Annotated in this window: 57 protein-coding genes and 1 tRNA gene (2 of these 58 only partly in view); 29 read left to right on the forward strand and 29 right to left on the reverse strand. The window is 63.8% G+C overall.

What is annotated here, in order from left to right; all coding sequences use genetic code 11:
- Nucleotides 1–903 carry the 3' portion of a zinc-binding dehydrogenase gene (locus AC3A43_RS04470; RefSeq protein WP_487791326.1) on the forward strand. 237 nt of this gene lie to the left of the window's left edge, so only the last 903 of its 1140 coding nucleotides appear in the window; the start codon falls outside the window, past its left edge; its stop codon occupies nt 901–903.
- Between the two features lie 231 nt (nt 904–1134).
- On the opposite strand, the gene AC3A43_RS04475 is transcribed toward AC3A43_RS04470, so the two are convergent.
- From AC3A43_RS04475 to AC3A43_RS04490, 4 genes are all read right to left on the reverse strand, one after another.
- Nucleotides 1135–2289 carry a cell wall hydrolase gene (locus AC3A43_RS04475; RefSeq protein WP_487791327.1) on the reverse strand — a complete coding sequence of 385 codons (1155 nt, stop codon included), beginning with the start codon at nt 2287–2289 and terminating at the stop codon, nt 1135–1137.
- 9 nt (nt 2290–2298) lie between these two features.
- Entirely contained in the window at nt 2299–3219 is a 921-nt protein-coding gene (gene cysK / locus AC3A43_RS04480) for a cysteine synthase A (RefSeq protein ID WP_487791328.1), read from the reverse strand.
- The gene (locus tag AC3A43_RS04485) at nt 3216–3884 is read right to left on the reverse strand and encodes an RBBP9/YdeN family alpha/beta hydrolase (RefSeq protein WP_487791329.1); all 669 of its coding nucleotides are present in this window, start codon (nt 3882–3884) and stop codon (nt 3216–3218) included. The genes cysK and AC3A43_RS04485 overlap by 4 nt, the downstream gene beginning before the upstream one ends.
- A gap of 128 nt (nt 3885–4012) precedes the next feature.
- Complete coding sequence (locus tag AC3A43_RS04490) at nt 4013–5326, reverse strand: MFS transporter (protein WP_487791330.1); 1314 nt, start codon at nt 5324–5326, stop codon at nt 4013–4015.
- Nucleotides 5327–5453: 127 nt separating this feature from the next.
- Here AC3A43_RS04490 and AC3A43_RS04495 point away from each other — a divergent pair, with 127 nt between their 5' ends.
- From AC3A43_RS04495 to AC3A43_RS04505, 3 genes are read left to right on the forward strand one after another with little or no spacing between them, the layout of a single operon-like run.
- Nucleotides 5454–7190 carry a DUF885 domain-containing protein gene (locus AC3A43_RS04495; protein WP_487791331.1) on the forward strand — a complete coding sequence of 579 codons (1737 nt, stop codon included), beginning with the start codon at nt 5454–5456 and terminating at the stop codon, nt 7188–7190.
- A 54-nt stretch (nt 7191–7244) separates the two neighbouring features.
- Nucleotides 7245–8423 (forward strand): TIR domain-containing protein, encoded by a 1179-nt coding sequence (locus tag AC3A43_RS04500; RefSeq protein ID WP_487791332.1) that lies wholly within the window; start codon nt 7245–7247, stop codon nt 8421–8423.
- Nucleotides 8420–10201: a TRAFs-binding domain-containing protein gene (locus AC3A43_RS04505; RefSeq protein ID WP_487791333.1), complete on the forward strand. Its 1782-nt coding sequence runs from the start codon at nt 8420–8422 to the stop codon at nt 10199–10201. The genes AC3A43_RS04500 and AC3A43_RS04505 overlap by 4 nt, the downstream gene beginning before the upstream one ends.
- On the opposite strand, the gene AC3A43_RS04510 is transcribed toward AC3A43_RS04505, so the two are convergent.
- Nucleotides 10193–11488 carry an RsmB/NOP family class I SAM-dependent RNA methyltransferase gene (locus AC3A43_RS04510; RefSeq protein WP_487791334.1) on the reverse strand — a complete coding sequence of 432 codons (1296 nt, stop codon included), beginning with the start codon at nt 11486–11488 and terminating at the stop codon, nt 10193–10195. The two genes, AC3A43_RS04505 and AC3A43_RS04510, sit on opposite strands and share 9 nt — an antisense overlap.
- Between AC3A43_RS04510 and AC3A43_RS04515 the strand changes: the two genes are divergently transcribed.
- The gene (locus tag AC3A43_RS04515; protein ID WP_487791335.1) at nt 11487–11750 is read left to right on the forward strand and encodes a DUF1674 domain-containing protein; all 264 of its coding nucleotides are present in this window, start codon (nt 11487–11489) and stop codon (nt 11748–11750) included. The two genes, AC3A43_RS04510 and AC3A43_RS04515, sit on opposite strands and share 2 nt — an antisense overlap.
- 111 nt (nt 11751–11861) lie before the next feature.
- On the opposite strand, the gene AC3A43_RS04520 is transcribed toward AC3A43_RS04515, so the two are convergent.
- Both AC3A43_RS04520 and AC3A43_RS04525 read right to left on the reverse strand, forming a co-directional pair.
- Nucleotides 11862–12641, reverse strand: coding sequence for a SapC family protein (locus tag AC3A43_RS04520; protein WP_487791336.1), 780 nt, complete (start codon nt 12639–12641; stop codon nt 11862–11864).
- A gap of 116 nt (nt 12642–12757) precedes the next feature.
- Nucleotides 12758–14182 carry an FAD-binding oxidoreductase gene (locus AC3A43_RS04525; RefSeq protein ID WP_487791337.1) on the reverse strand — a complete coding sequence of 475 codons (1425 nt, stop codon included), beginning with the start codon at nt 14180–14182 and terminating at the stop codon, nt 12758–12760.
- A 246-nt stretch (nt 14183–14428) separates the two neighbouring features.
- On the opposite strand from AC3A43_RS04525, the gene AC3A43_RS04530 reads away from it, so the two are divergent.
- Together AC3A43_RS04530 and AC3A43_RS04535 are read left to right on the forward strand one after the other, a co-directional pair.
- On the forward strand, nt 14429–14896 hold the full coding sequence (locus AC3A43_RS04530; protein ID WP_487791338.1) for a hypothetical protein: 468 nt from the start codon (nt 14429–14431) through the stop codon (nt 14894–14896).
- Between the two features lie 114 nt (nt 14897–15010).
- Nucleotides 15011–16468: a DEAD/DEAH box helicase gene (locus AC3A43_RS04535; RefSeq protein ID WP_487791339.1), complete on the forward strand. Its 1458-nt coding sequence runs from the start codon at nt 15011–15013 to the stop codon at nt 16466–16468.
- 13 nt (nt 16469–16481) lie between these two features.
- Here the strand turns inward: AC3A43_RS04535 and AC3A43_RS04540 are convergent, their stop codons facing one another.
- A complete protein-coding gene (locus AC3A43_RS04540; protein ID WP_487791340.1) occupies nt 16482–17498 on the reverse strand; it encodes an NADP-dependent oxidoreductase in 1017 nt (338 codons plus the stop codon).
- A gap of 91 nt (nt 17499–17589) precedes the next feature.
- On the opposite strand from AC3A43_RS04540, the gene AC3A43_RS04545 reads away from it, so the two are divergent.
- A tRNA-Ala gene (locus tag AC3A43_RS04545) sits at nt 17590–17665 on the forward strand.
- Nucleotides 17666–17726: 61 nt separating this feature from the next.
- Here the strand turns inward: AC3A43_RS04545 and AC3A43_RS04550 are convergent.
- The 4 genes from AC3A43_RS04550 to AC3A43_RS04565 form a co-directional block, all read right to left on the reverse strand.
- Nucleotides 17727–18776 (reverse strand): aspartyl/asparaginyl beta-hydroxylase domain-containing protein, encoded by a 1050-nt coding sequence (locus AC3A43_RS04550; RefSeq protein ID WP_487791341.1) that lies wholly within the window; start codon nt 18774–18776, stop codon nt 17727–17729.
- A 52-nt stretch (nt 18777–18828) separates the two neighbouring features.
- Entirely contained in the window at nt 18829–19737 is a 909-nt protein-coding gene (locus AC3A43_RS04555; RefSeq protein ID WP_487791342.1) for a DUF4349 domain-containing protein, read from the reverse strand.
- Between the two features lie 74 nt (nt 19738–19811).
- Nucleotides 19812–22124 (reverse strand): ATP-dependent helicase, encoded by a 2313-nt coding sequence (locus tag AC3A43_RS04560; protein WP_487791343.1) that lies wholly within the window; start codon nt 22122–22124, stop codon nt 19812–19814.
- A 10-nt stretch (nt 22125–22134) separates the two neighbouring features.
- Nucleotides 22135–23016, reverse strand: coding sequence for a Rossmann-like and DUF2520 domain-containing protein (locus AC3A43_RS04565; RefSeq protein WP_487791344.1), 882 nt, complete (start codon nt 23014–23016; stop codon nt 22135–22137).
- A 119-nt stretch (nt 23017–23135) separates the two neighbouring features.
- On the opposite strand from AC3A43_RS04565, the gene AC3A43_RS04570 reads away from it, so the two are divergent.
- Both AC3A43_RS04570 and AC3A43_RS04575 read left to right on the forward strand, forming a co-directional pair.
- On the forward strand, nt 23136–23690 hold the full coding sequence (locus AC3A43_RS04570; protein ID WP_487791345.1) for a septal ring lytic transglycosylase RlpA family protein: 555 nt from the start codon (nt 23136–23138) through the stop codon (nt 23688–23690).
- A gap of 83 nt (nt 23691–23773) precedes the next feature.
- Entirely contained in the window at nt 23774–25042 is a 1269-nt protein-coding gene (locus tag AC3A43_RS04575; RefSeq protein ID WP_487792021.1) for an MFS transporter, read from the forward strand.
- Here AC3A43_RS04575 and rsmD read toward each other — a convergent pair.
- Both rsmD and AC3A43_RS04585 read right to left on the reverse strand, forming a co-directional pair.
- Complete coding sequence (gene rsmD, locus AC3A43_RS04580; protein ID WP_487791346.1) at nt 25029–25571, reverse strand: 16S rRNA (guanine(966)-N(2))-methyltransferase RsmD; 543 nt, start codon at nt 25569–25571, stop codon at nt 25029–25031. The two genes, AC3A43_RS04575 and rsmD, sit on opposite strands and share 14 nt — an antisense overlap.
- The gene (locus AC3A43_RS04585; RefSeq protein ID WP_487791347.1) at nt 25571–26431 is read right to left on the reverse strand and encodes a pseudouridine synthase; all 861 of its coding nucleotides are present in this window, start codon (nt 26429–26431) and stop codon (nt 25571–25573) included. The genes rsmD and AC3A43_RS04585 overlap by 1 nt, the downstream gene beginning before the upstream one ends.
- A 155-nt stretch (nt 26432–26586) precedes the next feature.
- On the opposite strand from AC3A43_RS04585, the gene AC3A43_RS04590 reads away from it, so the two are divergent.
- Together AC3A43_RS04590 and AC3A43_RS04595 are read left to right on the forward strand one after the other, a co-directional pair.
- Complete coding sequence (locus tag AC3A43_RS04590) at nt 26587–27024, forward strand: response regulator (protein WP_487791348.1); 438 nt, start codon at nt 26587–26589, stop codon at nt 27022–27024.
- 101 nt (nt 27025–27125) lie between these two features.
- Nucleotides 27126–28682 (forward strand): AmpG family muropeptide MFS transporter, encoded by a 1557-nt coding sequence (locus AC3A43_RS04595; RefSeq protein WP_487791349.1) that lies wholly within the window; start codon nt 27126–27128, stop codon nt 28680–28682.
- Here AC3A43_RS04595 and AC3A43_RS04600 read toward each other — a convergent pair.
- The 9 genes from AC3A43_RS04600 to purB form a co-directional block, all read right to left on the reverse strand.
- Nucleotides 28679–29995, reverse strand: a complete 1317-nt coding sequence (locus AC3A43_RS04600; protein WP_487791350.1) for a bifunctional folylpolyglutamate synthase/dihydrofolate synthase — start codon at nt 29993–29995, stop codon at nt 28679–28681. The genes AC3A43_RS04595 and AC3A43_RS04600 overlap by 4 nt on opposite strands.
- A gap of 17 nt (nt 29996–30012) precedes the next feature.
- Nucleotides 30013–30864, reverse strand: a complete 852-nt coding sequence (accD, locus tag AC3A43_RS04605) for an acetyl-CoA carboxylase, carboxyltransferase subunit beta (protein ID WP_487791351.1) — start codon at nt 30862–30864, stop codon at nt 30013–30015.
- On the reverse strand, nt 30861–31652 hold the full coding sequence (gene trpA, locus AC3A43_RS04610) for a tryptophan synthase subunit alpha (RefSeq protein WP_487791352.1): 792 nt from the start codon (nt 31650–31652) through the stop codon (nt 30861–30863). Before trpA ends, accD begins: the two co-directional genes overlap by 4 nt.
- A complete protein-coding gene (locus AC3A43_RS04615; RefSeq protein ID WP_487791353.1) occupies nt 31649–31843 on the reverse strand; it encodes a hypothetical protein in 195 nt (64 codons plus the stop codon). Before AC3A43_RS04615 ends, trpA begins: the two co-directional genes overlap by 4 nt.
- A complete protein-coding gene (gene trpB / locus AC3A43_RS04620) occupies nt 31840–33060 on the reverse strand; it encodes a tryptophan synthase subunit beta (RefSeq protein WP_487791354.1) in 1221 nt (406 codons plus the stop codon). The genes AC3A43_RS04615 and trpB overlap by 4 nt, the downstream gene beginning before the upstream one ends.
- Before the next feature lie 99 nt (nt 33061–33159).
- Nucleotides 33160–33792: a phosphoribosylanthranilate isomerase gene (locus AC3A43_RS04625; protein ID WP_487791355.1), complete on the reverse strand. Its 633-nt coding sequence runs from the start codon at nt 33790–33792 to the stop codon at nt 33160–33162.
- A gap of 10 nt (nt 33793–33802) precedes the next feature.
- Nucleotides 33803–34477: an orotidine-5'-phosphate decarboxylase gene (gene pyrF / locus AC3A43_RS04630; protein WP_487791356.1), complete on the reverse strand. Its 675-nt coding sequence runs from the start codon at nt 34475–34477 to the stop codon at nt 33803–33805.
- On the reverse strand, nt 34474–34815 hold the full coding sequence (locus tag AC3A43_RS04635; protein WP_487791357.1) for a lipopolysaccharide assembly protein LapA domain-containing protein: 342 nt from the start codon (nt 34813–34815) through the stop codon (nt 34474–34476). Before AC3A43_RS04635 ends, pyrF begins: the two co-directional genes overlap by 4 nt.
- Before the next feature lie 68 nt (nt 34816–34883).
- Nucleotides 34884–36200, reverse strand: a complete 1317-nt coding sequence (gene purB, locus AC3A43_RS04640) for an adenylosuccinate lyase (protein WP_487791358.1) — start codon at nt 36198–36200, stop codon at nt 34884–34886.
- 517 nt (nt 36201–36717) lie between these two features.
- Here purB and AC3A43_RS04645 point away from each other — a divergent pair.
- Nucleotides 36718–37188 (forward strand): EF-hand domain-containing protein, encoded by a 471-nt coding sequence (locus AC3A43_RS04645; RefSeq protein ID WP_487791359.1) that lies wholly within the window; start codon nt 36718–36720, stop codon nt 37186–37188.
- A gap of 86 nt (nt 37189–37274) precedes the next feature.
- Here the strand turns inward: AC3A43_RS04645 and rnk are convergent, their stop codons facing one another.
- Both rnk and radC read right to left on the reverse strand, forming a co-directional pair.
- Entirely contained in the window at nt 37275–37679 is a 405-nt protein-coding gene (rnk, locus tag AC3A43_RS04650; protein WP_487791360.1) for a nucleoside diphosphate kinase regulator, read from the reverse strand.
- A gap of 232 nt (nt 37680–37911) precedes the next feature.
- Nucleotides 37912–38589 (reverse strand): RadC family protein, encoded by a 678-nt coding sequence (radC, locus tag AC3A43_RS04655; RefSeq protein WP_487791361.1) that lies wholly within the window; start codon nt 38587–38589, stop codon nt 37912–37914.
- A 169-nt stretch (nt 38590–38758) separates the two neighbouring features.
- On the opposite strand from radC, the gene AC3A43_RS04660 reads away from it, so the two are divergent.
- From AC3A43_RS04660 to AC3A43_RS04695, 8 genes are all read left to right on the forward strand, one after another.
- Nucleotides 38759–41926, forward strand: coding sequence for an intermembrane phospholipid transport YdbH family protein (locus AC3A43_RS04660; protein ID WP_487791362.1), 3168 nt, complete (start codon nt 38759–38761; stop codon nt 41924–41926).
- 53 nt (nt 41927–41979) lie between these two features.
- A complete protein-coding gene (locus tag AC3A43_RS04665) occupies nt 41980–42138 on the forward strand; it encodes a YnbE family lipoprotein (protein WP_487792022.1) in 159 nt (52 codons plus the stop codon).
- A 14-nt stretch (nt 42139–42152) separates the two neighbouring features.
- Nucleotides 42153–42554, forward strand: a complete 402-nt coding sequence (locus tag AC3A43_RS04670) for a YdbL family probable chaperone protein (RefSeq protein ID WP_487791363.1) — start codon at nt 42153–42155, stop codon at nt 42552–42554.
- 231 nt (nt 42555–42785) lie between these two features.
- Complete coding sequence (locus tag AC3A43_RS04675; protein ID WP_487792023.1) at nt 42786–43130, forward strand: AtpZ/AtpI family protein; 345 nt, start codon at nt 42786–42788, stop codon at nt 43128–43130.
- Between the two features lie 61 nt (nt 43131–43191).
- Entirely contained in the window at nt 43192–43944 is a 753-nt protein-coding gene (locus tag AC3A43_RS04680) for a F0F1 ATP synthase subunit A (RefSeq protein WP_487792024.1), read from the forward strand.
- Between the two features lie 42 nt (nt 43945–43986).
- The gene (locus tag AC3A43_RS04685) at nt 43987–44217 is read left to right on the forward strand and encodes a F0F1 ATP synthase subunit C (RefSeq protein ID WP_037515205.1); all 231 of its coding nucleotides are present in this window, start codon (nt 43987–43989) and stop codon (nt 44215–44217) included.
- Nucleotides 44218–44288: 71 nt separating this feature from the next.
- A complete protein-coding gene (locus tag AC3A43_RS04690) occupies nt 44289–44786 on the forward strand; it encodes a F0F1 ATP synthase subunit B family protein (RefSeq protein WP_487791364.1) in 498 nt (165 codons plus the stop codon).
- Nucleotides 44779–45324, forward strand: coding sequence for a F0F1 ATP synthase subunit B family protein (locus AC3A43_RS04695; protein WP_487791365.1), 546 nt, complete (start codon nt 44779–44781; stop codon nt 45322–45324). The genes AC3A43_RS04690 and AC3A43_RS04695 overlap by 8 nt, the downstream gene beginning before the upstream one ends.
- Before the next feature lie 58 nt (nt 45325–45382).
- Here AC3A43_RS04695 and AC3A43_RS04700 read toward each other — a convergent pair whose 3' ends face one another.
- Nucleotides 45383–45808 carry a hypothetical protein gene (locus tag AC3A43_RS04700; protein WP_487791366.1) on the reverse strand — a complete coding sequence of 142 codons (426 nt, stop codon included), beginning with the start codon at nt 45806–45808 and terminating at the stop codon, nt 45383–45385.
- A gap of 25 nt (nt 45809–45833) precedes the next feature.
- Nucleotides 45834–46553 (reverse strand): SDR family oxidoreductase, encoded by a 720-nt coding sequence (locus AC3A43_RS04705; RefSeq protein WP_487791367.1) that lies wholly within the window; start codon nt 46551–46553, stop codon nt 45834–45836.
- Nucleotides 46554–46625: 72 nt separating this feature from the next.
- Between AC3A43_RS04705 and uvrC the strand changes: the two genes are divergently transcribed.
- The 8 genes from uvrC (at nt 46626) to AC3A43_RS04745 (ending at nt 53737) form a co-directional block, all read left to right on the forward strand.
- Nucleotides 46626–48560, forward strand: a complete 1935-nt coding sequence (uvrC, locus tag AC3A43_RS04710) for an excinuclease ABC subunit UvrC (protein ID WP_487791368.1) — start codon at nt 46626–46628, stop codon at nt 48558–48560.
- 7 nt (nt 48561–48567) lie between these two features.
- Nucleotides 48568–48963, forward strand: coding sequence for a PaaI family thioesterase (locus AC3A43_RS04715; protein WP_487791369.1), 396 nt, complete (start codon nt 48568–48570; stop codon nt 48961–48963).
- On the forward strand, nt 48951–49688 hold the full coding sequence (gene recO, locus AC3A43_RS04720; protein ID WP_487791370.1) for a DNA repair protein RecO: 738 nt from the start codon (nt 48951–48953) through the stop codon (nt 49686–49688). Before AC3A43_RS04715 ends, recO begins: the two co-directional genes overlap by 13 nt.
- A 48-nt stretch (nt 49689–49736) precedes the next feature.
- Complete coding sequence (gene leuB, locus AC3A43_RS04725; RefSeq protein WP_487791371.1) at nt 49737–50783, forward strand: 3-isopropylmalate dehydrogenase; 1047 nt, start codon at nt 49737–49739, stop codon at nt 50781–50783.
- Between the two features lie 5 nt (nt 50784–50788).
- Nucleotides 50789–51997 (forward strand): trans-sulfuration enzyme family protein, encoded by a 1209-nt coding sequence (locus AC3A43_RS04730; protein WP_487791372.1) that lies wholly within the window; start codon nt 50789–50791, stop codon nt 51995–51997.
- Nucleotides 51998–52014: 17 nt separating this feature from the next.
- Nucleotides 52015–52416, forward strand: coding sequence for a Co2+/Mg2+ efflux protein ApaG (gene apaG, locus AC3A43_RS04735; protein WP_487791373.1), 402 nt, complete (start codon nt 52015–52017; stop codon nt 52414–52416).
- Nucleotides 52413–53207, forward strand: a complete 795-nt coding sequence (locus AC3A43_RS04740; protein WP_487791374.1) for a LysR family transcriptional regulator — start codon at nt 52413–52415, stop codon at nt 53205–53207. Before apaG ends, AC3A43_RS04740 begins: the two co-directional genes overlap by 4 nt.
- A 101-nt stretch (nt 53208–53308) precedes the next feature.
- Complete coding sequence (locus AC3A43_RS04745; RefSeq protein WP_487791375.1) at nt 53309–53737, forward strand: DUF417 family protein; 429 nt, start codon at nt 53309–53311, stop codon at nt 53735–53737.
- On the opposite strand, the gene AC3A43_RS04750 is transcribed toward AC3A43_RS04745, so the two are convergent.
- Together AC3A43_RS04750 and parE are read right to left on the reverse strand one after the other, a co-directional pair.
- Nucleotides 53655–55022, reverse strand: coding sequence for a serine hydrolase (locus tag AC3A43_RS04750; protein WP_487791376.1), 1368 nt, complete (start codon nt 55020–55022; stop codon nt 53655–53657). The two genes, AC3A43_RS04745 and AC3A43_RS04750, sit on opposite strands and share 83 nt — an antisense overlap.
- Nucleotides 55023–55032: 10 nt before the next feature.
- On the reverse strand, nt 55033–55332 hold the 3' end of the coding sequence (gene parE / locus AC3A43_RS04755; RefSeq protein ID WP_487791377.1) for a DNA topoisomerase IV subunit B. Its footprint extends 1680 nt past the window's final position; 300 of the gene's 1980 nt are visible here — the last part of the coding sequence; its start codon lies off the right edge, out of view — the gene reads right to left on this strand; the stop codon is at nt 55033–55035.

Consider the following 55332-nt stretch of genomic DNA (forward strand, 5'->3'; position numbering starts at 1 on the left):
CCGCCCGCCGGGATGCGCGCGATGGGCGGCCGTATCGGCGACGCCCTCGCGATCGGCAACGAAGGCTGCGGCACTGTTGTTGCGGCGGGCGATTCGCCCGAAGCGCAGGCGCTGCTCGGCAAGACTGTCGCGTTGCTCGGCGGCGAAATGTACGCCGAATATCGCTGCCTGCCCGTCCAGATGGTGATGGCTCTTCCCGACGGCACCGATCCCGCCGACGGCGCATCCTGTTTCGTCAACCCGCTCACCAGCCTCGCCTTCACCGAAGTGATGAAGGCCGAGGGGCATAGCGCGATCGTCCACACCGCCGCCGCCTCAAACCTCGGCCAGATGCTCGTCAAGATTTGCGCGAAGGACGGCATTCCGCTCGTCAATATCGTGCGCAGCGATGCGCAGGTCGAAATCCTGAAGGACATCGGCGCGAAATATGTCGTCAACAGCAGCGCTGACGATTTCATGGAGCGGCTGGTCGAGGCGATTGTCGAAACCGGCGCGACATTGGGCTTTGACGCGACCGGTGGCGGCAAGCTGGCGGGGCAGGTGCTCACCGCGATGGAGGCCGCCGCGGTCAAGCGGATGACGACATACAGCCGCTATGGCTCGGATACCTTCAAACAGGTCTATATCTATGGCGCGCTCGATCTGTCGCCGACGACCTTCTCTGCCCGCAGCTTCGGGCTGACCTGGTCGCTCTCGGGCTTCCTGCTCACCCCCTTCATGGCGAAGGCGGGCATGGAAACCGTCGGGCGGATGCGCAAGCGCGTGGTCGACGAACTGACGACGACCTTCAAGAGCCACTACAGCCACGAAGTCTCGCTTGCCGACGCGCTGAATATCGACACCGCCCAAGCGTATAACGCGAAGCGCACGGGCGAGAAATATCTGATCAAGCCGCACGGCTGATCGAGAAAAGCCTGTCCTACAAAGTCGGGTTATGTTCCATACTGATGAATGGAGCGCGGCCAGTCACATCGTCCCTTTGCAGTCTCGTTCTCCGGCGAAAGCCGGGGTCCGAGACAGGGGGCGGGCTTAAAGCCACAATTCGAGCGCGCGCGTGCGGGGCCTGTGTGGCTCTATCGCCGCGCGAAATGCGATTTCAGAGTGAAGTTAGGCGGAATTCCGCCATTTTCTGAATCAGCGTTTCATGCACTGGCGCGCATCGTCGCGCTTATATTCGCTGCAATTCCACAACGCTTTTTCGAACCCTGCCTTGTCGTCGCGAAGGTAGGAGAAGGTCATAGCTGCGCGCTGGGTATCGCTCATCGCATCGCTGTCGGGCTTCAGCACCGGGTTGGTCCAGCCCATGAACTTGCAATAGGGTTTGTCGCCGCACAGTCGCAGCGCGGTGGTGACGAAGCTTTCGGGCGCGGCGCGGCGGTCGAGCTGGGTATAGATGGTGTCACGGCCCGTGGCCTCACCTGCGCCGACCACGACGCGCGCTTCGCCGATCGCGGCATTGGCGTCGACCCCTGCGGCAAAATCGACCGGCAGCCCCAGCGCGATCGCGTGCAGCGGCGACAGCGCCGCCATCTTGGCGACCGGCCCATCGCTGCCCGACACCGCGCCGCGGAAGGCGCCCGGCGTGCCCCAATAGCCCGGCCAGCGAAAGAAAAGGTGCGTATCGACGATCGCGATTTTTTCGAGGCTGTCGCTCCAATAGGGGCGGACCCAATCGGTGTGATAATGCGTGGCAAGGCCAACCGGGGGATATGTTGCGCCCGACAGCATCAAATCGGCATTGTTGCGCGCACGCGTCCACGCCGCGTCGGAATAGCGACGACTGAGGGCGCCGTCGCAAGTGAAGGTGAACTGGCACCCTGTCGTGCGCTCGGATCCCTGGAACACTACGCCGCAGATCGATTTCGGAAAGGCGGGGTGCCGGGCGCGGTTGATGATGACCTGTCCGACGGCTTGCTGTCCCTTTGCGTCGTCGCCGGCCTCATAGATCATCGCCGCGGCAAGGCAGTCGCGGGCACGGAGCCGTGCATCGCCGCTGCCGGCGTAGACGAAGGGCCGCGCGGCGATGAAGCCTTTGGTGATCAGAGCGACCTCTGCATTTTGTGCGCGAGCGTCGGACTCGGTGACGGGCGCGAGTTCCATCGGCGCGACCTCGGGAACTACGTCAGCAGGGGGGGCGACCGGACGCAGGTGGGCGCTATGCTGTCCGCTGTTCGCCATGCTGCTTGCGTAGAGGACGCCGCCCATCGCCAACGCGGCCAGCAGCACGAACAGCCAGCCCGTCCAGTCGCGCCCTATGGGCAACGCCGTCTGATCGTCGTTTGGGTGCACGAGTGGTCCTCAGATCTCCGGGAGGAAATCGGGGACCGACAGATAACGTTCGCCGGTGTCGTAGTTGAAGCCAAGTACGCGGCTGCCGGCGGGAAGCTCGGCAAGTTTCTGCGCGATGGCGGCGAGCGTGGCGCCCGAAGAAATGCCGACGAGCATGCCTTCCTCGGTCGCAGCCCGGCGCGCGAAATCCTTCGCCGCGCCGGCGTCGACCTTGATCACCCCGTCGAGCAGGTCGGTGTGCAGGTTGCGCGGAATGAAACCGGCGCCGATGCCCTGGATCGGGTGCGGCGCCGGCTGGCCGCCCGAAATGACCGGCGAGGCTTCGGGTTCGACGGCATAGACCTTCAGGTCGGGCCAATGCTGTTTCAGGAACTGCGCGGTGCCGGTGATGTGGCCGCCCGTGCCGACGCCGGTGATCAGCACGTCGATTGGCGTGTCCTTGAAGTCGGCGAGGATTTCGGGACCGGTGGTGCGGACGTGAACCTCGATGTTGGCTTCATTCTCGAATTGCTGCGGCATCCATGCGCCGGTGGTCGTTTCGACCAGTTCGATGGCGCGCTCGATCGCGCCTTTCATGCCTTTTTCGCGCGGCGTCAGGTCAAAGGTCGCGCCATAGGCCAGCATCAGCCGGCGGCGTTCGACCGACATGCTTTCGGGCATGACGAGGACGAGCCTGTAGCCCTTGACCGCGGCGGCCATCGCGAGGCCGATGCCGGTGTTACCCGACGTCGGCTCGACGATCGTGCCGCCGGGTTTCAGGTTGCCGTCCTTTTCGGCGGCTTCGATCATCGCGAGGCCGATCCGATCCTTGATCGATCCACCGGGATTGCTGCGTTCCGACTTCACCCAGACTTCGGCGTCGGGGAACAGCTTGGCGACACGAATATGCGGCGTGTTGCCGATGGTTTCGAGGATCGAATTGGCTTTCATGATCGGTGCGCTCTTTCTTTGAATTCGAATCGCGGGTCGCGGCGGACACGATTTGGCCAGTCGCCGGCGCGGAGCCAGCGTGCCTCGTCTGCCAGTGCCGGCGTCGGCGCAGGTTGTAACGACGCGAGCAGATACTGTCCATAAGGCCAGTCTCCGACGCCCGAGTCCGCGTTGATATGGCCGAACGGTCCGGCGTTGACGAAACGCGCGTCCCAGTGCCGCGACAGGCGCCAGACATGGGCGGTCTTGGCATAAGGATCGTCATCGCTGGCGACGACGATCATCGGCGTTTGCGACGACAGTGCGGGCGAGTCGGTAAAGCTGTCGATCTGGCTGTCACGGCGCAGCTGCGTCAGGTCGGGCGGCGCGACGAGCAGGGCGCCGGCGATCCGATCCCGTGCGACGCTGCTGGCGCTGGCGAACCAGTGGGCAAAGGCGTGGCAGCCAAGGCTGTGCGCCGCGACGAGCACCGGTTCGTGCTCGGCATCGATCGCCTCGGCGATCCGATGGATCCACTCGTCCTTCTGCGGTTCATCCCAGCTGCCGAGTTCGACGCGTTCGCAACGGGAAAAGCTACGCTCCCAAAGGCTCTGCCAGTGAGTCGGGCCGCTGTTGTTGAGGCCTGGTATGGTGAGGATTTTGTGATGGATATTCGAATTGTGCATGGCGGTCACTCCGTCGTGGGGAGAGATGGGAACCGCGGTAACGGGTGACACACAGATAACTCAACTAAAAAAATTGACAATATGTTTTTGGATGGAATGAGCGCGCGATGCGCCGAATGGTTCGGCAGCTATTTTTCGGTTTGTTTGAATTGCGGTTCGAACGTCCGCGCGCGCCGCAATTCGGGGAAAATCCACGCCCAGAGTGCGGTCACGCCGACGGCTGCTGCGCCGCCCACGACCACCGCGCTGACGGGCCCGAGCGCGGCGGCCATAGCGCCCGCGCGCATCTCGCCAAGCTCGTTCGAAGCCGAAATGGCGAGCCCCGATGCGGCGCTGACGCGACCTCGCATATGGTCGGGCGTATTGAGCTGGATCAGCGTTCCGCGCACAAAGACCGAGAACATGTCGGCCGCGCCCATGAGCACAAGAACACCGAGCGACAGGAACAGGTTTGTCGAGAGCCCAAACACGACCGTTCCGACGCCGAATGCGGCAACCGCCCACAGCATTTTTACCCCGACATTGCGCTCGATCGGGCGAATGGCGAGGCCCACCGCAACGGCGACCGATCCAAAGGCCACGGCGGCGCGCATCAATCCCGCGCCTTCGGGACCGGCGTGCAATATGTCGCGGGCGAATACGGGGAACATCGCGGTCGCGCCTGCCAGCAACACGGCGAACAGGTCGAGCGTGATCGTGCCGAGCAGGAAACGCTCGACCCACACGAACCGGAGCCCGTCGACCATCTCGCGCAATGGGTGGCGGCGAACCTCGGCTGGCGGCGGCAGGACCGGCCGCACACGGCTCAGCGTGAAGGCCGATACGGCGAGGAGGATGGCGGAGAAGATGTAAACCGAGCCCGGATGCGCGGCGTAAATGAGCCCGCCCGCGGCGGGACCGATGACCGAGGCCGATTGCCAGGCGATGCTGCTCATCGCAATCGCACGTGGCAGCACCGCGGGCGGAACGATGTTGGGCGCTATCGCGCTCATCGCGGGTCCGGAGAAGACGCGCGCGACGCCGTGGAGCGCGGCGAGGCCGAAGAGCAGATTGAGTGTCAGCCCGTCGGTCCAGGTGAACCAGCCGAGCGTCGCGGCGATGAGAAGATCGATGAGGTTCGAGAAGATGGCAACGCTGCGCCGTTCGAACCGGTCGGCCGCCCAACCGGCGACGGGTGTGAGGATCGCGAGCGGAACGAACTGGAACAGACCGAGCAGGCCGAGCTGGAACGATGCATCCCGGATCGACATGCCATAGTCGGTGCGCGCGGTGTCATAGAGCTGGTAGCCGATCACAACGACCATCGCGATCGTCGCCATCACTGCGGTGAAGCGCGCGACCCAGAAATACCGGAAGTCGGGATAGCTGAGCGGAGAGGGGGCTTTGAGCGTTGCCTCCGGCATCACCGGTTCTTCGCCTTCGGGGGGAGGGATCGTCGCCATCGCAGTTTGCCGTAGTCGGCTTTTCGCGGCTGTCCAGATGGCATAGCTTTGCCGTTCGTCGATTATCGGGTGTCATTGGCCGGGGCCGCTGCCACAAGCACGTCACAGGAGTCAGGGAGATTATCGAATGAAGAGCAAATTGGCCCGCTTTGGCGGCGCGACGATGGCAGCGACATTGCTGGTTCTCGCCGGCTGCAACGCGTCGGACAACAAGTCGGCGACCGCGCCGAGCGCAAAGAACTGGACGGAATTCCGCGATCAGTTTCTTGCAGGCTATTTCCCGCTCAACCCGAATTTCGCGGTCTATCAGGGCAAGCATGAATTTGACGGCCAATTGCCCGACTGGTCGCCCGAGGGGATCGAGAAGCAGGCCGCCTATCTGGAAAAGGCGATCGCCGATGCGAAAGCCTTTGACGGCGACATGACCGCTGCCGAAAAGTTCGAGCGCGACTATCTTGTTCATGTCGCGCAGGGCCAGCTCTTCTTCCTGCGCGACACCGACATGGCGCAGAAAAACCCGTCTTTCTATACGGGCGCGCTCGACCCCAACGTCTATATCGCGCGACCCTACGCCGACGCGACGACGCGGATGAAGGCGTTTATCGCCTATGCCGAAAGGGTCCCCGCGGCGGCGGCGCAGATCAAGGCGAATTTGAAGCTCCCGCTGCCGGCGACCTTCGTCAAATATGGCACTGCCGGTTTTGGCGGTTTTGCCGACTATTACAGAGGTGACGCGAAGGCGGCCTTTGCTTCGGTCAAGGACGAGGCGCTGCAGAAGCAGTTCGACGAAGCGGCGGCGAAAGCCGGCGCGGCGATGACCGACCTGGCGAAATATGTCGGGTCGCAGCCCGGCACGCCCGATGGCTATGCGCTCGGCTCCGACAAATTCGCGAAGATGATCCTGACCAACGAGGGTGTCGACACGCCGCTCGACGAGTTGGAGCGCATCGGTCAGGCCGATCTCAAGCGCAACCAGGACGCGCTGAAAGCGGCCTGTGCGACCTATGCTGCCGGCATGACAATCGCCGACTGCATGAAGAAGATGAATTCGGACAAGCCCGCCGACGGTCCGGTTGCGGAGGCGCGGCGCCAGTTGCCGACGCTGCGCGCCTTCCTGATCGAAAAGGACATCGTGACGATTCCGGGCACCGAACAGGCGCAGGTCGAGGAATCGCCGCCGTACAATCGACAAAACAGCGCCTATATCGACATCCCCGGGCCGTATGAGAAGGGCCTGCCGTCGGTCTATTACATCTCGCCGCCCGACCCGACGTGGGACAAGCAGACGCAGGCCGATTTCGTGCCGGGGCGCAAGGATCTGATGTTTACCTCGGTGCACGAAGTCTGGCCGGGCCACTTCCTCAATTTCCTTCACTCGAACCGCGCCGAGAGCATCTTTGGCAAACTGTTCGTCGGCTATGCGTTCGCCGAGGGCTGGGCGCATTATACCGAGGAAATGATGTGGGATGCGGGGCTGGGCGAGGGCGATCCCGAGACGCACATCGGCCAGTTGTCGAACGCGCTGCTGCGCGATTGCCGCTATTTGTCTGCCATCGGCCTGCACACCAAGGGCATGACGGTCGCTGACAGCGAGAAGCTGTTCAAGGAGCAATGCTATCAGGACGAAGGCAATGCCCGGCAACAGGCGGCGCGCGGCACATATGATCCCGCCTATCTCAACTATACGATGGGCAAGCTGATGATCCGCAAGCTGCGCGAGGACTGGACAGCCAAAAACGGGGGGGCGGGCGACAAGACCAAGTGGAAAGCATTCCACGACGAATTCCTGTCCTATGGCGGCCCGCCGATCCCGATGGTGCGCGCGGCGATGATGAAGGAAGATACGCCAAAGGCGGTTTTCTGAGGCTGGCAAATCGAACGGCGGACGGCTAGCCTCTTAAAAACAGGGGGCTAGCCGATGGTCGACGTTTTCATTTCCTACTCGCGCGACAACAAGGCACGCGTTGCCGATATCGCGGCAGCCGTCACCGCCGCAGGCTACGAGGTCTGGTGGGACGCCGAACTGCCGCCGCACCGGTCTTACGGCGATGTGATCACCGAAAAGATCGGCAACGCCAAGGCGGCGATCGTCGTCTGGTCGCAAGCCTCGGCGCAGTCCGAATGGGTGCGCGCCGAGGCCGATGTCGCGCGCAATCAGAAAAAGCTGGTGCAGACGGCGATCGACGATGTGATGCCGCCGCTGCCGTTCAACCAGATCCAAGTCGCCGACCTTCGCGACTGGAACGGCGATCCGGGTCACAGCGCCTGGCGCAAGGTATTGATGAGCCTGGAGGAGCTTTGTGGGCGGGAAGCTGTCGCAGCTTCGCCGCCGATGCAGGCGCCTGCGCTCGAAACGGCGGCGCCACCGCCTGTAAGCGATGCACAGGGCAACCCGCCGCCGCAAAAGTCATCGTCCACCGCTTTGACGCTCGCTTGGGCGCTCGTCGGTCTCGCTGTCATCGCGATCGCCTTGCTCGCATGGAAACTGCTTCAACCGGCAGCGGATCCCTCGCCGGCAACGCCAGCCGCAGCCGTCGCTCCCGCCGAGCGGGGGACCGGGGAGGCGTCCGGAGCAACAGAGGCCGCTCCCGCTGAAGCTTTCACGCTCGCCGCCATGATTGACGATCCCGACGGCTTTACCAACATTCGCTCGGGCGCGAGCACGCAGGCGGCGATTGTCGGCAAAGTGCTCGAGGGCGAGACATTCCTGACGTATAAACAGCCCGGTCCATGGTGGCGCGTCCGCAAGGCCGACGGCACGACGGGATTCATGTTCCGCAAATATATCCGGCTGGTCGAGGGCGGCGCGCCGGCGCCCGAGGGCAGGGTCTGGGTGATCACAAATGCCGCGGTCATCGCCGATTCATCGACACGGGCCCTGACGCATGCCGATGTTGCCGGACTGACCCCGCAACAGGTACGACTGGCCCGGAACGAGATCTTCGCGCGAAAGGGCCTCCGCTTCAAGGACCCGGGCCTGCAAGAATATTTCAGCAGATACTCGTGGTATCGACCTACCAGCGACACTGTCGAATTGTCCGCCATCGAGAAAGCTAACGTCGCGCTGCTGAAAACGGCTGAAACCGACGCGCAATGACCGCGTCGGCGGATCGCGCCAAGGCCTCCGAAGCCGACGTCGCGCACCGGCTGGGGCAGGGCGATGCGCTGAGCGCATTCGATTGCGCCGCCGCCGCGCGGCGCGATGGCATCGACAGTCCGCACCTGCGCTATCTGATGGTGCGTGCGCTCGCCGCATCGGGTGACAGTCTTGGCGCGATGCGTCTTTACGAGCAGCTCGACCTCGGTGCGTCTGAAGACGTCGACAGCCTCGCGCTCGCCGGACGTATCTGGAAGGACGCGGCTTTCGACCATGAGGGCGAGCGCCGCACAGCGTTGCTGCGACAAGCCGCTGCGGCATATGACCACGCCTGGCAAATGTCGGGCGCGTCTTTTCCCGCAATCAATGCCGCCAGCCTTTATGCCTTGCTGGACGAGCGCGAGCGCGCCGCGGCATTGGCGGGGCCGATCGCGGCCAATGGGGCCGCCGACAATTATTGGGATCAGGCAACGCTGATCGAGGCGCTGTTGCTGTTGGGCCGCGGGGAGGAGGCGCTGCGCCATGCCGAAGCGCGCCAAGCCGACTCAGCGACGCGGGCCGGGGATCATGCCTCGACCTGCCGCCAATTGTCGCGCCTTGGGGCGAGCGGCGCGGTCGACGCGGAGCACGCGGCGGCCATTGTCGATCTGCTCCGTCCACCGCCAGTCGGTGTCTATTGCGGCCGCATGTTCCGGGCTGGCGGAGCAGGCGAGGACAATGCCCGTGCTGCCATCGCGGCCGCGCTCGACGCGCAGCCGCTGTCGGCGCTGATCGGCCCGCTCGCTTGCGGCGCCGACATCCTGTTCGCCGAAGAGGCGCTGGCGCGCGAGATCGATCTGACCGTCGTGCTGCCCTTTGCCGAGGATGATTTCATCGCCCAGTCGGTTGCGTCGGGCGGCGACGCCTGGCTGGCGCGCTACATCGATTGCCGCAACCGGGCGGCGATGGTCCATTTCGCCAGCAGTTCGCGCTATGTCAGCGACGATTGCCAGTTCGTCCTGGGCTCGCACACGATGATGGGCCTCGCCAAGCTGCGGGCGCACGAGTTGGAAACAACGGCCATCCAGCTCGCGGTGGTGGACCCCGATGCGGTGGCGCGTCCGTCCGCTGCGATCGCTGGCACCAACGCCGATATCGCGCTGTGGCAGCAGCATGGCGGCGATACGGTGACGATCCCCGTCGACGGCCTCGACCGCAATCTCGAATTCCCACCGGCACCCAAGCCGCCCGAGGGCACAAGGCGCGGCCTCTATGCGATATTATTTGCCGATTTTGCGGGGTTTTCGAAACTGGGGGAGGCCGAATTGCCGATCTTTGCCAGCGAAGTGATGGGCGGGATCGGCGGCATCCTCGACGATTTTGGAGACGCCGTGCTGTTCCGCAATACGTGGGGCGATGCGGTTTACGCGATTATCGATCAACCCGCGACGGCGGCGCGGATTGCGCTCGCGATGCAGCAACGGCTCCATATCCTGCCAGCCGCGCTCGGGCTTGACGGGCACAAGGCGGGTATGCGCACCGGCATCCATTTCGGGCCGATCTATCGCGGTATCGATCCGGTGGTGGGAAACGAGCTCTGGTATGGCACCGAAGTGACACGCACTGCGCGGATCGAGCCGGTCACCCTGGTCGGCCAGGTTTATTGCACCCAGCCGCTCGCAGCGATGCTCGCGCTGGGCAATGCGCGCGATTTCGATTGCGACTATGTCGGCAAAGTGCAGCTCGCGAAGGATTATGGCGAGCTTGCACTCTATCGGCTGTCGCGCGCTTCAGCCTGACGGCGCGCGCAACCGCGCGACGAAAAAGCCATCGAGCCCACCCGCATCGGCAAGCATGTCGGGCAATGTACGGATGAGGCCCTTGTCGTCGGCAACGATCGCGTCGGGAAGTTCTTCCGCGCCGATGGGATCGATGGCCCAGCCGGCATGGTCGTCGAGGAAGGTCGATATCTGGTCTTCTCCCTCCGCCTGCTCGAGCGAACAGGTCGCGTACATCAGCGTCCCGCCCGGTTTGACCCATTGTGCCGCGCGTGCGAGCAATTCGGTCTGCAGCACCGCCATTTCCACAATCTGGCGGGGTTCGATGCGGTGGAGCACGTCGGGGTGGCGGCGGAAGATGCCGGTGGCCGAGCAGGGGGCGTCAAGCAGCACGGCGTCGGCCTGATCCGTGGGTGCCCATGACCGGATGTCGCCCTGGACGATATCGGCCGACAGGCCGGTGCGTTCCATATTGGCGCGCAGCCGTTCGAGCCGCTTCGCGCTGGAATCGACCGCAACGACATCCCATCCCGCCGCTGCGAGCTGCATCGTCTTGCCGCCGGGTGCGGCGCAAAGGTCCAGCACCGTCCGGCCCTCGCCTGCACCCAGTAGACGCGCAGGCAGGCTCGCGGCCAGATCCTGCACCCACCAGCCGCCTTCGCTGAAGCCCGGCATCGCCTCGACGGCCTGACCGCGTTGCAGGCGGCGGTGGCGCGGCGCCAGCGAAATAGCGTCGGGCCACTCCTCGGCGCCCGGTTCGGCGGCAAAGCTGAGATCGATCGGCGGCGGTGCGCTCCAGGCCGCTTCGGCGGCTTCGACCATCGCCAGGCTCCATTGTTCGGCCCATCGCTCGGCGGTGGGCAGGGGGAGGGTGGCGCGGTCGGGGAGCTGCCATTCGTCCTGCTGCGCGCGCGACAAAATAGCGTGGACCAGCCGACGCGGGCCGCCATCGACGAGCGGCAGGGCGGTCGATACGACCGCATGCGCGGGGCTTTTCAACACGAGCAGCTGCGCCAGCGCAATCCGCAGCACCGCCCGCGATTTGACGTCGTCGGGGAGTATCTGCGTCGTTGCGCCGTCGATCAGCGCATCGAGGTCGACCATCCAGCGCAGCGCTTCGGACACGATCGCGACGGCAAAGGCGCGATCGGGCCCCGTCAGGCCCTGGGTTGCGGCGTGCATTGCGACGTCCAGCGGATCGCCGCGGCGCAGGACCGCATCGAGAAGCCGCAGCGCCGCGCGGCGCGTCGCCGTACCCGGTGGATCGGCTTCGCCCGGCGATCGCCGGCGTGGGCGGCGATCAGCCATGACGGGGGCAGGCGGAGTTGGCGTGACGCATGAAAGATCCTATATGGGCGGGATGACGACCGACAGCCAGAATATGACCATCGGCGGAACGCCGCGCGCTGTAAAGCGCCCCACGCATGTGAAGGCGCCTGTCGGCTGGACGAACGATGCGCTTCCCGCGCCGGCCACGATCCACGAAGACAAGGCCGAGGACCAGCCCGGCGGGCGCAACCCCGTGCGCTATGGCGATTGGGAGCTGAAAGGGATTGCGGTCGATTTCTGATCGCGGCAGCGAAGAGGCTCGGCCTTCGTTCGGCCGTATAGAGGCCGTTTAGGCCAAATTCAAATGGCCGCCCCGCTCGATGCAGGGCGGCCATATTCAAGCTTAGCAAGCTTAGACGGTGGGCAGTTCGGGGGTCAGCGGCATCTTGCCGCTCTTGACCTGTTCGGCGAACACTTCGCGCATCAGCTGCAGCGAGAAGAGGTGGGCAAAGATCAGGCCGAGGATGCCGTTCTGCATCAGCTTGCGCAGGACGTCGCCGCGCAGTTCGCGCAGCTTGTTTTCGTCGACCATCTGGAAGCCGCGATAGATGAAGGGCTTGTCATTGCCTTCCTGCTGGATGGCAACTTCGCCGTCCATCAGCAGATCGGCCTTCTTCAGCTCGTCCATGAACATGCCGGTACGCTGACCCGCTTCCTCGAAATTCTTGCAGAATTCGAGGACGGCCTGAACCTGTTCGGACGGCTGGTCACCGACGAACAGCGCGTCGCCCTCTTCAAACTTGCCGATCGCGCCCGACGTCGGGTCGAAGCACAGCGACAGGTCTTCCGAATCGGGCTGAAGCCGTGCGAGAAGGAAGGGGTAGCGGCGGATGTAGGCGGGGACGTAGACCGGATTGATCAGCTTGCCTTCATCGTCGACGAAGGTGTTGATGCCTTCATTGAGGCCCATGAGCGCGAGCGGAACAGGATTCTCGCCCGCCGAAAAGACGATCGGGAAGAAACGGCAGGCCGAAACAAATTCGTCCGACGTCAGCGGGATCGCGTGCTGGCCAACCAGAAACTCGGCGCTGTCGAGAGGACGCGCGTGGAAATCGGCGTGCTCGACGCTCGAAAGCGGCGTCAGGTCCTTGTAGAACAGGGGCAGATTGGCAGGTGCGGGCGCAGTGGCCATGTTTGAACTCCGGCAGGATCCCAGGAACGGGACGAAAAAGGATAAAGCGCCTTATTGACCCGCGCCGCGCGGCGCAAGGGGGCGATGGCATGCGGCAGGCGGGGCCGGGCGAAGCGTCAGGCGATCAGCTTGCCGGGATTGAACAGCCCCGCCGGATCGAGCCCGGCCTTGATCCCGCGCAACGCGGTCAACCGCGCCGGGCTGTCGAGTTCGGCCAATATGTCGCGTTTCATCTGTCCGATGCCATGTTCGGCCGAAATCGAGCCCCCGAGTTCGAGGACGTGCGTGTAGACCAGCCGGCTGACCGCGGCGCCGTGCGTGGCGATCCATGCGGCTCCATCAATGCCGGGCGGCGGCTGGACATGGTGGTGGACATTGCCGTCGCCGAGATGTCCGAACGACAGCGCGCGTGCGCCTGGAAAGGCGCGCTCCAGCCGGTGCGGGTTCTCGGCGATGAAAGCCGGCATCAAGTCGACGGGTACGCTGACATCATGCTGCAGCGCGGGCCCCTCGGCGCGTTCGGCTTCGGAAATGGAATCGCGCAACCGCCAGAAATCCTCGCTCTCACGGTCGTTTTTGGCGAGGGCTACATCGCGGATCAAACCGTCATCGAGCGCCGCTGCAAGGTGCTGCTCCAACGCCTCTTCCAAGGCGCGATCGCTTTCCCCGGCCAGCTCCATCAGCACATACCAAGGGTGCGTCGCCGCCAGCGGCGCACGCGTCTGGGGAATATGGCGCAACACCGCGTCGAGGCAGCTATGCGGAATCAGCTCGAACCCCTCAAGCTCCCGCCCGATCGCGACGTCGAGACGGCGAAGCAGCATCAGCGCATTTTCAGGAGAATCGATGCCGATCCACGCCGTGCGCCGCGCGGCTGCTGCCGGAACCAGATGAAGGCACGCGGCTGTGACGATGCCCAATGTGCCCTCGGCGCCGCAGAACAGGTGCCGCAGGTCATAGCCGCGATTGTCCTTTTTCAGCGGAGCAAGCCCGTCGAAGATGCTGCCGTCGGGCAGGACGGCCTCGATACCGGCGACCAGCGTCCGCATCGTCCCGTGCCGCAGCACTTGCGTGCCCCCGGCATTGGTCGACACGAGTCCGCCGATCGTGGCCGAGCCCTTGCCCCCCAGCGTCAGCGGAAAGCGCAGCCCGTTGGCGAGCGTCTCGTTATGAAAGGTCTCCAGGATCACGCCGGCCTCGACGACGGCGAGTTGCGATGTTTTGTCGATCCGGCGTGTCCGGTTCATGCGGCGCAAGCTGAGCAGGATCTGGTCGCCGCTGGCGTCGGGTGTGGCGCCGCCGACCATACCGCTGTTACCGCCTTGCGGGACCAGAGCGACGTCCGCCTCGGCGCACAGGCGGACGATAGCGGCGACCTCTTCGGTGGTGGCGGGTGAAAGCATTGCGGCCGCCCGGCCATGGTATTTGCCGCGCCAGTCGGTAAGCCAGGGCGCCATCGTATCCGCGTCGGCGCTATACCCTTTCGGGCCAAGCTGCTCTTCAAGAGCGGCGAGCAATGATGCTGATGGCGGGCGTGTCATGCCGTTCCACTCCAGAAAATTCCTGCTTCGGGCATGAGCAGGGGGTGACAGCAGTTCATTTGATGTTCAATCATCCTCGTTAAACGAGGCGATGGACGAATAGTCTCTTTTCGTCCAGCGGGCATAGGCGTGGGAGCCACAGGTGAACGGAATCTTTTGTCAGGACGCCGAAGGAGCGGCAGCGCGGTTGTGCTGACGGCGGCATTCCTGTGGTTCGTGGCCGCTGCTCCTGCGGCAGACGCCGCGGTGCCGGCGGCGGCTCCAGAGCCACTGGTGGCGATATCTGCGCCGACGCCCGAGCAGGCCACATCCTTTTGGCAGGTGGTCATCGAACAGCAGCTGATCATTCGCGTGCCTGCGCAGCGATCGCAGCTCAACAACTTCGCCGCGGGTCCTTCGGCTTCGAAGCGCGCGACCGAATTGCCGATCGTGTGGAAAGAGAAAAAAGCGCCGAAATGCGTAGCGATGCGCAACATACTGGGGATGCAGGCGGTCCAGCGCGACAGCATCGATATTATCACGCGGCAGAAGCAGCGCCTTCGCGCCCAGCTTAATCGCGGGTGTCGCGCGCTTGATTTCTACGCCGGCTTTTACATGCAAGGCAGCAAGGACGGACGGCTTTGCGAGGATCGCGACCAGATTCATGCTCGAACCGGCGCCAAGTGCGAGATCGACAAATTCAAGCTGATGGTTCCAGTTCGCGACGATGATTAATCGCGTTTGTCGCGGCCTTTCCTTGACTTTTCCTCGCCATTTGCCCAAGGGCCGCGGCAACGTCCGCCTGCGTGGGAGGCTGGACGCCAACTCTTTTCCGGACATGATAAACCTATGAAATTTGCCGACATCGGCCTTTCCGACGAACTTTTGCGTGCCATCGACGAGTCGGGCTACAGCGAAGCAACCCCCATTCAGGCGGGCGTCATCCCGTCGGTGCTGATGATGCGCGACATCATCGGCATCGCCCAGACGGGCACCGGCAAGACCGCTTCCTTCGTGTTGCCGATGATCGACATTCTGGCTCATGGCCGCGCCCGCGCGCTGATGCCGCGCTCGCTGATCCTCGCGCCGACGCGCGAGCTCGCGGCGCAAGTCGCAGAAAACTTTGAAAAATACGGAAAATATCACAAGCTGTCGATGGCGTTGCTGATCGGCGGCGTCCAGATGGGTGATCAGGTCAAGGCGTTGGAACGCGGTGTTGACGTGCTCATCGCGACCCCGGGCCGCCTGATGGATCTGTTCGAACGCGGCAAGATCCTGCTGACCGGTTGCAACCTGCTTGTGATCGACGAGGCCGACCGGATGCTCGACATGGGTTTCATCCCCGATATCGAGAATATCTGTACCAAGCTTCCCGCGACTCGGCAGACGTTGCTTTTCTCGGCGACGATGCCGGCGCCGATCAAGCGTTTGGCCGACAAGTTTCTGTCGAACCCCAAGACGATCGAAGTCGCGCGCCCGGCGAGCCGGAACGAAAATATCGAGCAGTTCCTCGTCAAGACGTCGGAACGCAGCAAGCGCGATACGATCCGCAGCCTGATCGAGGCTGAAGATATTCACACCGCCATCATCTTCTGCAACCGTAAGACAACTGTGCGCGAGCTGGCAAAGTCGCTTCAGCGCTATGGTTACAAGGCGGGCGAGATCCAGGGCGATATGGACCAGTCGAGCCGCACCGCCGAGCTTGACCGGTTCAAGGCCGGCACGATCAATATCCTGGTGGCGTCCGACGTCGCGGCGCGCGGACTCGATGTCAAAGGCGTCAGCCATGTGTTCAATTTCGACGCGCCCTGGCACCCGGACGATTATGTTCACCGCATCGGGCGCACCGGTCGCGCCGGCGCACAGGGCCGCGCTTTCACGCTGGTGACGCCGTCGGACGACGAGGCGATCGATAACATCCAGAAACTGACCGGCTACAAGATTCCGGTCCATGGCGGCGCCGCGCCGACGGCCGAAGTCGCCAAGCCCGATCGCGATGAGGAAGAAGCCGCCGCACCGCGCAGCGGACGTTCGGCCCGCGGCGGTCGCGGCAGAGGTGCTGCAAAGGCGGAGAAGGGGCCGCGCCCGGCGGCTGCCGAAGAAGCGCAAGCCGCGAAACCGCGCGAAGAGCAGAAGCCGCGCGAAGAAAAGCCACGCGATGAAAAGCCGCGCGAAGAACGGAAGCCACGCAGCGATCGCAAGCCGGCGCATGCCCGGCACGACGATCAGGACGGTCCGGACGATGGCTGGAACGGTCCGATGCCGGGCTTTCTGTCGGTCGGCTTCGACACCCTGACGCCGGATTGACGGCCGATGCTGGTCAGAGCCTGACCAGCATCTTTCCCATATTGCCGCCGGAGAACAGGCCGAGGAAGGCGTCGGGCGCCGACGCCAGCCCGTCATGCACCGTTTCGCGGATCGTCACCGCGCCGCTGGCGATCAGGCCGCCCATGTCGGCATAGAATTCCTCCATGCACTCGATGAACTGGTCGGTGTAGATAAAGCCTTCCATGCGGATCCGCGCCGGAATGGCCCGGATGAGATATTTCATCTCCTGCGGCTTTGCATCGTTATAGACGTCGATCATCCCGCAGATCGCGAAACGCGCGAAGTCGTTGGCCGTCGCGAAAGCCGCGTCGAGATGTTCGCCGCCGACATTGTCGAAATAGACATCGATGCCGGGCTTGCCGAGGCGTTCGAGCGCGGTGGCAAGCTGTGGCAGCACCCGCCCGGCTTTATAATCGATCACCGCATCGGCACCGAGTTCGCCGGCCCACGCGCATTTTTCCGCGCCGCCCGCCGAGCCGATAACGGTCATTTCACGCGCCTTAGCGATTTGAACGACCGCAGAGCCTACGGCGCCGGCCGCCGCCGAAACAAACACCGTGTCACCGGGCTTGGCCGCGGCGACGCGGAGCAGACCGATCCACGCCGTCCCGCCGGTCAGGCCCATATTATGCAGGAAGGTTTGCGGGGTAAGACCCGCAGCCAGCGCCTCGGCAGGCAGTTTGTTCGGCATCATGTCGAGACCGATAACGCCGCCGTCGCGCCAGCCGCCCATGTGCAGGATCAGGTCGCCGGTAGCGAAACCCTCAATGTTGCTTTCGAGTACCTCGCCGATTGCGCCGCCGGTCATCGGCTGGTCGATCTGGAAACTGGCGGAATAGCTTTTGGCGTCGTTCATCCGTCCGCGCATGTACGGATCGACCGACAGCCAAAGGTTGCGGACGCGGAGCTGGTCCTTGTCCAGCGGGCCGTCGGGTACCTCGCGCAGAGCGAAATTATCCATCGTCGGCAGCCCCTGCGGACGACTGGTCAAATGCCATGCCTTGGCCATCGGAATCCCCCATTCCTCTATTTCAGACCGTGGCCGTCCCCTCAAAGCCGTTGCCACTGCCAATCAGCGTCGTTAATACGCTGCCCGTCGCGGGGCCGTAGCTCAGATGGGAGAGCGCTGCAATCGCACTGCAGAGGTCAGGGGTTCGATTCCCCTCGGCTCCACCAGCGACCTTTTCCAAGCATCGACATAAAACGCTTGAACAGAATTGGCGAGGCGGGACCAGTCTCACTGCTCGGTGTAAGTGTCGATCGCCGAGAAAATGCGCGTCAGTTGCTCGCGCTCGTCGGCGTCGATGTCGGGGCGCCATATCTCAAAGAGCAGGATCGTGCGGTCGCTGGTTCCGCGATTCCATGCTTCATGTTCGAAGCTGTCGTCGAAGACCATGAGTTCGCCTTCGCGCCAGCTTCGCGTTTCGGCGCCGACGCGCAGGTCACAGCCATCCGGGACGATCAGCGGCAGGTGGCAGATGAGGCGTGTGTTGAGCAGGCCGTGGTGCGGTTGGATATGCGTTCCGGGGGCCAGGCGCGAGAAGAGGGCGAGCGGCGCGCGGTTGCGGATGACCGGTTGCGGCGCGAGTTCAAGCGCGGCGAGGGTCGCGGGGCAGAGCGCTTCCATTCCGTCGGCGACCACGCCGTCCTTCCAAAGCCACGCGGCGCCCCAGTCGGGCTTGTCGAGCAACGGATTGTTCGGCGGCGGGCGGTCGGGGCTGGCGGTGACATAGGGGCCGAAGCGACCCGAGGCGTTGTCGGTCAACGCCTGCAATTCCGAACGGATCGCGTCGGTCGCGGCTTCGACACCCTCGACCCAATCGAAGTCGGCGCGATCGAAAAAGGGCCGCTGAGCGAGGCCCGGCAAATAGAACATGCTCGGCTGCTGAAGATAGAGCGGCTGTTCACCGGCGAGCATGCGCAGTGCCTCGGCGACGCGCGGCGTTGCGGTGCCGGCATCGATCCCCGCGCCCTGCAGCTGGCCGAGCAAATGGTCGGCGAAGGCGCGGTCGGTCGCAGCGAGAAATTGCTCGGCACGCTGGAGACCCGAATGAAGGGCAGGGGGGACGCTGCGCGCCTGCGCTGCGGTACCCAGGGCTAGGCGGTAGAAGCTGCCTGCCGCGCGGTCGTCGTCGCGACGGCGCTTGAGTTCGGCCATCGCGAGCAGCGCCGCGATGTTGCCGCGGTCGGCGCGGATCGCGTCATCGAGCGCCGCGGTCTCCGCCGCGATATCGCCGCGGCGGTGGGCGTCGCGTGCCTGGTCCAGCCATGTCGTCTGCCCCGTCATGGCTTTTCCATAACGTGGCATCGGACCTTTGCAAGCGACGCCCTGCCCAGGATCAGCCGACAGGGGGCGTGGCAGGATCGATTGCAGTGGGCTTTGCGCGCATCTGCTGGCGAACGGCGAGCATGAAGCGGCTGCGCCAGAAGGCGACGATGAGCGCGAGCAAGATGCCCCACGGCAAAAGGGCGCCGCCGAACGTCAGGACGAAGCTGAGCGCGGTGCTGCCGCTGCGCATCAGCGTTTCGCGGGCGCTGGCAAAGGGGTTCTCATGGCCGATGCCGGGGAGGCCGCCGTCGCTCGCATAGTTGAAGACGACGCTTGTCCAGGCGATGCGGGCTTCGCCGCTGCGGCGGGTCTGGCGTTCGTCGCCGAGCTGGCCGCGAAGCTGAGCGATCTGTGCGAGAAGTTCGGCGCGCTCGCGCTTGTCGAGTCCGCCCGAGTTCAATCGCCCTCCGAGGCGGGCGATTTCGGCTTCGGAGCCGGCGCTGCGTTGCTGCGAGGCGAGGATTTCGGTGCCGACATCTTCGCCGGCGACACTTGCATCGGCGAGGACACCCTCGGCCTTTTCGACGCTCTCGATCGCCCGAGCACCGAATTTGCGCGCGATACCGGGGTCGAGCTTGAATTGCGTCTGCGCTTCGACGAGTTTTTCGTTGGTCAGCTGGTAGCGAACATCGACGATCCGGCAGCGCTGGATGCCGAGCGTTTCGCAGGCGGCGGCATGTTCCTCCTGAATTTTCGAAATGCGGTCGTCGGCGAGGCGGAAGGTATAGGCATAGTCGAAGGCGACGCCGGGGGCGGCTTCGACTCCGATCCGGGGTGCGGCCGCCGCGTCGGCTGCTTCTTCGGTGACAGCCGGAGATTCGTTATTCGTGGGGCTTGAAACGCTCGCATCTTCGGCCGACTTTTCGGAGCAACCGATCAGGGCGAGCGCCATGGCGCCCGCTAAGAGCTTATTTTTCATTCAGATTCTCCCAAAACGCGACTCGTTGGCCGCAGGAGATGGCATATCATAACTAAACTGGTTGACAATAAAAATCAGGCGAGCTTGATGAAGCTGTCCAATACCCGTTTGGAACCGGCCTGTTCGAATTCCACTTCGAGCTTGTTGCCGTCGATGTCGGCGATGTCTCCATAGCCGAACTTTTCATGAAACACGCGCATCCCGATGGCGAGGTCGGATCGTGCCTTGGCGCCGACAGCGGCCGCTGGCCCGCGTTCCGAAGGGGCCGGGGCACGGGTAACTGTCGACGACCCGGAGACCGCGCGCTGCCAAGCGGGTCCGCGCGTCATCGTGCGCGCTGGCTGGCGTTCCGCGACATGCGCAAAGGGGTCGCCCTGCGCCGACCAGTTCGCGCGCCACAGGCTTTGGCCACCGCCGAAGCTGTTCTCGCTGTCGACATGTTCGGGCGGGATTTCAGCGATGAAGCGGCTGGGGATGCTGCTGACCCACTGGCCATAAATGCGACGGTTTGCGGCGTGATATATGCTCGCGCGCTGGCGAGCGCGGGTGATCGCGACATAGGCGAGGCGCCGTTCCTCCTCGAGGCTCTGCGTCCCACCTTCGTCCATCGAGCGCTGCGACGGGAAGACGCCATCTTCCCAGCCTGCGAGGAAGACATGATCGAACTCTAGCCCCTTCGCGGCGTGGATCGTCATGATCGTGACGGTTTCGGTCGTGTCGTTGCTGTCGCGGTCCATGACGAGGCTAACATGTTCGAGGAACGCCTCGAGCGAGTCATATTCCTCCATCGCGCGAACGAGTTCGGAGAGGTTTTCGAGCCGACCCGCGGCTTCGACGCTGCGGTCGGCCTGGAGCATCGCGGTGTAGCCCGATTCGTCGAGGATCAGCTGGGTGAGTTCGGGGTGCGAGAGTTCGTTGGCCTTTGTCTGCCAACCGCGCATCTGGGCGATGAAGCTCGCAAGCTGGCGGCGGGCCTGCGGGGTCAGTTCGTCTGTTTCGATGATGCGCGATGCGGCATGGAGAAGCGGCGCGCGCTCGGCCCTCGCGAACTGATGGATGCGTGCGAGCGCCTTGTCGCCGAGCCCGCGCTTGGGGGTGTTGATGATACGCTCGAACGCAAGGTCGTCGGCAGGCGACTGGACGAGGCGCAGATAGGCGAGGGCGTCGCGGATTTCGGCGCGTTCGTAGAAACGGAAGCCGCCGACGATGCGATAGGGCATGCCGATCGCGATGAAGCGGTCTTCGAATTCGCGCGTCTGGAACTGGGCGCGGACAAGGATCGCGGCACGTTCGAGCGAAACGCTGCGGCGCTGGAGCGTCTCCAGCTCTTCGCCAATACGTCGCGCTTCTTCTGGCCCGTCCCATACGCCGACGACGCGGAGTTTGTCACCGGGTTCGAGATCGGTCCAGAGCGTCTTGCCGAGGCGGCCCGAATTCTGGGCGATCAATGCTGAAGCGGCGGCGAGAATTTGCGGCGTCGAGCGATAGTTTTGCTCGAGGCGGATCACCGTCGCGCCGGGGAAATCCTTTTCGAAGCGCAAGATGTTCGCGACCTCGGCGCCGCGCCACGAGTAGATCGACTGGTCGTCATCGCCGACGCAGCAGATGTTTTTCCGGGTTTGCGCGAGTAGCCTTAGCCACAGATATTGGCTGGCGTTGGTGTCCTGATATTCGTCGACGAGGATATATTTGAACCGCTCCTGATATTGTTCGAGCACGTCGCGATGCGTCTTCAGGATCACCAGCATGTGGAGCAGAAGGTCGCCGAAATCGCAGGCGTTGAGCGTCTTGAGCCGCGCCTGATAGAGCGCATAGAAATGCTGCCCCTTGCCGTCAGCGTAGGAGTCCTTGTCGGCGGCGTCGAGATCGCCGGGTACGAGGCCGCGGTTCTTCCATTTGTCGATCAGGCCCGCAAGCTGGCGCGCCGGCCAGCGTTTCTCGTCGAGCCCCTCGGCCTGAATCAGCTGTTTCAGGACACGCAGCTGGTCGTCGGTGTCGAGGATGGTGAAATTGCTCTGCAGGCCGACCAGTTCCGCGTGGCGGCGAAGCATTTTTGCCGCGATGCTGTGGAAGGTGCCGAGCCAGGGCATCCCTTCGACCACGTCGCCGACCATCCGTCCGATGCGCTCGCGCATTTCGCGCGCCGCCTTGTTGGTGAAGGTGACCGAAAGGATTTCGGATGGCCAGGCACGCCGCGTTGCCATGATGTGCGCGAGGCGTGCGGTGAGCGCCGCGGTCTTGCCGGTGCCCGCGCCCGCCAGCATCAGAACAGGGCCTTCGGTGGTGAGCACGGCCTGTCGCTGCGGATCGTTCAATCCTTGCAGATAGGGCGGGTCCGACGGGTTGGGCGGAGGCAGGTCGGGCAGGGAGGCGGGGGCATCGTTCACGCGCGAACGATTAGGGAACAGCGAGCAGGCTGTCCAGTGCGGTGAGGCGGGTCGAGGGCGTGATTTCGCCGCGTTTCAATTCGTCGACCGTCGCGCGGGCCATCGCGCAATAAGCGGGCAAGAGGTCCGGGCTGTGATCCTTGATGGCATCGAGATGGTCTCCGATCGTTTGTACGTCGCCGCGCAGCAACGGGCCCGATAGCCCGGAAAAACCTTTGTCGAGGCTGTTCTCAAGCGCCGCTCGAACGAGAGGAGCAAGAAGGCCGGAGGGGTCATCGACGCCGGCGTCGCGCAGCATGTTCACGGCGCCGGCGATGAGCGTGACCAGATGGTTGGAGGCGTGGCAGAGCGCGGCGTGATAGAGCGCCCGGTGATCTTCCGCGATTTCGACCGGGATTCCGGTCAGCAAGGCGACGATGCGCCTTGCGCGTTCGGTAGCCCCGGCGGTCGAGCCGGTGATCGCGAAGCGCGCGCCGGCCATACGCCGCACTTCGCCTGGCGGGTCGCCGGTGAAGGTCATCGCGGGATGGATCGCGGCCGTCAGGGCGCCGGTGGCGCGCAGCGGTTCGAGGATGGCGGCGCCGCTGCGTCCGCTGACGTGGAAAATGAATGTTGCGCGGTTCGCTGGCAGCGCTGCCGCCAGATCGGCGGCGATATCGGCGAGGGCGTCGTCCGAAACCGCGATTCCGATGGTGTCGCAATTTTCGACAAGCTCGCAGACGTTCGGGGCCACGCTTCCGCCCATGCGAGCGGCGGCCACATGGGCATGGTCCGGATTGCGGCCCCATAGCAACACCGGTCCAATCGAATGTGCGGCAAGGCCCAAGCCAAGCGCGCTCGCGACGCGGCCCGTGCCGATGATGCCGAATTGATGGGGCGGGAGGATAGCCATTGCGGCGTGTGTAGCTTGGATGCGGCGGTTTGGGCAATTGTGCTGCTGTCCGCCTCCGACCAGCCAAGAGGCTTTATCTCGGCATTCCCTGCTTCTACGGTCGCTCGATGCACCAACACATGACATTGCGATTGGCGAGCGCCGCCTTGGCCATACTGACACTCTCGGCCTGCGCCGGCGGCAATTACCGTCCTGTCGCCGATACGCCGGTGCGCATCGGTCCGGCCTATACGATCCGCGGTGCGACCTATGTCCCCGCGGCCGCGCCTGCCTATGATGCGGTGGGGTATGCCAGTTGGTACGGCAGCGAGTCGGGGAACCGTACCGCCAACGGCGAGCAGTTCCGCCCGGGCTGGATCACCGCCGCACACACGACGCTGCCGCTACCGACCTATGTCGAGGTTACGGCGCTCGATACCGGGCGGCGCGTCATATTGCGGATCAACGATCGCGGGCCGTTTGCGCTGGGCCGTATAATCGACCTGTCGCGCGGTGCCGCGGAAGAACTGGGGATGAAGACACAGGGGCACGCAGCGGTACGCGTCCGCCGCGTCGAACCTTCGGAAAAGGATCGCAAGCGCCTCCGCGAGGGTAAGGCAGCGGCGCGGCTGGAGCCCGTGTCGGGGCAGGAGCTGGCACGGATTCGGGCGCGGCTTCCGGCCAAGGGGCAATAACCGGCGCATTGCGGCTTGCGCGAGGCGGGTGAAGGCGTCCACAGCGACGCCCGAGGCCAAAAGGGGAGAGCATAGCCGTGGATTTGGCACCCTATCGCGCGCATCGGCGCATCCTGACCGCGAGCCTTGTCGGCACCGCGGTCGAATTTTACGATTTCTATATCTATGGCACCGCCGCGGCGCTGGTGTTCGGGCCGCTCTTCTTTCCCGCCAGCTCTGCCTCGGCCCAGCTCATGTACAGCTTCATGACCTTTGGGCTCGCTTTTTTCGCGCGTCCGGTCGGCGCGATCGTGTTCGGCCATTATGGCGACCGGATCGGGCGCAAATCGACGCTTGTCGCATCGCTGATGCTGATGGGCGCCTCGACGCTGCTGATCGCCTTCCTGCCGACCTATGCGATGGTCGGGTGGGTTGCGCCGCTGCTGCTTTGCATCCTTCGCTTCGGTCAGGGCTTTGGCCTTGGCGGCGAATGGGGTGGGGCCGCGCTGCTCGCGGTCGAAAACGCGCCGCCGGGATGGAAATCGCGCTTCGGCATGTTTCCGCAATTGGGCGCCCCTGTCGGCTTTATCGCGGCGAACGGGTTGTTCCTGCTGCTCGGGCTCGGGCTTGATGACGCTGATTTCGCGGCATGGGGCTGGCGGATCCCGTTCCTGCTGTCGGCGGTGCTCGTCGGGCTGGGATTGTGGGTTCGGTTGAAGATCGGCGAGACGCCAGACTTTGCCAAGGCGCAGGAAAAGGGCGCGCCGGCTGCGGTGCCGCTCGGCGAACTGTTCCGGCATCATCTGGTTGCAACGTTGGCGGGGACCTTCGCGGTCGTCGCCTGTTTCGCGATCTTCTATCTCGCGACGAGTTTTGCGCTCGCGCACGGGACGACGACACTGGGCTATCCCAAGGAACAGTTCCTGCTGATCCAACTCGGCGCGATCCTGTTCATGGCCGTCGGAATCATTTTTGCGGGATATATGAGCGACGCGTCGAGCGCGCAGCGCGTGCTGACGTGGGGGTGCGGGGCGACGGTGCTCGTCGGGTTTGTCTTTGGACCATCGCTGGCTTCGGGAAGCTGGCTGATCATCTTCCTCGGATTGGCGACCGCTTTGTTCGTGATGGGGCTGGTCTATGGTCCGCTCGGCAGCTGGCTGACAGGATTGTTCCCGGTACGGGTGCGCTATACCGGCGCGTCGGTGGCGTTCAACGCTGGCGGCATATTGGGCGGCGCGATGGCGCCGATCGTGGCGCAGGCTTTGGCCGAACGGGGCGGGACCGAATTGGTCGGGCTGTATCTGGCACTGGCCGGGGTGGTGAGCTGGTCAGGTTTGATGATGGTGCGAAGGCACGCCGCTACCCAAGCCTGAGCAGCGTCAGCCGCGCCTTGCCCACCTTGCGATCGGATTCGACCTCGAAACCCGCGACATCAATGGTTTCATTGTGCGCGGTTTCGACCGAAATCCAGCTGTCGGGCCCGATCCAGCCAAGACGGTTCAGCTTGTCGAGCGCCACGCTGCCGGCGCCGGTATCATAGGGCGCGTCGAGCATCAGCAGGTCGTAAGTGCGCTTTGCGGGGCCGAGGCTCATCACCGAGCCCGCCCGGATATCGGCGCGCCGGATGGCGTCCAAAGCGCCTAGGTTCTTGCGCAACACGTCGAGCGCGTCGCGATCCTGTTCAGCGAACAGGCATTGCTCGGCGCCGCGCGACAGCGCCTCGATGCCGAGGGCGCCCGATCCTGCAAACAGGTCGGCGACGACCAGTCCTTCGAAGCTGCCGACACGGCTCGTCAACATCGAGAAGAGTGTCTCGCGCGTCCGGTCCGCGGTCGGGCGTGTCGCATCATTCTTGGGCGCGAGCAGCTTGCGGCCGCGCCATTCGCCGGCAATGACGCGCATCAGCCGAGATGCCGGCGGAATTTGAACAGTTCGTCGCGGGGCACGACATCGACCGCGCCAAGCGGCATGCCGCCGAGTTCGAACGCGCCGTAGCGGGTGCGGATCAGGCGGCTGACCTGCAGTCCGAAATGCTCGAGCACCTTGCGGACTTCGCGGTTCTTGCCCTCGGTCAGCGTCATTTCGACCCACTGGTTGCGGCCGGTGCGGCGTTCAAGATTGGCATCGATCTTGCCGTAACGGACACCCTCGATCTCGATCCCCAGCGCGAGCTCTTCGAGCTGAGTCTGGCTGATGTCGCCAAAGGCGCGCGCGCGATAGGTGCGCTCGACCCCGCTGGCGGGCAATTCGAGCTGGCGCTTGAACTCGCCGTCGTTGGTAAGAAGCAGCAGCCCTTCGGTATTATAGTCGAGGCGGCCGACGGGCATCAGGCGCGGCAAATCCTTTGGCAGCAGGTCGTAGATCGTCTTGCGCCCCTTGGGGTCGCGCGCCGCGGTGATGCAGCCGGCGGGTTTGTTGAAACGATAAAGGCGCGTCGACACGGGCTTGGCGACGGGATTGCCGTCGACCGTCAGCCCTTCGAGCGAGGTAAGCAGCGGCGCGGGATGAACGACGACCTGGCCGTTCAGCGCAATCCGTCCTTCCTCCACCATCCGCTCGACGTCGCGTCGCGATCCGACGCCGGCGCGGGCGAGCAGCTTTGCGATACGCTGCGGTCCGTCCTCGCGTTCTTCTTCGGCGGGTTTGGCTTTCAGCGCCGATGCGGCGCCGCGGGCGGCGCGGCGACCCTTCGGGGCGTCACGATCGCCGGGGGCTTTGGGCGTCGAGCGGGGCTCGGCGCGGGGTGGGCGGCGTGTGTTCATGGGAACAGATGCGGCTTTCTTGTCGTTATTCGGGAAAATAGTGTTGCGTTGTGATCACGCTCATAGCCGGAAATGGATCGCTTCGTCGATGGCAAGCAGAAGCAATCTTGCAGGAAGGCGCAGAGCGGGTCATGGCGACGTTAAAGGGAGTCTTCATGCTCTTCGTCCATCGCCCGTCCTGCATCAAGCGGCTGCTGATCATCGAGGATGATCCGCTGGTCGCGTTCGACAATGAGCGGACGCTGAAGCACAGCGGGTACGAGATCGTTGCGACGGTCGATTCGGGCGAGGCCGCGGTACCGATCATCGCCGCCGAACAGATCGACGCGCTGGTCCTCGACCTTGGCCTTGCCGGACATATGACCGGGCGCGAAGTTGCGCGTCTGGCGCGGGACCGCGGCATCGCCGTGCTGCTGGTGACCGGGCAATGTCCCGAAGATGCCGCCGATATTGCGGTCGCATGCCTCGGCAAGCCGCACAGCGCTTCGGCGCTCGTCGCTGCACTGCGCGCGGTCGAGACGATGACGTGCAAGAACCAGCCGGCGCGCAAGGTTAGCGGGTTGCAAACCTATTGGCGCCCCGCCGCGGCGTGAGCGCGACCAGTGGATAAATAGCCGCTTCCAATTTGGGGCCAAGGCTATAGGCCGTGGCGGCAACAATGCGTCCGCCCGGCGGATGCCCGGGGAGCGTTTGCATGTCGGTTGATCTGATTCGGTTTATTATTTTCGTTGCGATTCTGGGTGGGCTGGCGATCGTGGCGCTGTCGATCCCTGCATTCCGACCCTATCTGCGCAAAAATCCGATGATCACCTTCCTGCTCGGCATATCGAGCGGGTTTCCGCTGACTTTGTTGATCGCGACGATGACATTCTGGCTGGCCAAGGTCGGGATCGATACCGCGACGATCGGTTTCGCGGTCGCGCTGGGAATTCCCTACACGATCAAGTTTTTGTGGGCGCCGATCGTCGACAAGCTGCCGCTTCCGTTCCTGACCCGGACGTTCGGGCAAAGGCGCGGCTGGCTGTTCTTTGTCCAGGCGCTGTTGTTCGTCGCCATCTGGCAATTGGGGGCGAGCAATCCGCAGCCCGGCGACATCGGGCTGTTCGCGGTCTGGGCCTTGATCACCGCGTTCCTGTCCGCGACACAGGATATCGTCATCGACGCCTATCGTATCGAGATATTGGAAGAAGACGAGTTCGCGCACGGCACCGCGACCAACCAGTTCGGATACCGGACGGGCAATCTGATCGCGGGCGCGGGCACCATCTATTTCGCATCGAACGAGGGTCTCGGACTTGGCTGGGCAACTGCCTATGGCCTCACCGCCTTTTGCATCGTTCCCGCGATCATCGGCGCATTGTGGGCGGGGCCGGGGAAATTTGTCGATCGGTTCGAACATGCGTCGGGGATGAGGGCCGGGCAATGGTTGACCGAGGCGGTGGTGAACCCGTTCCGCGAGTTTCTGACGCGGCACGGCGCCTTCCTGATCCTCGGCTTCGTGCTCGTCTATAAAGTCGGCGATGCGATGGGGCAGACGATGCTCGGGCCGATGATCGTCGACCTCGGCTTTCCCGACCTCGATTATATTTCGGCGAACAAACTGTGGGGCTTTGGCGCCCTGATCGTCGGATCGGCGCTCGGCGCGCCCTTCCTGCTCTGGCTCGGCATGGGACGCGCGCTGCTGGTTTCGGGACTGATGATGATGTTTTCGAACGTCATGTTCATGATTCTCGCTGCCACCGGCAACAATTACTGGATGCTGGTGGCCGCGATCGTGACCGAGAATATGACGAGCGGGATCGGGCTGACCGTGTTCGCCACTTATCTCTCGGGCCTGTCGAGCATCGCCTATACAGCGACGCAGTTTGCGTTGCTGTCATCCTTCGCAGGCGTCGGGCGCACATTCATGGCCGGACCCGCTGGGATCGTTGCCGAGAAACTCGGCTGGGTCGGCTTTTGGGGTTTTACCGTCGTCGCGGCGGTTCCCGGGATGCTGCTGCTCTGGCTGCTCTGGAGCAAGGGCTATGTCGGTGAAGGCATCCGCCAAACCGAAGGTGTCGACGAACGCCAGCTGCGGCAACCGGTCGGTGCGTGGCGTATTGTCGGCTTTGCGGTGATCGTCGCGGGGCTGGTCGGCATCTTGCTGACGCAGCAACTCGAACTCGGATCGTCGATCATGACCGCGGCGATCGTTGCGTTCCTTGTCGGCGCTTTGCTGGCGTGGAAAGGCGGGACGCCGAAACCTGCTTAGGCCGGCAGTTCCCGGTTGGCGCTGAGCACCGCGCCCGCCAGATAGAGCGAACCGGCAATCAGGACGATATCCTGTTCGGGGTCGATATCGAGACTGCGTAGCGCTTCCTCGATCGTCACCGCGGCTTTCGCCTCCGGGCCGAACGCCTCGGCGCCATGATGCTCGTGTCCCGGAACGGGGACGACGGTCAGGCTGGCAAGGCGCGGCGCCAGCGGTGCGACGATCGCGGCGGGATCCTTGTTCGCGAGCATGCCGGTGACGAGATGGATGCGCCGCCGCTCGCCTTCGAACTGCCGCGCGAGCGTGAGACCCGCGTCGACATTGTGCGCGCCGTCGAGCCAGATTTCGGTGCCTTTAGGGAATAGTCCGGTGAGCGGGCCTGCGCCGAGGCGCTGCATACGGCCCGGCCAAAAAGCCGCGGCGACCCCGCGCGCGACATCGACGTCGCTCGGCTGCGGCTCGGGCGCAAGACGGAGCATGGCGATGGCAAGGCCCGCATTGTGCATCTGGTGCGCGCCGGCCATGCGCGGGCGTAGCGGCCCGTCGATCGAACCCAGTTTTGACGTCCATTGAAAGCTGCTGCCATCGGCCTCCACCGTCCAGCCGTCCCCTTCGGGAAAGAGCGTGGCACCGACCGATGCAACCTTGGCGGTGATGACGCCCTGTACATGCCGCGGATAGGCAAGGGTCGCCACCGGGGTATCGGGCTTGATGATCCCTGCTTTTTCCCACGCAATGCGCGCGGCGGGATCGCCGGGTGTCCCAGCCTCGGGTTCGAGCAGGAATGCCTCGTGATCGATACCCAGCGAGGCGATGCCGCAGACCGCCGGGGGCGGGATGATGTTTGTCGCGTCGAGCCGCCCGCCGAGTCCGACCTCGATGATGCAGTCGTCGGCTGGGATGCGTGCGAAGGCGAGGAAGGCGGCGGCGGTGGTGACTTCGAAAAAGCTCGCTTGCATACCATCGGCTTCGTCGAGCACCTCTTCGAGCAATGCCGCGAGCAGCGTGTCGTCGATCAGCTGGCCCGCGAGGCGGATGCGTTCGTTGAAGCGGACGAGATGTGGGCTGGTGTAGCTATGAACACAGCGCCCACTCGCTTCGAGGATCGCGCGAAGATAGGCGCAGGTCGACCCTTTGCCGTTGGTGCCCGCGACATGGAAAGTGCGCGGGAGCTGGTTCTGCGGATTGCCGAGGCGCGCGCACAGTTCGGCGATGCGCTCGAGCCCGAGGATGTCGCGGCCCGGCGATAGCGCAGCGAGACGATCGAGCTGCGCCTGCACCGCTGGGTTTTGAGAGCTGGCGTGGTCAGCCATGATGGCGCGATTTGGTTTCAGGCCGCCTTTTCGGGCGCCAGATATCCGATCAACCGACCCAGCGTCTCGGGCAATTCCTTGCGGTGCACGACCATGTCGATCATTCCGTGATCGAGCAGATATTCAGCGCGCTGGAAGCCTTCGGGCAATTTTTCACGGATCGTATTTTCGATCACGCGCTGCCCCGCAAAGCCGATCAGCGCCTTGGGCTCGCTGATCTGGATATCGCCAAGCATCGCATAGCTGGCGGTGACGCCGCCGGTGGTCGGATCGGTGAGCAGCACGATATAGGGCAGGCCCGCACGGCGGAGGCGCGCGAGCGCCACCGTGGCGCGCGGCATCTGCATAAGCGACAGCGTGCCTTCCTGCATGCGCGCGCCGCCCGCGGCGGTGATGGCGATATAGGGCGAGCCGCGCTTGATCGCTTCCTCGACCCCGGCGACAAAGGCCTCGCCGACGGCGACGCCCATCGATCCGCCCATGAAGGCGAAATCCTGGACGCCGATCACCACCGGCTTGCCGTCGATCTTGCCCGCCGCATTCTGATAGGCATCGCGGTCGCCGGTCTGTGCACGCGCCGCCTTGATGCGGTCGACATATTTCTTGGTGTCGCGGAATTTCAACGGATCTTCGGGAGCTGCGGGCGCACTGATCAATTCATGCAGGCCGCCGTCGAACAGCTGGGCAAAGCGCTCGGTCGCGCCGATGCGGTCATGATGATCGCAGCGCGGGCAGACGTTGAGATTATCTTCCCACTCCTTGACGAACACCATTTGCTGACACTGGCGGCATTTGTGCCAGAGATTGTCGGCGGTATCGCGCTTGGCGGTGAAGGGCAGGGCGTTGCGAACGCGGTCGAGCCAGCTCATGCGGCGATCTCCTTTGCGCCGTGAATAGCATCGGCGAGCGAACGGGTGAAGGCCTCGACATGCGGCGCGGCGGCGTCGCCATGCTCGGCGATGATGTCGATAAAGGCCGATCCGACGACGACGCCGTCGGCAACCTTGGCGATCTCGGCCGCCTGTGCAGGAGTGCGGACGCCGAAGCCGACCGCGACGGGCAGGTCGGTCGCGGCCTTCAGGCGTGCGACGGCTTCGTCGATGCTCGCTTGCGCGGCCTGTTGCTGGCCGGTGACCCCGGCGACCGATACATAATAGAGGAAGCCGCCAGCGCCGCTGAGGACGGCGGGCAGGCGCGCGGTGTCGGTGGTCGGGGTAGCGAGGCGGATCAGGTCGACGCCGGCGCTGCGGAGCGCGGGACCGAGTTCGGGGTCTTCTTCCGCCGGAATGTCGACGCAGATTATGCCATCGACGCCCGCTTTGGCGCATTCGGCAGCGAACCAGTCTCCGCCGCGGATCGTCATCGGATTGGCATAGCCCATCAGGACGAGCGGGGTCTCGGGATGGCGCTGGCGAAACGCGGCGGCGATCGCGAAGATGTCTGCGGTGGTCGTGCCCTTGGCGAGGCTGCGCAGATTTGCTTGCTGGATCGCCGGGCCGTCGGCCATCGGGTCGGTGAAGGGCATGCCGAGTTCGATCACATCGGCCCCCCCCGCAACAAGCGCGTCGAGGTTCGCGGCGGTGTTGCCATCGCCCGCGGTGATGAAGGCGACGAGCGCGCTATGGGGTTTGGCAAAGGCGGTGGTGAAGCGGGTCAAAGCGATTTTTTCCGGAATGCTGCTTGATCGATGAATACGAACAGCAGAGAAACCAGCACAACGACCACCCAAGACGGTGATTGAAAGCCGTCACCCAGACCAAAGATCTTGCTGATCAGCGGGAAACCGAGCGCCTGAACGGCAGCAGCGACCAGAAATACAATGATCGCGCGACGATGATTGAGCTTCACAATGAAACTCCCAGCGCATCGGCCACGGTGAAGATATCCTTGTCCCCTCGGCCCGAGCAGTTGACGATGATGATCTTGTCTTTGCCCAGCGTCGGCGCGATCTTTTCCGCCGCGGCGATCGCGTGGGCGGACTCCAGCGCGGGGATGATGCCTTCGAGCTTGGTGAGCTTCTGGAAGCTGGCGAGGGCTTCGGCGTCGGTGACGGGTTCGTAGCGGACGCGTCCGATTTCGTGCAGCCAGCTATGTTCGGGGCCGATGCCAGGATAGTCGAGCCCCGCCGAAATGCTGTGCGCCTCGGTGATCTGGCCGTCGTCGTCCTGGAGCAGATAGGTCTTGTTGCCGTGGAGGATGCCGGGACGGCCGCCCGCGAGGCTGGCGGCGTGCTTGCCGTCGAGCCCTTCGCCTGCGGCTTCGACGCCGACGATCTCGATCTCGGCATCGTCGAGGAAGGGATGAAACAGGCCGATGGCGTTCGATCCGCCGCCGACGGGCGCGATCAGCATGTCGGGGAGGCGGCCTTCGGCCTCCAATATCTGTTCGCGCGCTTCGTCGCCGATCACCGACTGGAAATCTCGGACGAGTTCGGGATAGGGGTGCGGGCCAGCGACGGTGCCGATGATGTAGAAAGTGTCGTGAACGTTCGCGACCCAGTGGCGCAACGCCTCGTTCATTGCGTCCTTGAGCGTCTTGGCACCCGATTCGACTGCGACGACTTCGGCGCCGAGCAGTTTCATGCGGAACACGTTAGGCTGTTGCCGGGCGACGTCGACCGCGCCCATGAAGATGGTGCAGGGCAGGCCGAAGAGCGCGGCGACGGTCGCGGTCGCGACGCCGTGCTGGCCCGCGCCCGTCTCGGCGATGATCTTGGTCTTTCCCATCCGCTTGGCGAGCAAGATCTGGCCGATGCAATTGTTGATCTTGTGCGCGCCAGTGTGGTTTAGGTCCTCGCGCTTGAGGTAGATTTTTGCGCCGCCGAGATGATCGGTGAGACGCTGCGCCAGCCACAGCGGGCTGGGGCGGCCCACATAATGTTTGAGCAGATAGTCGAACTCGGCCTTGAACGCCGGGTCGACCTGCGCCGCGCGATAATGGCGCTCAAGGTCGAGGATCAGCGGCATCAGCGTTTCGGCGACATAGCGGCCGCCGAACTGTCCGAAATGGCCGCGGGCGTCGGGGCCGGTGCGAAGGCTGTTGGGCAGGGTCGGTGTGTCCGTCATAATCATTTCCATCGGCAATAGGGTGGCGCTCGCTCGAAGAGGGGGGCTCAAGCGATCAGCGCCATCGTTTTCCGATGCGCATGGTGGAGTAACGTGCCGTTAGCATGCCGCGACCGCTTTAAGGAAAGCGGCCATCTTGTCCACATCCTTGACGCCCGGCGCGCTTTCGACGCCCGACGAGACGTCGACGAGCGGAGCACCGGTGACCGCGATGGCTTCGGCGACATTTTCGGGGGTGAGGCCGCCCGCGATGCCCCAATCCATATTGTGGCGATGGTTTTTGAGCAGCGACCAGTCGAAGCGCGTCCCGGTGCCGCCGGGCAAGGCGGCGGCGGGGGCGTCGAACAGGATGCGGTCGGCGATGCCGCGATATTTCTGCATCCGTTCCAGCGTGCCCGCATCCTTGAGGCCGACGGCCTTCCAGATCTCCGCCGGAACGAGCCGCTTTACGACTGCGAGCCATTCGGGCGTTTCATTGCCGTGAAACTGGATGATGTCGGGGCGCACCATGCCGAGTGCATCGCCGGTCAGTTTCTGCGATGCGTTGACGAGCAGCAGCGCGACCTTGACGCGCGACCCGGCGTGCTTACGCAGCGCGCCGGCGGTCTTCAGATCGACGTGGCGCTGGCTCGGCTCATAATGGACAAGTCCGATGTGCGTCGCGCCCAGCCGGACGGCGTCGTCGATAGCTTCGGGCGTGGTGAGCCCGCAAATCTTCACCAGGGGGGGCATGGGAAACCTCTTAAAGTGTGGCTTCGATCTCGCGCGCGGCGAGATCCGGGTCCGCCGACTGGCTGATCGGGCGGCCGACGACAAGGATCGATGCGCCGTCGGCCATGGCCTGCGCCGGCGTGACGATGCGTTTCTGGTCGCCGGCGGTGCCGTTTGCGGGGCGTACGCCGGGGACGACGAAATAGCCGCCTGGCCAGGCCTTGCGCGCCGCCTTCACTTCCTGGCCCGAGCAGACGATGCCGTCGAGCCCGGATTCGCGCGCAAGCGCAGCTAGCCGCACCACCTGATCGTGCGGTGTTCCGCCAACGCCGATGTCTTCAAGGTCGGGGGCGTCAAGGCTGGTGAGCACGGTAACGGCGACCACTTTCGTATTCAGCCCGGCGGCGGCCTTTGCCTCTTCGAGCATTGCACGGCCGCCCGCGGCATGGACAGTCAGGACTGCCGGTTCGAGCGTACGCAGTGCCTGGATCGCCTTGGCAACCGTGTTCGGAATGTCGTGGAGTTTGAGGTCGAGGAAGATCGGCAGGCCGATCTTGGCCATTTCATGGACGCCGTGATGGCCGTTAGCGCAAAAAAACTCGAGGCCGAGCTTTAGCCCGCCGACATGACGCCGCACCTTTTGCGCCAGCGTCAGTGCCGCGTCGAGGTGCGTGGTATCGATGGCGAGATAAAGCGGAGAGGTCATGGCTTGTCCGGTGAGAAAAGGTCGGTGGGGGCAGGCGGAACATCGGTGACCGGCGCAGCGGGCGTGACCTCGACGGGCCGGTTGGCGAGCGCACGCAGGTCGGCCGCCTGACGCTCGCTGGCATCGAGACGGCGTTTCAGCGACCAGCGCGACGTGCGGAGCGCGATCCACATCGGCACGCTGCCAATGAGGAACGCCGCAAAGATCAGCACGGGCAATTTGGTATCGAGCACCTGTCCCGGCCAGATAGTCACTGTCACCGGAATCCAGTTCGCCATGGCGAAAATGACGAGGGTAGCGGTCAGCAAGACCCAGATGATCGTTCGCACTATACCCACTTTGCCTTGCTCCTCTGTCGGTCTGGCGCCGACCCTATGACAGAATGCCGCGGGTTTCCAGTCCGGGGCTATGCCGCCCCGAACACCCGGTCGAAGATCGTGTCGACATGCTTCATATGATAGCCAAGGTCGAACAGGGCCGTCAGCTCGTCGGCCGACAGCTTCGCGGTGACATCGGCATCGGCCTTGAGCAATTCGAGCAGCGACAATTGGCCGTCCGATTCCCACACTTTCATCGCGTTACGCTGGACCAGCGCATAGCTGTCCTCGCGGCTTGCGCCTGCTTGGGTCAGCGCAAGCAGCACACGCTGCGAATGGACGAGGCCGCCCATACGATCGAGATTCTTCTGCATGCGTTCGGGGTAGATCAGCAGCTTGTCGATGACGCCGGTCAGGCGGCCGAGCGCGAAGTCGAGCGTGATCGTCGCATCGGGTCCGATGAAGCGTTCGACCGACGAGTGGCTGATGTCGCGTTCGTGCCACAGCGCAACATTTTCGAGCGCCGGGACGACCGCGCTGCGCACCATGCGGGCAAGGCCGGTGAGATTTTCGGTCAGGATCGGGTTGCGCTTGTGCGGCATCGCCGAAGACCCCTTCTGGCCCGGCGAGAAATATTCCTCGGCCTCCAGCACTTCGGTGCGTTGCAGATGGCGGACTTCGGTCGCGAGGCGTTCGATCGATCCGGCGACCACGCCCAGCGTTGCAAAGAACATCGCGTGGCGGTCGCGCGGGATGACCTGCGTCGAAACAGGCTCGATCGTCAGGCCAAGCTTGGCGGCGACATGCGCTTCGACGCGCGGGTCGATATTGGCGAAGGTGCCGACCGCGCCCGAAATGGCGCAGGTCGCGATTTCAGCGCGTGCGGCAACGAGGCGGGCCTTGCAGCGATCGAACTCGGCGTAGGCCTGCGCCAGCTTGAGCCCGAAGGTGACCGGCTCGGCATGGATGCCGTGGCTGCGGCCGATGGTTGGAGTCAGCTTATGCTCATAGGCACGGCGCTTGATCGCGGCGAGAAGAGCATCGAGATCGGTGATCAGAATGTCGGCTGCCTGCGCGAGCTGGACTGCAAGGCAGGTGTCGAGCACGTCGGAGCTGGTCATGCCCTGATGCATGAACCGCGCCTCGTCGCCGACATTTTCGGAAACCCACGTCAGAAAGGCGATGACGTCGTGCTTGGTGACGGCCTCGATCGCGTCGACTGCGGCGACGTCTATGACGGGCTTCGTTGCCCACCAATCCCACAGCGCTTTCGCGGCCGATTTCGGCACGGTGCCCAATTCGGCAAGAGCGTCGGTCGCATGCGCTTCGATCTCGAACCAGATGCGAAAGCGATTCTCGGCCGACCAGATCGCGGTCATTTCCGGTCGTGCGTAACGCGGAACCATTGAATTTCCTTCCTTTTTGGGCGCCTTGTCCCGGAATCCCTGCCGAACCGCGACGGGCCGCCCCGTAGCAGGGACAAGGCGTTTAGCCAAATCCGATGGGGTGCAACTTTGCACAAACATGGAGGGTTCCCTTCATGCCCCATCAGAAAGGCGACAGGTCGCAACAGTCCATAAATGTCGCCGCTACAGGAGAATAATTGTGTTGAAACAAGTGCTTTTGATCGGCGCGGCGGCAATCAGCTTCCCCGCTCTGGCTCAGACGACCGCACCGGCTGGCGAAGAACCTGCGCCGACGACGCAGTCGCAGCCGGCGCCGACCGACACTATGGCCCCCGCGCCGGACAGCCAGCCGACGGACGAGACGAAGCCGACGGATGAAACTGCACCCACCGAGGACGCAACGCCGAGCGATACTCCCCCTGCAGCTGAGCCGACCCCTCCGGCCGATCAGCCTGCTCCGGACGCCGAACCTACCCCTGAGGCGGAACCGGAATAACCCTGAAACAGGAGATAGACGATGTTGAAACAGATGCTTTTGATCGGCGCTGCCGCGGTGAGCTTCCCGGCCATCGCGCAGACCGCCGCCTCTGCCTCGGATCCGACCGCCGCTCCGGCAACGTCCGAACCTGCGCCGGCGCCGGATGCCACCACACCCCCGGCCGAACCGGCTCCGGTCCCTGATGCTTCAACTCCGCCGGCTTCGAGCCAGCCCGCGCCCGCCGGCGCCGCTGCCGCTACGCCGACCCAGATCGCACAGATCGTCGAGCAGGAATTTCCGACCTACGACGGTGACAAGAATGGCGATCTGAACGCCGAGGAGTTCGGCGCGTGGATGAAGAAGTTGCGGGCCGCGACCGATCCCAGCGCTGATGTCGAATCGGCTGAGGTCAAGACGTGGATCGGACAGGCCTTTGCTTCGGCCGACGGTGACAAGTCGGGCGCAGTCAACAAGGCCGAATTGACCGGTTTCCTGTCGCGCGGCGCCTAACGGTAACCCGCGTGGGGTGGTGCAGCCGTCGGAGCGATCCGGCGGCTGCGTCACCATATGGGATGGCCGCCTTAACGGTCATCGGATCATGGCTGCCGTACCGCGATGATCGTCAATCGATGCTCGGCGCCGCCGCGATCGGGCCAATTTATCGACTGGCCGACGCTGAGACCGATCAGGCCTGCGCCGACCGGCGTCAGGATAGATATCCGGCCGGCAGATATGTCGGCATCGCTGGGATATACGAGGCGTATCGTGCGTTCCGCTCCGCGGTTTTCGTCAAGAAATGTGACGACAGAACCCATGGTGACGACGTCGGCGGGAATATCAGCGCGGTCGCAAATGGCGGCGCGGTCGATTTCATCGAGGAGCAATTCATAGAAACAAACCGAATCGCGCTGGTTTTGCAGCGTCAATTCGGTCAACGCATCGGCTTCAATGTCGATCATGCGGATATGGGGCTTTGCGGCCCCGCTTTTGCTTTTTGTCATGGCGCGGGCTTTCCGGCTGGCGCGCGGTCGTCGACCACGCGCGGCAATGTTGGAAGGAAGGTGCCCCGGGTTCGGGGCGAATCGCGCCGGAACCCGGGGCTAAATGCCCGCGAGAAGCTGTCCCCCGTCATGCCGGAAGCGAAGAAGGCTGCGCCGAATCTGCATATGGGCCAAGATGTCTAAGCGCGCCGAGGAAGTCAAATTTGCGGCAAGGCCCCGTCGGGCCAAGACCCTAGATAAGGCCCATCGCGCGAAAGCTGCGATGATCGGACCCGCCGATGATGATATGGTCGTGAAGCACGATGCCCAGCCGCGATGCGGCATCGGCTATTTCCTTCGTGATCGCGATATCCTGCCGGCTCGGTTCGGGGCTGCCGCTCGGATGATTGTGGACAAGGATGATGGCCGAAGCGCCGAGTTCGAGCGCGCGCTTGATCACTTCGCGAACATAGATCGCCGACTGGTCGATCGACCCTTCGCTCGCAAGTTCGTCACGGATCAGCATGTTGCGCGAATTGAGATACAGGACACGGACGCGCTCGACATCGATCGGCCCCATGTCCGCGCGCAGCCAATCGAGCAGTGCGTCCCAGCTGGAAAGCAAAGGCTTGTCGCGAAACTCGCCCTTCAGCAATCGCAGGCCTGCCGCCTGGACGATCTTGAGTGCCGCGATGCCCGTATCGCCGAGGCCGTCAACGCGGCGCAGCGATTCGGGGTCGGCGCTGATAAGCTGCGCCAGCGAGCCGAATTCACGCAGCAACGCCTTGGCCAGCGGCTTGGTATCGCGGCGCGGGATTGCCAGCGTGAGCAGATATTCGATCAGCTCGTAATCCGCCAATCCCTCGGCATCGTCGAGCAGTCTGGCGCGCAGTCGCGAGCGGTGACCCAGATGATCCGGCGTATCCCCCATGACGTGGCAATAACCGCCTTGTGACGCGCACTCAACGGTCATAGGAAAAGGAAGATGGCGAACCGGATCAATCTCCTGCAGCGAAACGAGATTTCCGGCGTTGATGCCCTGAACGCGATCGGGGTCGGAGAACGAAATATACCCGCCATGACGTCATCGGCTACCCTTCATGACTGACGCGGACGCCGCCGCGCCGCCGCGATGGAAATACCGGACGCTGTTGTTCAAGAAGCGCTGGTTGACCGCCGGTGCAGTGATCATCCTCGTCGGAGTGGTCTGGATCGCGCGCGAGCCGATTGCCAATGAGTTTATCGGCGACCAGCTCGACAGCCGCGGGGTTCCCGCGAGCTATACGATCGACCGGATCGGCTTTCGCAGCGAGATATTGTCCGACATCGTCATCGGCGACCCAAAGCGTCCCGACTTGATCGCCAAGAAGGTCGAAGTCCTGCTCAGCTATGGCTGGCGAGGGCCGTATGTCTCCGAAATTCGCGCCGACGGAGTTCGCCTCTATGGTCGTTTCGTCGATGGGCGGCTGTCGTTCGGATCGCTCGACAAGTTCCGCGACCCGACCAGCACAGATCCTTTTGCCTTGCCCGACCTGTCGGTGGTTTTGCGCGACGCGCGCGCGCGGGTCGATACGCCTTGGGGCAATGTCGGCGCTGCGTTGAACGGCGGAGGCAATCTGCGCCGCGATTTCAACGGCAAGCTTGCGCTTGTTGCACCGAGAATTGCCGCGGCGGGATGCAGCGGCGACGATATCAGCTTTTACGGGACGGTCCTTGTCCGCAATGTCCGTCCGCAGCTCATAGGCCCCCTGCGTGGCGGTTCGCTGCGGTGCGCCGACGGCAGCGTCAGCGCGGCATCGCCGCAGATCGCGCTCGACCTGTCCCTTTCGGAAGATTTGCAGAGCTGGAAGGGCAAGGCCGATGCGAGCATCGCGCGGCTGGTAGCGGGACCGGTCGCGGCCGAGCGAATGGGCCTGCGCGCGCAGTTCGACGGGACGGCCGTGCAGACGAAGCTGGATGTCAACGCCGATGTGGCGCGGCTGCGCGGCGCCGATTTCGCCGCCGAGACGGTCAATCTTGAGGCCAAGGGAAGCGTGGGTAGCGCCGCGCCGAAATTCGACGGGCGGATTCGTTTTGCCCGTGCGAGCGGCAGTGCATCGCTCCGCCGCTCCCTCGCCGAAAGCCCGCGCAGCCTTGCCGGAACGCCGGTCGGGCCGCTAGCGGCGAAGGCCGCCATGGCGCTCAGTCGCCTGCTCGCCGATGCGAGCGGCAACGCCGGGTTCGCAATTGCGGGCGAAGGGACATCGGCGCGCGTCGACCTGATCGCCCCCGAATTGACGAGCGCGAGCGGCGCGCATTTTACCGGCAGCTCGGACAGTCGGATCGGCTATCTCTATGGCGCCGCTAAACCCGCGGTACTGGCGTCTGGGCGGTGGAGCTTCGGTGGCGGCGATCTTCCATCGGGAACGCTGAGCCTCGACCGCAATATCGACGGCAAGGTGACGGGACTGGCGAGCCTCGAGCCTTATAGCGCCGAGGGTGCACGGCTTGCGCTGACACCGGTGCATTTCTCGGGCGGTGCTGGCGGGTTGCTGCGCTTTGCGACGACGGCGGCGCTATCGGGTCCGCTCGCGGGCGGACGCGTCGAGCGTTTGACGGTGCCGCTGAACGGCTTTCTTGCGCCGACGGGCGCGCTCGCGCTCGACGGCGGATGCAGCCGCGTGGCGGCCGATCGGATCGATATTGGCGGTTTTCGGTTTGGCCGAAGCGCGCTCGACCTGTGCAGTCGTCCGGGCGCGCCCTTGTTGAGCGCCGGGCCGGACGGCCTGCGCGGGAATATCCGCATTCCAGGGATTGCATTGCGCGGGACGAGCGGCGGTTCGCCGTTCAGCCTGAACAGCGGCCCGGCAAATATCGACCTTGCCGCGATGCGCTGGACACTTGCGCTGGCCGATATCCGGTTGGGCGAGGGCGAAAACGTCACGCGCTTTAACGCCGACAGCCTGAGCGGCCGCGCGACGCCGCAGGGTATGGCGGGCGATCTGCGCGGCGCGAGCGGCAAGATCGGCGCCGTGCCGCTCAACATGAGCGAGATCGCTGGGCAATGGAGGTTTGCGAGCGGCGCGTTGACGCTCGACGGCGGGCTGCTGCTCACCGACGCAGCGCCCGATCCGCGCTTCTTCCCGCTCGTCAGCAACAAGGCGAATCTCCGCTTTGAAAATGGGATCATCGAGGCAAGGGCGGGTTTCAACGAGCGGAAGACGGGAACGAAAATCCTCGACACGCTGATCCGTCATCGGCTGGCCGACAGCAGCGGCTCGGCCGACCTTGCCGTAAAGGAGCTGCGTTTCAGCGAGGCTTTCCAGCCCGACCAGCTGACCAGCCTCGCGCTTGGCGTCGTCGCCAATGTCCGCGGGTCGGTGGTCGGCGACGGGCGGATCGAATGGACTGCCGCGGGCGTCACGAGCCGAGGGACCTTTGCAACCGCCGACACGAGCCTCGCCGCGGCGTTCGGTCCGGTGACGGGGGTGACGACCACGCTTAGCTTCGACGACCTGATCGGCCTCAAATCGGCCCCCGGACAGATCGCCAAGGTCAAAGAGGTCAATCCGGGCATCCCGGTGATCGATGGCGAGATCGAATATCAGCTGCTCGGCGACAATCGCGTCCGGGTGGAGGGCGGAAGCTGGCCGTTCGCCGGCGGCAAGCTGTTGCTCCATCCGACAACGCTCGATTTCAGTGCGACCAACGCGCGGCGCTTATCATTCGACATCGTCGGCGTCGATGCGGCGGTGTTCCTGCAAAGCTTCGGTTTTGACAATATCAACGCGACGGGCGTGTTCGACGGGACGCTTCCGGTCGAGTTCGACGGGCTGGGCGGCCGCATTGTCAACGGCCGCATCGATTCGCGCGGCGGTGGCGGGACGCTCGCTTATGTCGGCGAACTTTCGAACCGTAATCTGGGCGTCATCGCCAATTTTGCCTTTGGCGCGTTGCGCAGCCTCAAATATGACGATCTTACGGTCGTATTGAATGGGGATCTCGACGGCGAAATGGTGACCGATATTCGCTTTGGCGGCGTGGGGCAGGGGGAAGGCGCCACCCGCAATTTTCTGACCAATCAGGTCGCGAAATTGCCGCTGATATTCAATGTGAAGATCCGGGCGCCGTTCCGCCAACTCCTGACCTCGGCGAAGGGGTTTTATGATCCTTCGCTGCTGATCGAACAAAATCTGCCCGCGCTGATGCGCGCGCAAGAAGAAGCCGAAGCCGCCGCGAAAGGCGCGCCCCCACCCGTTCAGCCTCCAGAAAGCGAGCCTATGCGATGAAGACGACCAAGACTGGAGCAAGGAGGATCGCCATTGACGGTCGGTATGTTGCGATGATGATAGGTGCGTCAGCCCTTGCGGGCTGCGTTCAGATCGAAACGCCCGACAAGCCGATCGAGATCAACCTGAACATCAACATCCGTCAGGAAGTGGTGTATAGGCTGGACGGCGATGCCAAGAAGCTCATCGAGCAGAATAGCGAGATATTCTGATGGGGAATGACAAGATGACGAAGACGATGTGGAAACCGACCGGACTGGCACTCGCCGCGATTGTGGCGACCGCCGCTGTGGCTTTTGCGGTACCGTCGGCGATGGCGCAGCGCGATCCCGCCTATGCTGCCGCGCGTGCGGCGGGGCAAGTGGGCGAGCAGGTTGACGGCTATCTGGGCTTTGCAACGGCGCCGACCCCGGCGATCCGCGCGCTGGTCGAGGATCTGAATATCAAGCGCAAGGCGGCCTATACCGCGAGCGCACAATCGACTGGCAGCACGGTTCAGCAATTCGCCTTTACCAGCGGTTGCAACCTGATCGCGAACACCAAGCCGGGCGAGAAATACCAGACGCCGGGCGGTGCTTGGAAAACCCGCGACGGCAGCCCTCCTGAGCGCGATGCACGCTGCCCGTAAGCGATAAGCAATACATGGGGCCTCCGGGCCTTCAGATGCCGCCGCGCCCCTAAACGCGGCGGCATTTTTGTGCGCGTGAGCGGCGTCAATTTTGTGCACCTGCGCACAAGCATTGACTTAATCCGGCGTCGTTCCTAAACGGACCGCGCCTTAGGGGTCCCCCGAATTTTCGGGCCTTTTTTCGCAGGCGGAATCGATGGATATCGGCTCTGTTTCAGGAGGATGGCAGAAATGACGGGGAATGGCAGCGATCCGGAACCAGCTTCGGAGGATTCGCGTCTGGTCTCGCTCGAAGAGCGATTGGGCCAGGCCGAAGCCGCAGAAGCAAGAAGGACCGCAGTGAATGCCGGACCGGAGACCGATGCTAATTACAAGCTCGGTAATCGCGTTCTGGCCGAACTGCTGGGCGGTATCGGTGGCGGCGCCTTGGTCGGTTGGACGATCGATCATTTTGCCGGCACCGCACCCTGGGGCCTGTTGGTTGTACTGTTCCTTGGAATAGTCGTCGCCTTCAGAAGCATATTTCGGATAGCGAATATCCGGCCTGTTAAGCTTGATGAAGCTGGGCCGGATTGAAGCTGGATTAACTGGGATTTAGGCGAGGTATCGCGTGGCGGATCAAGGCAAAGTGGACCCGATGCACCAGTTCGAGGTGCAGAAGATGTTCGACATGTTCCATGTCGGCAATCATGAGGTTGCCTTTACGACCAGTGCGATGTGGATGGTCATCGCGGGCCTGCTTCTGTGGGTCTTCATGATCGGCGGGATGAAGCGCCAGCTCGTCCCCGGTCGCTGGCAGGTCGCCGTCGAAGGCTTCACCGGCTTTATTTCGGGCATGATGAACGCCAACATCGGTCCCGAAGGCCGCAAATATACCCCCTATGTCTTCTCGCTTTTCATGTTCATCCTGATGTTGAACGTGATCGGGCTGATGCCGCTCGGCCTGTTCGGCGTGCACCCCTTCACCGTGACGAGCCACTTCACGATCACCGGTTTCCTCGCGATCCTGAGCTTCGCGATCGTGCTGATCGTCGGTTTCTGGCGCCACGGCCTGCATTTCTTCTCGCTGTTCGTTCCGCACGGCACGCCCTGGTGGCTGCTGTGGCTGATCCCCGTGATCGAGCTGGTGTCGTTCCTGGTCCGCCCGTTCAGCCTTGCGCTGCGACTGTTCGTCGCGATGACTGCGGGCCATGTGCTGATGAAGGTCTTCGCCTCGTTCATCATCGACGGCATCGCTGCCGGCCCTGCTGTGGGTCTGGGCGTTGGCATCCCCAGCATGGCGCTGATGGTCGGGATTAGCGGCCTCGAGCTGCTGGTTGCGGGCATTCAGGCTTATGTGTTCGCGCTGCTCACGTCGCTCTATCTGAACGATGCGGTCAATCTGCACTGACTTTTCAACTAGTTACTCAACGTTTTTCCAAGGAGTTTTAAAATGGACGTTCAAGCTGCTTCGCTCATCGGCGCCGGTCTGGCTGCTATCGGTGCCGGTATGGCCGCCATCGGTGTGGGCAACGTGTTCGGTAGCTTCCTCGAAAGCGCGCTGCGCAATCCGGCTGCTGCGGACGGTCAGCAGGGTCGCCTGTTCATCGGCTTCGCGGCTGCCGAACTTCTCGGCCTGCTGTCGTTCCTGATTGCAATCCTGCTGTACCTCAAGGCAGCCTGATTTCGTCTGCGGGGCTGGCCCTTTAAAGGTCGGCCCTGCGACTGCTTTTCTTTTGTCGGTCGAGTAAATCCATGCCTCAAATCAGCCAATTCGCTGAAAGCTGGTACGCCGCATCGCAGATATTCTGGGTGCTGCTGACCTTCGGCTTTGTCTTTTTCGTCATCGGCCGCGGCATGCTGCCGAAGATCGAGGCGACGGTGGACGCGCGCGACCGCAAGGTGGCGGACGATCTGGCCGCGGCGAAAGCGGCGCATGCCGCCGCCGACAATCTGGAAGAAAGCTACCGCCAGCAGAGCGACGCGAGCCGCGCCGCTGCGCAGAAAGCGGTAACCGACGCTAAGGACAAGGCCGCGAAGGACGCCGAAAAGCGTCTTGCGAAGGTCGATGCCGAGCTGTCGGACAAGCTGAGTGCCGCCGAAGCCGATATTTCGGCGGCGCGCACCTCGGCGATGGCTGAAATCGAATCGGTCGCAGCCGAAGCAGCGAGCGACCTTGTCGCCAAGCTGTCGGGCGTAAAAGTCGCTGCGGCGGATGCCAAAGCAGCGGTGAAGGCGGTGCTCCATGGCTAATGTCCTGACCATATTGTCCGAAGCCGCGGGCGAAGTGCATGTTGAACCGGCATCGTTCGGTTTCATCGACGCAACCGTCTGGGTTTCGATCGCGATGGCGATCTTCATCGGCATCCTGCTGTGGAAGAAGGTGCCGGCGATGGTCGCGGGCATGCTCGACAACAAGATTGCCGAGATATCCAAGCAGCTCAAGGAAGCCGAACAACTCCGCCTCGACGCCGAATCGCTGAAGGCGGAATATGAAGCGAAGCTCGCCGACGCCGCCAAGGAAGCCGACGAGATGCGCGTGCGCGCGGAAACCGAAGCCGAAGGGCTGGTCGCCAAGGCAAAGGCCGACGCAACCGCATTGATCGGCCGACGTAAGCAGATGGCCGAAGACCGCATCGCCGCCGCCGAAGCGACTGCGCTTACCGAAGTGCGTAGCGCAGCGGCCAAGGCCGCGACCGAAGCGGCAGCGAAGCTGATCGCCGAGAAGCATGACGCGAGCGCGGACAAGGCGCTGGTCGATCAGGCTATCGCAGGCGTCGCCAAGGGCTGAGCGTAGAGACATCGATGAATTACAAAACGCCCGCGGTTTCCGTGGGCGTTTTGCTATGTCAATTGCGCGGCGCGGGCGGTCGCGGGACCAGAGGCGGTCCCTTGCGAACGCCCGGCGGAGGCGCAACATGTTTGAACTGTTCGCAGCGCCCCTGAAGCGATGTATCGATCCGGCCGCCGACGAGGACGAGAAGGCGGATAGCGAGCGTCTTCCGATCAAGCTCATAAGCGATTTCGAAGCCGCCGCCGTCGGGCGCGGAGATAATCTCCTCGCCGATGGTGATCATTCGCGCTGTGCGCTTAACGGTGTAGCGCTGCAGTCCGCCGGCGTCGGAAACCCAAGCCGGGCCCGAGCCCGGACGAATGAGCAGCGTGAATTTTTCGGCCCCGGGACGGCCTTTCATCGTGCAGGCATAGGCGTCGAGCGATGGCGGGGGCACCGTATCGGGCGCCAGAAGCAGTGCGGCCAACAGCAGGCTCTTCAATCGAATATCCTTTGTAGATCGAGGATTAAAACCGGATCATGACCCGTCGCGCGAGCGCGGGCGAGATGCTGTGAACAAGCTGGAGCAGCTTCACCATGCCGGCATTTACTTCGCTTTTGCCGGTGCGGATGCCGCGGACGATTTCGGCGGCACAATCATGTGCGCTCATCTTCTTGCCCGCCCGGCCTGCCGTCATGTTCGTTTCGACCACAGGGGGCAGCGCTTCGATCACGCGGACGTTACTGTCTTTCAGAAGGTGTCGGATAGCCTGCGTATAGCTGCGCAGACCGGCCTTGGTCGCGCAATAGATCGACCCGCCGGCACGCGGCGCGATGGCGAGGCCGGAGGTCACATTGACGATCGTCGCCTGCGGCTGGGCGCGAAGCGTTGGCAGCAGTCGGGTGCAAAGCGCGATCGGGGCGTCGAGATTGGTTCGGATGCAATGCGCCGCGCTCTCCAGCGTCGCGACATCGTCGAGTTCATAGACGCTGCCGACCCCGGCGTTGTTGACGAGCAGAGCCAGAGGCTTGCCCGCAACGCCGTTGACCACCGCGTCGATGCCCCCGGCGGTCGACAGATCACCCGCGATCGTCCCGAAGCCAAGCGTCGACATCGCCCGCAATTTCTCCGCCGAGCGGCCCGTGATGATGACGTCAGCCCCCGCGCCCTGCAATTGCAACGCGATCTCGCGCCCGATCCCGTCGCTGCCTCCGGTAACCAGCGCAAGTTTTCCTCGTACGTCCATCAGACCCCTCCGATGACTGTTTTACGTCGCGCACTATGGCGGGTCGCATCGCCATCGCCTACATGCAAAATCATGGCTCGCCCAAATGCTCCCGATCGATTCAACGAAGATAAAGCAACCTATGTGATGCGCGGCGGCGATGGGGAGGGCGACCAGCCCGACCTCGAGCGCGGCGCCGAGGCGATCCGCAGCGTCGTGCGCAAATTGCCGACGCGCCCCGGCGTCTATCGCATGCTCGATGCGCGCGGCGACGTGCTGTACGTCGGCAAGGCGCGGGCGCTCAAGAACCGGGTGACCAACTATACGCAGGTCGCGCGACTGCCGCAGCGGCTCCAGCGCATGGTGTCGCAGACGCGCGCGATGGAAATCGTCACGACGACGAGCGAGGCCGAGGCGCTGCTGCTCGAGGCGCAGTTGATCAAGCGATATCGCCCGCCATATAATGTCCTGCTGCGCGACGACAAAAGCTTTCCCTTCATCCTGTTACGCACCGACCATGCTTTTCCGCGGGTCCAGAAGCATCGCGGGGCCCGGCGGGCGAAGGGGCGTTATTACGGGCCGTTTGCGAGCGCGGGGTCGGTCCACCAGACACTCAATGCATTACAGAAGACCTTTCTTCTGCGGAGCTGCACCGACAGTTTTTTTGCCAACCGCTCGCGGCCGTGCCTGCTCTACCAGATCAAGCGGTGCAGCGCGCCGTGCGTCGATCGCATTTCTAAAGAGGATTATGCGCAGCTGGTAGGCGACGCGCAGGACTTCCTCGAAGGCCGCTCGACCGCTGTGCAGAAACGGTTGGGTACAGCGATGACGCACGCCGCCGACGCAATGGATTTCGAGCAGGCGGCCGTACTGCGCGACCGGCTGAAATCGCTGACCTTCATTCAGGGCAGCCAGTCGGTGCACGCCGAGGGGCTGGGCGACGCCGATGTGTTCGCGCTCGCAGCCAAAGGCGGCCAGCTTTGCATAGCGGGATTCTTCATCCGTGGAGGACAGAATTGGGGCCATCGCAGCTTCTTCCCCGCGCATGTTTCGGGCGTGCCCGAGCCCGAGGTGATGGCGAGCTTCCTGATGCAATTCTACGAAGGCGTCCCACCGCCGAAGTTGATTCTCGTAGACCGCGAGCCCGAAGAATGCGCGTTGCTCGCCGAAGCGTTGGGGGAAAGCGGGGCCCGGAAGATCGAGATCAGCGTGCCGCAACGCGGCAACCGCCGCCGCTTGCTCGAACAGGCGGTGCGCAACGCGGGCGAGGAACTCGACCGGCGGCTCGCCGAGAGCAGTTCGCAGGCGAAGCTGGGGCGCGAACTCGCCGAATTGTTCGATCTCGAAAATCCGCCGAAGCGTATCGAAATCTACGACAACAGCCATATCCAGGGCACCAACGCGCTCGGTGCGATGGTTGTCGCGGGCCCCGAGGGGTGGATCAAGGGCGCGTATCGCAAGTTCAACATCAAGCGCGCCGAGACGATGCCGGGCGACGATTTTGCCATGATGGCCGAGGTGTTCCAACGCCGTTTTGCCCGCGCAATCGAGGAAGATCCCGAGCGGACCAAGGGCGAATGGCCTGACCTGGTGCTGATCGACGGCGGCAAGGGACAGGTATCGGCGGCAGGTGCGGTGCTCGCCGAACTCGGCATCGACGATCTGACTTATGTGGGCGTGGCAAAGGGCCCCGACCGCAACGCCGGACGCGAGACCTTCTATCACCCCGACGGACGCGAGTTCACATTGCCGCCGAACAATGCGGCGCTGTTCTATATCCAGCGGCTGCGCGACGAGGCGCATCGCTTTGCGATCGGCGCGCATAGGGCCAAGCGCGCCAAAGCGATGGGAAGCTCGCCGCTCGACGAGGTTCCGGGCATCGGCCCGTCGCGCAAGAAGGCGCTGCTGATGCATTTTGGGACCGCGCGGGCAGTGCGCGGCGCGAGCCTCGAGGATTTGCAGAAGGCGCCGGGGGTGAGCGCGGCGGTGGCGCAGGCGGTGCATGATTTCTACCATTCAGGCAGATGAAGGGACGATGATGGATTTTGCAGCAGCCATGCCGCTCGCGGGGACGCTTGGGGTGACGATCAATGAGGGCAGCAAGGACCGCGTTGCCGGCAGGCTGCCCGTGCGCGCCGAAATCTGCACCGCGGGCGGGATCGTTCATGGCGGCGCGATCATGGCCTTTGCCGATTGCCTCGGCGCCGTCGGGGCGTTCATGACGCTGCCCGAGGGGGCGAACGGGACGACAACAATCGAGAGCAAGACCAATTTTCTAGGCGCCGGCCCGGTGGGCTCGGTGCTGATTGGCGAGGCGAGCCCGGTGAAGATCGGCAAGCGCCTGTCGGTGTGGCAGACGCGCATCCGCACCGAGGATGGCGCCGATGTTGCGCTGGTAACGCAAACGCAGATGGTGCTTTGGCCAGCCTGACCGCCGACGCCATCGTCTGCGCGGTCCGCGCACACGGCGAGCATGGCGCGATTGTCCGCGCGCTGACGCAGGAGGCGGGGCTGGTCGCCGGTTATGTCCGCGGCGGGCGGTCGACGCGGCTGCGGCCGATCCTGATCCCCGGCAATCTCGTCGCGCTCGAACTGCGCGCGCGGACCGACGATCAACTGGCCGGCGCGACCGCAGAGCTGCTCGAAAGCCGCGCGCCTCTGCTCGCCGAACCGCTGCCGTCGGCGGCGATCGACTGGGTGACAAGCGTGACGGCGGCGATCTTGCCGGAAAGCCAGCCCTATCCTGCGCTCTACTCGGCGCTGTCGGCGGTACTCGATGCGATCGGGGCTGCGTCGTCGGCGCGGCAATGGGCGGCTGCGCTGGCACGGTACGAGCTGTTGCTGCTCGCAGAGCTGGGTTTCGGGCTGAACCTCGACGAATGTGTGGTGACGGGCTCGCCCAATGATCTGGCGTTCGTCAGCCCGAAATCGGGGGGCGCGGTGAGCGCCGGGGCTGCGGCAGGGTACGAGGAAAGATTACTTCGTTTGCCTCCCTTCTTGCGCGGTGTCGGGGCGACCCCGTCGATGGAGGATGTTCTGGGCGCGCTAGTTATCACTGGCCATTTTATCGACCGCGACCTGCTCGACGGACGCAACCGCGAATTGCTGGCCGTGCGGGCGCGTTTGATCGATCGGCTGGGCAGAGCGGTTGCGTGACGCGCCGTCGCTGTCTAAGCGGCTGGCGAGACACGAAAGGGCGACATAGTGCAAATCCTGCTGCTGGCCGGTGACGGTATCGGTCCGGAAATCATGGCGGAGGCCGAAAAGGTCCTTTCCGCATTGGCTTTGCCGGTGACGCTCGACCATGCGCTCGTTGGCGGAGCGGCCTATGAAGCGACCGGTCATCCCTTGCCTCCCGAAACACTGGCAAAGGCGAAAGCGGCCGATGCCATCCTCTTCGGCGCCGTCGGCGATCCGCGCTTCGACAATGTCGAGCGCCATCTGCGCCCCGAGCAGGCGATCCTGGGCCTGCGCAGCGAACTCGGCCTGTTTGCCAACCTGCGCCCGGCCAAGCTGTTCGCCGGGCTGGAGGACAGCTCGGCGCTGCGTCCCGAGGTCGCAGCCGCGATCGACCTGCTGATCGTCCGCGAACTTAACGGCGACGTCTATTTCGGCGAGAAGGGCACGCGCACGACTGCGAGTGGCGAGCGCGAGGGGTATGACGTCATGTCGTACGGCGAGAGCGAGGTGCGCCGCATCGCGCATGTCGCCTTCCGCGCGGCGCAAGGGCGAGCGAAACGGCTTTGCTCGGTCGACAAGGCCAATGTGCTCGAAACCTCGCAGCTGTGGCGCGATGTCGTCGTCGAGGTCGCCGCGGAATATCCCGACGTGACGCTCACCCACATGTATGTTGACAACGCCGCGATGCAGCTGGTGCGCAATCCGGGCCAATTCGACGTCGTGGTTACCGGTAATCTGTTCGGCGATATCCTGTCCGATCAGGCGTCGATGTGCGTCGGGTCGATCGGTCTGCTGGCCTCGGCCTCGCTGAGCGAAGGCAAGCAAGGTCTGTACGAGCCGATCCACGGCAGTGCGCCCGATATCGCCGGTAAGGGCGTTGCGAATCCGCTGGCGATGATCTTGTCGCTGGCGATGCTGCTCCGCCATTCGGGCGGCGACGAGGTGAGCGCGGCGCGGATCGAGGCGGGGGTCGCCAAGGTGCTTGCCGACGGCTGTCGCGGCGCGGATCTGGGCGGTATTATGGGAACAACGGCTTTGGGCGATGCGGTTGTTTCGGCTTTGAACGGATAGATGAAATGAAGAAGACGACGGGTTTCGATCGCAGCACGACACGCAACTGGCACCCTGCGACGCAGGCCGTGCGCGGCGGGACGTGGCGCAGCGAACATGGCGAGACGTCGGAAGCGCTCTTCCTGACCTCGGGCTATACCTATGATGATGCCGAGACGGTTGCGGCGCGCTTTGCCGGCGAAGCGCAGGGCATGACCTATTCGCGCCTGCAAAACCCCACGGTGGCGATGCTCGAAGAGCGGATCGCACTGATGGAAGGCGCTGAGGCGTGCCGCACCCAAGCAACCGGCATGGCCGCGATGACGACGGCTCTGCTGTGTCAGCTCTCGGCGGGCGACCATATCGTTGCGGCGAAGGCGGCTTTCGGTTCGTGCCGCTGGCTGGTCGATCATCTCTGCCCGCGCTTTGGCATCGAGACGACCGTCATCGATGGCCGCGACAATGATGCCTGGGAAAAGGCGATCCAGCCGAACACCAAGGTGTTCTTCTTCGAAACCCCGGCAAACCCGACGATGGATATCGTCGACATGAAGCATGTCTGCGCCGTCGCGAAGGCGCATGGCATCACCTCGGTGGTCGACAACGCTTTTGCGACCGCGGTCCTTCAGCGCCCGATGGATTTCGGCGCCGATGTGGTCGCCTATTCGGCGACCAAGCTGATGGAAGGGCAGGGGCGCGTCCTCGCCGGCGCCGTTTGCGGAACCGAGAAATTCATCAACGATGTGCTGCTGCCATTCCAGCGCAACACCGGCCCGAACCTGTCGCCCTTCAATGCATGGGTGGTACTGAAAGGGCTCGAAACGCTCGACCTGCGGGCCAAACGTCAGTCCGAGAATGCGCTGGCGGTCGGCAAGTCGATCGAAAGCCGCGTCGCGCGCATGCTCCATCCGGGGCTTCCCAGCCATCCGCAGCATAATCTGGCCATGAGCCAGTCAGACGCGTGCGGCCCGATTTTCTCTTTTGTGCTCGACGGCGGGCGCGAGCAGGCGATGGGCCTGCTCAATGCGCTCGAATTGGTGGATATTTCGAACAATATCGGCGACTCGCGCAGCCTTTGCTGCCACCCCGCCTCGACCACCCATTATAGTGTCAGCGCCGAAGCGCGCGCGGACATGGGCGTTGTTGAAGGCATGCTGCGCATCAATATCGGGCTCGAAGACCCGCGCGATGTGATTGCCGATCTGGACCAGGCATTGACCAGGGTCGGGCTTTGAGCGACGTTGGCGCCTCGATGATAGACTCCTTCTTTCCCTTTGCGGCCGCCACCGGGTCGATCACCGTGCGCGTGGCGGTCAGCTATCTGCCCGAACAGTCGCATCCGGCGCTCGGTCGCTGGTTCTGGGCCTATCATGTTCGCGTCGAAAATCACGGCGAGACCGCGGTGCAGTTGCTCAGCCGCCACTGGCGGATCAGCGACGGGCGCGGGCAGATCAGCGAAGTCGAAGGCGAGGGCGTCGTTGGCGAACAACCCATGATCATGCCCGGCGGCGCTTTCGACTATGTCTCGGGTTGCCCGCTTCCGACCCCCGAGGGGTCGATGGTTGGAAGCTATGCAATGGAATTCAGCGACGGGGCGCAGCTGCTCGTCGCAATCCCGCAATTCCCGCTTGTGGCGCCTGCAACCGCGTCATGAAACGGACCCATCTTCCCCTGAACGCCCTGCGCGTTTTCGATGCCGCTGCCCGGCATCTTAGCTTCACGCGTGCCGCTGATGAACTGGCGGTCACGCCTGCCGCGGTCGGCCAGCAGATTCGCGCGCTCGAGGATATGCTCGGCGTCGTTCTGTTTCGCCGTACGCCGAAGGGTCTTGAACTGACGGGCGAGGCCGATGCCGGTCTCGATGCGCTGCGTCAGGGCTTTTTGCAGTTCGAGGAATCGGTGCGCGCGATGCAGGCGGGCCAATCGTCGCAGTCGCTGACGATCGCCGCGCCGCGCGACCTGACCGCCAAATGGCTGGCGCCGCGGCTGGCCCGCTACAGCCAGCAGGCGCCCGATGTGCGCTTTACGCTGGTGTCGGCCGACAGCGGGATCGATTTTACCGAAGCGAATCTCGATATCGCGATCTTCTGGACCGACGGGACGGGCGAGCATGAAGGCGTGGCGCTCGCCGACGCGCTGATGGTCACCGTCGCGGGGCCGGGCAGCAACAGCGACACCCGCATCGCCTGGCCGGGTTGCCCCGTTGCCGACGGCGAGCCGGCGCTGCGCCTTGGCGACGCGGGGCTGGCGATCGATGCGGCGGCAAACGGTCTGGGGCAGGCCAATGTGCCCGCGATGCTCGCGGACGCCGATATCGCATCGGGCCGCGTGCGGATGGTGGGAGAGGCATTTGCCGTGAAGCGCGGCTATTGGCTCGTCGCGCCGACGCCGCAATGGCGGCAGGCGAAGGTCAAGGCTCTGGTTGCGGCATTGACTGCGGTTTGATGTAACCGAGACAGGGCGGCGGACGAATATCCTCGAAACCATTTTGGGGGGTATCTATCATGACAACAATTCTGGACAGGCTACCGTCGCAGCAATTTGCAATGGCAGCGTTGCGCTGGTCACTCGTGTTCATCTTTGCCTTCTTTGGCGTGGCGAAATTCGCGGCTTACGAAGCCGAAGGCGTAGCGCACACCGCCATGCACTATCCCTTATTTGCGTGGATGTATCCCTTGGTCGGCGTGCAGGGGACCAGCAACGTCATCGGCACGATCGAACTGCTGGCCGGCGCGATGATCGCGCTGGGGGCGTGGTCGCATCGGGCGGGACTGCTTGGTGGGTTAATGGGGATGTGCACCTTCCTGATCACGCTCAGCTTCAGTTTCGGAGCATCATTGTGGGAGGAAGGTTATGGCTTTCCCTTCATGGGCTCGACCGCGCAATTCCTGTTCAAGGATGCGGTGCTGCTGGCAGCGTGCCTGACACTGGCGCTGCATGCGGGCCATTCGCTGCGAGAGCGAGCAGGCGCGTAACCAACCCGATCAGGGTCTGGGTCGCGATATTCGCGTCAGAATTGTTCCAGCTAGCGGTCACGACGAACCATTTTCCGTCCGATTTGCGTTCTCCAAGCAGACTCATGGATAACACGCCATTTTCGGACCCGCCTTTGTAGCCGAGATATTTCCAATCGGCAGCGGCGACAGGGCCGACGCCGTTGTTGATTGCCATCGCCGCGAGCAAGGTCTTGGAATTGCGAGCGCGAAAGTCGACCATCAGCCGCGCGATGTCGTTCGGACTGGCGAACCATTCGATGCTGTCGATGAAGCGTGGCCCTGCTGTGAAGCTCACGCCATCGACGTTGGACAGGGTCAGTCGATCCTGGTTGCTCTCGATGAGCTTTCGCTGCGCCGCGTCGCCCCCCATGAGGAAACGCGAGCGAAGCTCGGCGAAATTATTGCCCTTTAACGCGAAGGCTTCGACCGTCGTGAGCAGCGGGATATTCCGCGAAGGGTCGCTGTGCCCGGCCGAGTGTATCCGCGCCTCTATCGGCTCACGGCCGATAAGGTGGATCAACGTGTCAGTCGCACCATTGTCACTGACAGAGATCATCCAGTTGGCAAGCGTTTGCAATGTTACCGGCGTGTCGGCGGGCCAGTTCGAGGTCCCGATAGAAGAGAAGCTGAAATGCGACAGCCGCACAACATCGGACCACTGACGCTTTCCTGCTGCGACCTGCGCCGTCAACTCGTCGAGAATATAGAGCTTGATGGTCGATCCGACCGCAAATTGCCGGTCTGCATTGGCCGATGCGACGGGCCGGATAGCGGCGCCGTCGAGTTCGGCGACGAGAAAGCCGGTTTGTCCCGGTAAAGCGCCGAGGTCCGCTGCCACCTTGTCGAAACGATCGTCCGGCACCGCGACGCCGGTAATACGTAGCCCGGTCACGCGCTCATTCGCCGCCATGCTGACGTCGAGCATCACCGTGGCGACCCCCCTTTCGAAGCGAAGCACGACGGTCCCGGAATGGGGGCCAGCGGGCGTGGTGCTGGCGACCGCAACCGGCTGGCCATATTGCACGATCAGGCTGGTCACGAACGTCTTGAATTGGGCTTCCGGCACGGCCGTCTGGAAATGTGGATCGAAATAGTCAGCATAGCCGATTCTGCCCGCGAACAGGTCGGTCAGTTGCATCGCGCCGCGATCAAAGGCGGTTTGTACCGCAGGCGCGTCCATCACGGAAGGCTGCGCGGCGACAGGCTGTGGAGCGAAGGTCGCCAGCATTGCTGCCGCCACCGTCCGCCATCGATAGTTCGCCATGCGTGCCTCCTCAGGCGTCGATTGCGGCCTCGTCGAGCGTCGCCGCGTTCGCCTGGATGAACTGGAAGCGGTGTTCGGGGTGCTTGCCCATCAGCCGGTCGACCAGATCCTTGACCAGATGGCGTTCCTCATATTCCTGCGGCAGCGTGACGCGCAGCATCGAGCGCGTCGCGGGATCCATCGTCGTTTCCTTGAGCTGGTTCGGGTTCATCTCGCCGAGCCCCTTGAAACGACCGACATCGACCTTCTTGCCCTTGAACTGCTTCGCTTCGATTTCCGCCCGGTGTGCGTCGTCGCGGGCGTAGACCGA

Source organism: Sphingopyxis sp. Soil_C_28, assembly GCF_057657055.1.

What these genes read in the sequence shown, in the direction of transcription:
- cysK (WP_487791328.1), bottom strand. Translation starts at nt 3,219, where the DNA reads ATGAAAGCCAATTCGATCCTCGAAACCATCGGCAACACGCCGCATATT.
- AC3A43_RS04485 (WP_487791329.1), bottom strand. Translation starts at nt 3,884, where the DNA reads ATGCACAATTCGAATATCCATCACAAAATCCTCACCATACCAGGCCTC.
- AC3A43_RS04490 (WP_487791330.1), bottom strand. Translation starts at nt 5,326, where the DNA reads ATGGCGACGATCCCTCCCCCCGAAGGCGAAGAACCGGTGATGCCGGAG.
- AC3A43_RS04495 (WP_487791331.1), top strand. Translation starts at nt 5,454, where the DNA reads ATGAAGAGCAAATTGGCCCGCTTTGGCGGCGCGACGATGGCAGCGACA.
- AC3A43_RS04500 (WP_487791332.1), top strand. Translation starts at nt 7,245, where the DNA reads ATGGTCGACGTTTTCATTTCCTACTCGCGCGACAACAAGGCACGCGTT.
- AC3A43_RS04505 (WP_487791333.1), top strand. Translation starts at nt 8,420, where the DNA reads ATGACCGCGTCGGCGGATCGCGCCAAGGCCTCCGAAGCCGACGTCGCG.
- AC3A43_RS04515 (WP_487791335.1), top strand. Translation starts at nt 11,487, where the DNA reads ATGACGGGGGCAGGCGGAGTTGGCGTGACGCATGAAAGATCCTATATG.
- AC3A43_RS04510 (WP_487791334.1), bottom strand. Translation starts at nt 11,488, where the DNA reads ATGGCTGATCGCCGCCCACGCCGGCGATCGCCGGGCGAAGCCGATCCA.
- AC3A43_RS04520 (WP_487791336.1), bottom strand. Translation starts at nt 12,641, where the DNA reads ATGGCCACTGCGCCCGCACCTGCCAATCTGCCCCTGTTCTACAAGGAC.
- AC3A43_RS04525 (WP_487791337.1), bottom strand. Translation starts at nt 14,182, where the DNA reads ATGACACGCCCGCCATCAGCATCATTGCTCGCCGCTCTTGAAGAGCAG.
- AC3A43_RS04535 (WP_487791339.1), top strand. Translation starts at nt 15,011, where the DNA reads ATGAAATTTGCCGACATCGGCCTTTCCGACGAACTTTTGCGTGCCATC.
- AC3A43_RS04540 (WP_487791340.1), bottom strand. Translation starts at nt 17,498, where the DNA reads ATGGCCAAGGCATGGCATTTGACCAGTCGTCCGCAGGGGCTGCCGACG.
- AC3A43_RS04550 (WP_487791341.1), bottom strand. Translation starts at nt 18,776, where the DNA reads ATGACGGGGCAGACGACATGGCTGGACCAGGCACGCGACGCCCACCGC.
- AC3A43_RS04555 (WP_487791342.1), bottom strand. Translation starts at nt 19,737, where the DNA reads ATGAAAAATAAGCTCTTAGCGGGCGCCATGGCGCTCGCCCTGATCGGT.
- AC3A43_RS04565 (WP_487791344.1), bottom strand. Translation starts at nt 23,016, where the DNA reads ATGGCTATCCTCCCGCCCCATCAATTCGGCATCATCGGCACGGGCCGC.
- AC3A43_RS04570 (WP_487791345.1), top strand. Translation starts at nt 23,136, where the DNA reads ATGACATTGCGATTGGCGAGCGCCGCCTTGGCCATACTGACACTCTCG.
- rsmD (WP_487791346.1), bottom strand. Translation starts at nt 25,571, where the DNA reads ATGCGCGTCATTGCCGGCGAATGGCGCGGCCGCAAGCTGCTCGCGCCC.
- AC3A43_RS04585 (WP_487791347.1), bottom strand. Translation starts at nt 26,431, where the DNA reads ATGAACACACGCCGCCCACCCCGCGCCGAGCCCCGCTCGACGCCCAAA.
- AC3A43_RS04590 (WP_487791348.1), top strand. Translation starts at nt 26,587, where the DNA reads ATGCTCTTCGTCCATCGCCCGTCCTGCATCAAGCGGCTGCTGATCATC.
- AC3A43_RS04595 (WP_487791349.1), top strand. Translation starts at nt 27,126, where the DNA reads ATGTCGGTTGATCTGATTCGGTTTATTATTTTCGTTGCGATTCTGGGT.
- AC3A43_RS04600 (WP_487791350.1), bottom strand. Translation starts at nt 29,995, where the DNA reads ATGGCTGACCACGCCAGCTCTCAAAACCCAGCGGTGCAGGCGCAGCTC.
- accD (WP_487791351.1), bottom strand. Translation starts at nt 30,864, where the DNA reads ATGAGCTGGCTCGACCGCGTTCGCAACGCCCTGCCCTTCACCGCCAAG.
- trpB (WP_487791354.1), bottom strand. Translation starts at nt 33,060, where the DNA reads ATGACGGACACACCGACCCTGCCCAACAGCCTTCGCACCGGCCCCGAC.
- AC3A43_RS04625 (WP_487791355.1), bottom strand. Translation starts at nt 33,792, where the DNA reads ATGCCCCCCCTGGTGAAGATTTGCGGGCTCACCACGCCCGAAGCTATC.
- pyrF (WP_487791356.1), bottom strand. Translation starts at nt 34,477, where the DNA reads ATGACCTCTCCGCTTTATCTCGCCATCGATACCACGCACCTCGACGCG.
- purB (WP_487791358.1), bottom strand. Translation starts at nt 36,200, where the DNA reads ATGGTTCCGCGTTACGCACGACCGGAAATGACCGCGATCTGGTCGGCC.
- AC3A43_RS04645 (WP_487791359.1), top strand. Translation starts at nt 36,718, where the DNA reads ATGTTGAAACAGATGCTTTTGATCGGCGCTGCCGCGGTGAGCTTCCCG.
- rnk (WP_487791360.1), bottom strand. Translation starts at nt 37,679, where the DNA reads ATGACAAAAAGCAAAAGCGGGGCCGCAAAGCCCCATATCCGCATGATC.
- radC (WP_487791361.1), bottom strand. Translation starts at nt 38,589, where the DNA reads ATGGGGGATACGCCGGATCATCTGGGTCACCGCTCGCGACTGCGCGCC.
- AC3A43_RS04660 (WP_487791362.1), top strand. Translation starts at nt 38,759, where the DNA reads ATGACTGACGCGGACGCCGCCGCGCCGCCGCGATGGAAATACCGGACG.
- AC3A43_RS04665 (WP_487792022.1), top strand. Translation starts at nt 41,980, where the DNA reads ATGATGATAGGTGCGTCAGCCCTTGCGGGCTGCGTTCAGATCGAAACG.
- AC3A43_RS04670 (WP_487791363.1), top strand. Translation starts at nt 42,153, where the DNA reads ATGACGAAGACGATGTGGAAACCGACCGGACTGGCACTCGCCGCGATT.
- AC3A43_RS04675 (WP_487792023.1), top strand. Translation starts at nt 42,786, where the DNA reads ATGACGGGGAATGGCAGCGATCCGGAACCAGCTTCGGAGGATTCGCGT.
- AC3A43_RS04680 (WP_487792024.1), top strand. Translation starts at nt 43,192, where the DNA reads ATGCACCAGTTCGAGGTGCAGAAGATGTTCGACATGTTCCATGTCGGC.
- AC3A43_RS04685 (WP_037515205.1), top strand. Translation starts at nt 43,987, where the DNA reads ATGGACGTTCAAGCTGCTTCGCTCATCGGCGCCGGTCTGGCTGCTATC.
- AC3A43_RS04690 (WP_487791364.1), top strand. Translation starts at nt 44,289, where the DNA reads ATGCCTCAAATCAGCCAATTCGCTGAAAGCTGGTACGCCGCATCGCAG.
- AC3A43_RS04695 (WP_487791365.1), top strand. Translation starts at nt 44,779, where the DNA reads ATGGCTAATGTCCTGACCATATTGTCCGAAGCCGCGGGCGAAGTGCAT.
- AC3A43_RS04705 (WP_487791367.1), bottom strand. Translation starts at nt 46,553, where the DNA reads ATGGACGTACGAGGAAAACTTGCGCTGGTTACCGGAGGCAGCGACGGG.
- uvrC (WP_487791368.1), top strand. Translation starts at nt 46,626, where the DNA reads ATGGCTCGCCCAAATGCTCCCGATCGATTCAACGAAGATAAAGCAACC.
- AC3A43_RS04715 (WP_487791369.1), top strand. Translation starts at nt 48,568, where the DNA reads ATGATGGATTTTGCAGCAGCCATGCCGCTCGCGGGGACGCTTGGGGTG.
- AC3A43_RS04730 (WP_487791372.1), top strand. Translation starts at nt 50,789, where the DNA reads ATGAAGAAGACGACGGGTTTCGATCGCAGCACGACACGCAACTGGCAC.
- apaG (WP_487791373.1), top strand. Translation starts at nt 52,015, where the DNA reads ATGATAGACTCCTTCTTTCCCTTTGCGGCCGCCACCGGGTCGATCACC.
- AC3A43_RS04740 (WP_487791374.1), top strand. Translation starts at nt 52,413, where the DNA reads ATGAAACGGACCCATCTTCCCCTGAACGCCCTGCGCGTTTTCGATGCC.
- AC3A43_RS04745 (WP_487791375.1), top strand. Translation starts at nt 53,309, where the DNA reads ATGGCAGCGTTGCGCTGGTCACTCGTGTTCATCTTTGCCTTCTTTGGC.
- AC3A43_RS04750 (WP_487791376.1), bottom strand. Translation starts at nt 55,022, where the DNA reads ATGGCGAACTATCGATGGCGGACGGTGGCGGCAGCAATGCTGGCGACC.